Annotated in this window: 46 protein-coding genes and 4 pseudogenes; 33 read left to right on the top strand and 17 right to left on the bottom strand. The window is 67.9% G+C overall.

All coding sequences use genetic code 11. The features are described from left to right. Window positions 1-102: 102 nt before the first annotated feature. A pseudogene (locus IO33_RS53180) lies at window positions 103-299 on the top strand (IS256 family transposase); the annotation flags it as partial. A gap of 670 nt (window positions 300-969) precedes the next feature. On the opposite strand, the gene IO33_RS0140080 reads toward IO33_RS53180, so the two are convergent. Beyond that, window positions 970-1,938, bottom strand: coding sequence for a dihydrodipicolinate synthase family protein (locus IO33_RS0140080; RefSeq protein ID WP_209439004.1), 969 nt, complete (start codon window positions 1,936-1,938; stop codon window positions 970-972). Window positions 1,939-1,967: 29 nt separating this feature from the next. On the opposite strand from IO33_RS0140080, the gene IO33_RS0140075 reads away from it, so the two are divergent. The 4 genes from IO33_RS0140075 (at window position 1,968) to IO33_RS0140060 (ending at window position 6,666) form a co-directional block, all read left to right on the top strand. Next, the gene (locus IO33_RS0140075; protein ID WP_031174032.1) at window positions 1,968-2,924 is read left to right on the top strand and encodes a LysR family transcriptional regulator; all 957 of its coding nucleotides are present in this window, start codon (window positions 1,968-1,970) and stop codon (window positions 2,922-2,924) included. 320 nt (window positions 2,925-3,244) lie between these two features. Continuing rightward, window positions 3,245-4,504 carry a sensor histidine kinase gene (locus IO33_RS49945; protein WP_051927267.1) on the top strand — a complete coding sequence of 420 codons (1,260 nt, stop codon included), beginning with the start codon at window positions 3,245-3,247 and terminating at the stop codon, window positions 4,502-4,504. Window positions 4,505-4,852: 348 nt separating this feature from the next. Next, window positions 4,853-5,347, top strand: coding sequence for an NUDIX domain-containing protein (locus tag IO33_RS45070; RefSeq protein WP_342448401.1), 495 nt, complete (start codon window positions 4,853-4,855; stop codon window positions 5,345-5,347). 113 nt (window positions 5,348-5,460) lie between these two features. Beyond that, the gene (locus tag IO33_RS0140060; protein WP_031174030.1) at window positions 5,461-6,666 is read left to right on the top strand and encodes a UDP-N-acetylglucosamine--N-acetylmuramyl-(pentapeptide) pyrophosphoryl-undecaprenol N-acetylglucosamine transferase; all 1,206 of its coding nucleotides are present in this window, start codon (window positions 5,461-5,463) and stop codon (window positions 6,664-6,666) included. On the opposite strand, the gene IO33_RS0140055 is transcribed toward IO33_RS0140060, so the two are convergent. From IO33_RS0140055 to IO33_RS0140040, 4 genes are read right to left on the bottom strand one after another with little or no spacing between them, the layout of a single operon-like run. Further along, window positions 6,626-7,051, bottom strand: coding sequence for a low molecular weight protein-tyrosine-phosphatase (locus IO33_RS0140055; RefSeq protein ID WP_245236035.1), 426 nt, complete (start codon window positions 7,049-7,051; stop codon window positions 6,626-6,628). The genes IO33_RS0140060 and IO33_RS0140055 overlap by 41 nt on opposite strands. Further along, the gene (locus IO33_RS0140050) at window positions 7,036-8,184 is read right to left on the bottom strand and encodes a DegT/DnrJ/EryC1/StrS family aminotransferase (protein WP_031174028.1); all 1,149 of its coding nucleotides are present in this window, start codon (window positions 8,182-8,184) and stop codon (window positions 7,036-7,038) included. The genes IO33_RS0140055 and IO33_RS0140050 overlap by 16 nt, the downstream gene beginning before the upstream one ends. Beyond that, window positions 8,181-9,191, bottom strand: coding sequence for an ATP-grasp domain-containing protein (locus IO33_RS0140045; protein ID WP_051927266.1), 1,011 nt, complete (start codon window positions 9,189-9,191; stop codon window positions 8,181-8,183). The genes IO33_RS0140050 and IO33_RS0140045 overlap by 4 nt, the downstream gene beginning before the upstream one ends. Further along, the gene (locus IO33_RS0140040) at window positions 9,184-10,206 is read right to left on the bottom strand and encodes a dTDP-glucose 4,6-dehydratase (RefSeq protein ID WP_051927265.1); all 1,023 of its coding nucleotides are present in this window, start codon (window positions 10,204-10,206) and stop codon (window positions 9,184-9,186) included. Before IO33_RS0140040 ends, IO33_RS0140045 begins: the two co-directional genes overlap by 8 nt. Before the next feature lie 250 nt (window positions 10,207-10,456). Here IO33_RS0140040 and IO33_RS0140030 point away from each other — a divergent pair, with 250 nt between their 5' ends. Together IO33_RS0140030 and IO33_RS51905 are read left to right on the top strand one after the other, a co-directional pair. Further along, complete coding sequence (locus IO33_RS0140030; RefSeq protein WP_078964123.1) at window positions 10,457-11,728, top strand: helix-turn-helix domain-containing protein; 1,272 nt, start codon at window positions 10,457-10,459, stop codon at window positions 11,726-11,728. Between the two features lie 281 nt (window positions 11,729-12,009). Next, on the top strand, window positions 12,010-12,441 hold the full coding sequence (locus IO33_RS51905) for a phosphotransferase family protein (protein WP_051927264.1): 432 nt from the start codon (window positions 12,010-12,012) through the stop codon (window positions 12,439-12,441). A gap of 426 nt (window positions 12,442-12,867) precedes the next feature. Here the strand turns inward: IO33_RS51905 and IO33_RS48630 are convergent, their stop codons facing one another. Beyond that, the gene (locus tag IO33_RS48630; RefSeq protein ID WP_078964122.1) at window positions 12,868-13,257 is read right to left on the bottom strand and encodes a cupin domain-containing protein; all 390 of its coding nucleotides are present in this window, start codon (window positions 13,255-13,257) and stop codon (window positions 12,868-12,870) included. 440 nt (window positions 13,258-13,697) lie between these two features. Between IO33_RS48630 and IO33_RS0140015 the strand changes: the two genes are divergently transcribed. The 10 genes from IO33_RS0140015 to IO33_RS0139965 all read left to right on the top strand — a co-directional run bounded on the left by IO33_RS0140015 (window position 13,698) and on the right by IO33_RS0139965 (window position 24,515). Further along, window positions 13,698-14,936, top strand: a complete 1,239-nt coding sequence (locus tag IO33_RS0140015; protein ID WP_078964121.1) for an MFS transporter — start codon at window positions 13,698-13,700, stop codon at window positions 14,934-14,936. Window positions 14,937-15,077: 141 nt separating this feature from the next. Further along, window positions 15,078-15,938 (top strand): isocitrate lyase/phosphoenolpyruvate mutase family protein, encoded by an 861-nt coding sequence (locus IO33_RS0140010; RefSeq protein ID WP_031174023.1) that lies wholly within the window; start codon window positions 15,078-15,080, stop codon window positions 15,936-15,938. Between the two features lie 122 nt (window positions 15,939-16,060). After that, a complete protein-coding gene (locus IO33_RS0140005) occupies window positions 16,061-17,032 on the top strand; it encodes an NAD(P)-dependent oxidoreductase (RefSeq protein ID WP_063765859.1) in 972 nt (323 codons plus the stop codon). Between the two features lie 42 nt (window positions 17,033-17,074). Beyond that, window positions 17,075-18,181 (top strand): N-acetyl-gamma-glutamyl-phosphate reductase, encoded by a 1,107-nt coding sequence (gene argC / locus IO33_RS0140000; RefSeq protein WP_031174021.1) that lies wholly within the window; start codon window positions 17,075-17,077, stop codon window positions 18,179-18,181. Next, entirely contained in the window at window positions 18,178-19,404 is a 1,227-nt protein-coding gene (gene pgk, locus IO33_RS0139995) for a phosphoglycerate kinase (protein ID WP_157858044.1), read from the top strand. The genes argC and pgk overlap by 4 nt, the downstream gene beginning before the upstream one ends. A 2-nt stretch (window positions 19,405-19,406) precedes the next feature. Further along, window positions 19,407-20,522 (top strand): iron-containing alcohol dehydrogenase, encoded by a 1,116-nt coding sequence (locus IO33_RS0139990; RefSeq protein ID WP_031174019.1) that lies wholly within the window; start codon window positions 19,407-19,409, stop codon window positions 20,520-20,522. 11 nt (window positions 20,523-20,533) lie between these two features. Then, window positions 20,534-21,745 (top strand): ATP-grasp domain-containing protein, encoded by a 1,212-nt coding sequence (locus tag IO33_RS51500; protein ID WP_051927262.1) that lies wholly within the window; start codon window positions 20,534-20,536, stop codon window positions 21,743-21,745. A gap of 19 nt (window positions 21,746-21,764) precedes the next feature. Next, window positions 21,765-22,994, top strand: coding sequence for an ATP-grasp domain-containing protein (locus IO33_RS0139980; protein ID WP_051927261.1), 1,230 nt, complete (start codon window positions 21,765-21,767; stop codon window positions 22,992-22,994). Between the two features lie 612 nt (window positions 22,995-23,606). Continuing rightward, window positions 23,607-23,813 carry a cold-shock protein gene (locus IO33_RS0139970; RefSeq protein WP_031174015.1) on the top strand — a complete coding sequence of 69 codons (207 nt, stop codon included), beginning with the start codon at window positions 23,607-23,609 and terminating at the stop codon, window positions 23,811-23,813. Between the two features lie 255 nt (window positions 23,814-24,068). Continuing rightward, window positions 24,069-24,515 carry a TetR/AcrR family transcriptional regulator C-terminal domain-containing protein gene (locus IO33_RS0139965; protein ID WP_078964118.1) on the top strand — a complete coding sequence of 149 codons (447 nt, stop codon included), beginning with the start codon at window positions 24,069-24,071 and terminating at the stop codon, window positions 24,513-24,515. A gap of 193 nt (window positions 24,516-24,708) precedes the next feature. Here the strand turns inward: IO33_RS0139965 and IO33_RS0139955 are convergent, their stop codons facing one another. Next, window positions 24,709-25,386 carry a macro domain-containing protein gene (locus IO33_RS0139955; RefSeq protein WP_031174013.1) on the bottom strand — a complete coding sequence of 226 codons (678 nt, stop codon included), beginning with the start codon at window positions 25,384-25,386 and terminating at the stop codon, window positions 24,709-24,711. A 113-nt stretch (window positions 25,387-25,499) separates the two neighbouring features. On the opposite strand from IO33_RS0139955, the gene IO33_RS0139950 reads away from it, so the two are divergent. Further along, on the top strand, window positions 25,500-27,116 hold the full coding sequence (locus tag IO33_RS0139950; RefSeq protein WP_031174012.1) for an ADP-ribosyltransferase domain-containing protein: 1,617 nt from the start codon (window positions 25,500-25,502) through the stop codon (window positions 27,114-27,116). A 269-nt stretch (window positions 27,117-27,385) separates the two neighbouring features. Here IO33_RS0139950 and IO33_RS0139945 read toward each other — a convergent pair whose 3' ends face one another. The 3 genes from IO33_RS0139945 to IO33_RS0139935 form a co-directional block, all read right to left on the bottom strand. Next, entirely contained in the window at window positions 27,386-27,919 is a 534-nt protein-coding gene (locus IO33_RS0139945; protein ID WP_245236034.1) for a GNAT family N-acetyltransferase, read from the bottom strand. A gap of 25 nt (window positions 27,920-27,944) precedes the next feature. Then, window positions 27,945-28,541, bottom strand: coding sequence for an SMI1/KNR4 family protein (locus tag IO33_RS0139940; RefSeq protein WP_157858043.1), 597 nt, complete (start codon window positions 28,539-28,541; stop codon window positions 27,945-27,947). Window positions 28,542-29,158: 617 nt separating this feature from the next. Then, window positions 29,159-30,373 (bottom strand): cytochrome P450, encoded by a 1,215-nt coding sequence (locus tag IO33_RS0139935; RefSeq protein ID WP_031174009.1) that lies wholly within the window; start codon window positions 30,371-30,373, stop codon window positions 29,159-29,161. 674 nt (window positions 30,374-31,047) lie between these two features. On the opposite strand from IO33_RS0139935, the gene IO33_RS0139925 reads away from it, so the two are divergent. Further along, window positions 31,048-31,392, top strand: a complete 345-nt coding sequence (locus IO33_RS0139925) for a hypothetical protein (protein WP_031174007.1) — start codon at window positions 31,048-31,050, stop codon at window positions 31,390-31,392. A gap of 272 nt (window positions 31,393-31,664) precedes the next feature. Here the strand turns inward: IO33_RS0139925 and sigJ are convergent, their stop codons facing one another. Further along, a complete protein-coding gene (gene sigJ / locus IO33_RS0139920) occupies window positions 31,665-32,582 on the bottom strand; it encodes an RNA polymerase sigma factor SigJ (protein WP_031174006.1) in 918 nt (305 codons plus the stop codon). Between the two features lie 90 nt (window positions 32,583-32,672). Between sigJ and IO33_RS0139915 the strand changes: the two genes are divergently transcribed. Continuing rightward, window positions 32,673-33,041, top strand: a complete 369-nt coding sequence (locus IO33_RS0139915) for a hypothetical protein (protein ID WP_031174005.1) — start codon at window positions 32,673-32,675, stop codon at window positions 33,039-33,041. A 220-nt stretch (window positions 33,042-33,261) separates the two neighbouring features. Here IO33_RS0139915 and IO33_RS0139910 read toward each other — a convergent pair whose 3' ends face one another. Further along, window positions 33,262-33,882 carry a hypothetical protein gene (locus IO33_RS0139910; protein WP_031174004.1) on the bottom strand — a complete coding sequence of 207 codons (621 nt, stop codon included), beginning with the start codon at window positions 33,880-33,882 and terminating at the stop codon, window positions 33,262-33,264. Between the two features lie 293 nt (window positions 33,883-34,175). Here IO33_RS0139910 and IO33_RS0139905 point away from each other — a divergent pair, with 293 nt between their 5' ends. Next, the gene (locus IO33_RS0139905; protein ID WP_157858042.1) at window positions 34,176-34,961 is read left to right on the top strand and encodes a hypothetical protein; all 786 of its coding nucleotides are present in this window, start codon (window positions 34,176-34,178) and stop codon (window positions 34,959-34,961) included. Between the two features lie 65 nt (window positions 34,962-35,026). Here the strand turns inward: IO33_RS0139905 and IO33_RS0139900 are convergent, their stop codons facing one another. Together IO33_RS0139900 and IO33_RS0139895 are read right to left on the bottom strand one after the other, a co-directional pair. Further along, window positions 35,027-35,359, bottom strand: a complete 333-nt coding sequence (locus IO33_RS0139900; RefSeq protein ID WP_051927259.1) for a helix-turn-helix domain-containing protein — start codon at window positions 35,357-35,359, stop codon at window positions 35,027-35,029. 241 nt (window positions 35,360-35,600) lie between these two features. Continuing rightward, complete coding sequence (locus IO33_RS0139895) at window positions 35,601-35,882, bottom strand: metal-sensitive transcriptional regulator (protein WP_031174001.1); 282 nt, start codon at window positions 35,880-35,882, stop codon at window positions 35,601-35,603. A gap of 355 nt (window positions 35,883-36,237) precedes the next feature. Between IO33_RS0139895 and IO33_RS0139890 the strand changes: the two genes are divergently transcribed. The 5 genes and pseudogenes from IO33_RS0139890 to IO33_RS54345 all read left to right on the top strand — a co-directional run. After that, a complete protein-coding gene (locus tag IO33_RS0139890) occupies window positions 36,238-37,596 on the top strand; it encodes a rhodanese-like domain-containing protein (protein WP_031174000.1) in 1,359 nt (452 codons plus the stop codon). Window positions 37,597-37,640: 44 nt separating this feature from the next. Beyond that, complete coding sequence (locus IO33_RS0139885; RefSeq protein ID WP_031173999.1) at window positions 37,641-38,006, top strand: rhodanese-like domain-containing protein; 366 nt, start codon at window positions 37,641-37,643, stop codon at window positions 38,004-38,006. Further along, the gene (locus IO33_RS0139880; RefSeq protein ID WP_031173998.1) at window positions 38,003-38,746 is read left to right on the top strand and encodes a sulfite exporter TauE/SafE family protein; all 744 of its coding nucleotides are present in this window, start codon (window positions 38,003-38,005) and stop codon (window positions 38,744-38,746) included. Before IO33_RS0139885 ends, IO33_RS0139880 begins: the two co-directional genes overlap by 4 nt. 174 nt (window positions 38,747-38,920) lie before the next feature. Beyond that, window positions 38,921-39,526, top strand: coding sequence for a rhodanese-like domain-containing protein (locus IO33_RS0139875; protein WP_031173997.1), 606 nt, complete (start codon window positions 38,921-38,923; stop codon window positions 39,524-39,526). Between the two features lie 621 nt (window positions 39,527-40,147). Beyond that, a pseudogene (locus tag IO33_RS54345) lies at window positions 40,148-40,249 on the top strand (IS5/IS1182 family transposase); the annotation flags it as partial. Window positions 40,250-40,634: 385 nt separating this feature from the next. Here IO33_RS54345 and IO33_RS46330 read toward each other — a convergent pair. Next, window positions 40,635-40,946, bottom strand: coding sequence for a hypothetical protein (locus IO33_RS46330; RefSeq protein ID WP_157858041.1), 312 nt, complete (start codon window positions 40,944-40,946; stop codon window positions 40,635-40,637). A 176-nt stretch (window positions 40,947-41,122) separates the two neighbouring features. Here IO33_RS46330 and IO33_RS46325 point away from each other — a divergent pair, with 176 nt between their 5' ends. Further along, complete coding sequence (locus tag IO33_RS46325) at window positions 41,123-41,377, top strand: hypothetical protein (RefSeq protein WP_051927257.1); 255 nt, start codon at window positions 41,123-41,125, stop codon at window positions 41,375-41,377. A 168-nt stretch (window positions 41,378-41,545) separates the two neighbouring features. Here the strand turns inward: IO33_RS46325 and IO33_RS0139860 are convergent, their stop codons facing one another. Both IO33_RS0139860 and IO33_RS45055 read right to left on the bottom strand, forming a co-directional pair. Next, complete coding sequence (locus IO33_RS0139860) at window positions 41,546-41,833, bottom strand: hypothetical protein (RefSeq protein ID WP_031173995.1); 288 nt, start codon at window positions 41,831-41,833, stop codon at window positions 41,546-41,548. A 985-nt stretch (window positions 41,834-42,818) separates the two neighbouring features. Beyond that, window positions 42,819-43,902 (bottom strand): annotated as a pseudogene (locus IO33_RS45055) (IS110 family RNA-guided transposase); the annotation flags it as partial. A gap of 310 nt (window positions 43,903-44,212) precedes the next feature. On the opposite strand from IO33_RS45055, the gene IO33_RS46320 reads away from it, so the two are divergent. From IO33_RS46320 to IO33_RS0139825, 6 genes and pseudogenes are all read left to right on the top strand, one after another. Further along, window positions 44,213-45,169, top strand: a complete 957-nt coding sequence (locus IO33_RS46320) for an RNA polymerase sigma factor (RefSeq protein WP_051927256.1) — start codon at window positions 44,213-44,215, stop codon at window positions 45,167-45,169. Between the two features lie 11 nt (window positions 45,170-45,180). Next, the gene (locus IO33_RS0139840) at window positions 45,181-45,372 is read left to right on the top strand and encodes a hypothetical protein (protein WP_157858039.1); all 192 of its coding nucleotides are present in this window, start codon (window positions 45,181-45,183) and stop codon (window positions 45,370-45,372) included. Between the two features lie 232 nt (window positions 45,373-45,604). Further along, window positions 45,605-46,588, top strand: a complete 984-nt coding sequence (locus tag IO33_RS0139835) for a DnaB-like helicase C-terminal domain-containing protein (protein ID WP_031173992.1) — start codon at window positions 45,605-45,607, stop codon at window positions 46,586-46,588. A 255-nt stretch (window positions 46,589-46,843) separates the two neighbouring features. Further along, window positions 46,844-47,014 carry a hypothetical protein gene (locus IO33_RS0139830; RefSeq protein ID WP_157858038.1) on the top strand — a complete coding sequence of 57 codons (171 nt, stop codon included), beginning with the start codon at window positions 46,844-46,846 and terminating at the stop codon, window positions 47,012-47,014. A gap of 57 nt (window positions 47,015-47,071) precedes the next feature. After that, window positions 47,072-47,179 (top strand): annotated as a pseudogene (locus IO33_RS48600) (IS21-like element helper ATPase IstB); the annotation flags it as partial. Between the two features lie 51 nt (window positions 47,180-47,230). Next, window positions 47,231-47,758 carry a hypothetical protein gene (locus tag IO33_RS0139825; protein WP_051927254.1) on the top strand — a complete coding sequence of 176 codons (528 nt, stop codon included), beginning with the start codon at window positions 47,231-47,233 and terminating at the stop codon, window positions 47,756-47,758. Window positions 47,759-47,860 lie beyond the last annotated feature (102 nt).

Below are 47,860 nucleotides of genomic sequence, written 5' to 3'. Positions count from 1 at the left end.
GAACATGTGCGTTTTCGAGCGAGAGTCGTTGGAGGCGCTGGCGACGCTGACGTCCCCCTCGCGTTCGGTCAGGTAGGTGTGGGCCGACGGGGCGAGCCCTGAGCCCACCTGATCCGCGACTGCGCCCGCCAGGGCATGCGCGCGCCGGCCCGAGCGGACGGCGACTGCGCCCTGGACTTCTGGAAGGCCCTGGCCGAAATGTTGCCCGAGACCCGCGAGCAGTGGTGCTGGGTTCACAAAACCGCAAACGTGCGCGACGCCAGCCGAAGTCCCCGCAGCCCGGAGCGAAGAAGGCCATCCATTCGGCGACAGTCAGTGCACGTTGAGGCGGCTGCTCCAGGCACAGCTCCAGCCGCCACGCCAGATGGCCAGTCCTGCACAGGTGAAGGTGCAACCGACGCCGACGCCCCAGTCGTCACCTTCGTACCGGACCGTGGGGTCAGCCAGGGCGGAGCGGAGACTGCCAACGGTTCGCCCCTCGGTTGGGGTCGAGCCCATCACGCCCTCCGGTGGTAAGGGCATCAAGCACGCGGCATGGGGCCGCATACAGCCGAGCGAGACAGCCCGTACCGCGTCCCGGTCACCGCAAGGACCTTCCGCGCGTCCGCAGATCCACGCCGTGATGACGGGCCGCGGGGCAGATGCAGCGCTCAAGTGTGTTGCGTTGCTTGTAGGCGTCGTGATCGAAGGCCGGTGGCCTGCCGCCTTGGCTGTCGTGTCACTTGCGGTTGACGGCCTGGTCGGAGGGCTGCGAGATCACTGCCCAGATCCCGCGCCGGCGGAGATGCGATCGGATCACACGCCGGTGCTCACGCCACCGCCCTCCGCGCTTCGGCGTCCGGTCCGGCACATCGGCTCGATGCGTGCCCACTGGGCGTCAGTCAACGACACACCAGACCAACGATCCGATGATCTGAAGAAAATGGTCTGGCCCGGCCGTGTGTGGCCGCCGGGGACCATCTGCCCGTGTCAGGCCGCGGCCTCATGGTGGGCGTGGTGGGTCCGGGCGGTGGCCAGGTCCGCCGCCCGCCGGATGGAACCGGCGGAGGCGGCCAGCAGCGGCAGCCGGACGGCGGGGCTGGGGATGCGGCCTTGGGCGTGCAACACGCCCTTGATAACGGTCGGGTTCGGCTCAGCGAAGAGCGCGGCGGACAGCCGGGCCAGCTCGGCTCCCAGCCTGCGGGCCGGCTCTGCGGCGTCGCGCTGCCACAGCGAGATCAGCTCGGTGTAGTCAGCGGTGCGTACATTGGCCGACGCCAGTATGCCGCCGCGGGCGCCCGCCGCGAGCAGCGGCGAGATGACGGCGTCATCGCCGCCGAGCACCGCGAAGCCCGGTGTCTGCGAGCCGAGCAGTTCCATCGCGGCTGCGTCGATCGCGCCGGTCGCGTATTTGACGCCGACGACCTCGGGTAGGTGCCCGAGCGTGTTCAGCGTGCTGGTGCTGAGGCGCTGACTGGTGCGGTACGGGATGTCGTAGACGACCAGCGGCAGGCCGCCGTGTTCGGCGAGTGCTGTGAAGTGCGCCAGCGTTCCCGCCTCACCGGGCCGGGTGTAGGGCGGCGCGGGAACCAGCGCCGCGGCGACGTCACCGCTCTGAGCGAGCTCCCGCAGCGTCGTGATGGCGGCGGCGGTGTCGTTCGTGCCGACACCGACGATCAGCGGAGCTCCGTGTGCCTGGCAGGCGGCCGCACAGATGCGGACCACGGCCTGCTTCTCCTCGGTGGTCAAGGTGGCCGCCTCAGCGGTGGTGCCCAGGGCAACGAGTCCGCGAGCTCCGCCGACTGACAGCACGTCATCGGCGAGCCGGGCAAGCGCGTCCGGGGCAAGGCGCAGGTCGTCGGTGAACGGGGTCACCAAGGGGACAAACAGGCCGGTGAGGTTTGCTTCGGGCTTCATACGCCCAGCCTGACGGACAAAAACACAGTAGATCCAGTTCATGTTTCTTCACTTGAGCGTAAGCTCAGCTTATGCTTGATGTCCGACGTCTCCACCTGCTGCGCGAACTGGACCGACGCGGCACCATCGCGGCCGTGGCCGAGGCGCTGACCTTCACCCCCTCGGCCGTCTCCCAGCAGCTGGGCGTGCTTGAGCGCGAGGCGGGCGTACCGTTGCTGGAACGAAGTGGCAGACGGGTGGTGCTCACGCCCGCGGGCCGCACCCTCGTCACCCACGCTGACGCGGTCCTCGAACGCCTCGAACTGGCGGTCTCCGAGCTGGCCGGGGCGCGCGAGGGTATCGGCGGGCCGCTGCGGATCGGGACGTTTCCCTCTGGCGGCCCCGCGATCGTGCCCGCCACGCTGGCCGAACTGGCCCGCCGGCATCCCGCGCTGGAACCGATGGTGCAGGAGATTGACTCGGCGCGGGTCTCCGACTGCCTGCGCGCCGGCGAACTCGACGTGGCTCTCGTCCACGACTACGACTTCGTGCCCGCGTCACCGGACACCACGGTCGACCAGGTGCCCCTGTTGGAGGAGCCGATGTACTTGGCCACGGGCGGCCCTATCGACGGCGCTCTCGGTACCGGTCCCACCGACAGCGCTCTCGCTTCCGGTCCTGCCACCTGCGGCGACACGCTGGCGGAGCTGTTGGGACCGTGGGCAGCGTCCCCGTGGATCACGGCCCGGGACGGTACGACCGGTCACGCGATGGCCGTACGTGCCTGTCAGGCGGCCGGTTTCCAGCCGCGCATCCGCCACCAGGTCAACGACTTCCGCACGGTGCTGGCACTGGCCGCCGTCGGACAAGGTGCCGGATTCGTGCCGGAGATGGCCACCGCACACGCCCCCGACGGCGTGGTCCTGACCCGGCTCCCCCTCTTCCGTCGCTCGAAGGTCGCCTGCCGCGCGGGTGGCGGCACGCATCCGGCGGTCGCAGCATTCGTGTCGGCGGCGCGAACAGCGGTGGGCACCGGCCGTGCCTCCTAGCCAGGGACGGAGATCGGAGAAGCCTATGCAGTCACAGCAGTGGCTGGCGACGAGGGACGACTTCGATACCCAGGGCCGCGACCCGCTGCGGCGCCCCTCCCGGGAATCGCGGTCACCCGGCCGAGCAGCTCTCCGCGCGCCCTGGTCTTCGGCGATGGCGATCTGGGCGACGCCGCTGAAGGGCGCTCTGGTACGTCGCGGCGTTGCCCGGTTGTCGCCGCCATCGGGGCATGGCGGGACTTGCGCCGACTGCTATCAGTGGTGCTTTCCGATCGAGTCAAGCGCCTCGTCCGTGGTCCGTGCGTCGCCGCGCCCCCAGGATGGGCCGCCGCCACCCTCATCCTGCCCAGGCCGAGGCTTCCGACCAGCCTTCCATCACCGCTCAGCGCGCCCTGGACGACCGCGACCAGGCGCTTGCGCGCCACCGCCAGCACCCGAACTGCCACCAACACCGTGACTGCCTGCGCAAACACGCCGAGGACGAGCCGGCGACCGAGGTGCCGAAGCGGCCCCGGACCGGCGTCGAGACGCTCACCACGCTGCAAAGGCTCGTCGGTCTGCTGCGTGACGCGGACACCGGCAACCCGGACAGGCGCCCGATGAGCGGCCGCATCGAGGAACTGATCGCAGGATTCGGCCGGTTGGGCCGTCCGGTCGAAACGCGGATCCCCGGCGATCTGGCCGGCCCCGCGGCCGAGGCAATCCACGGCATCGTCCGCGAGGCCCTCACGAACGTCCTGCGGTGCGCGCCCGGCGCCGCCGCCAGCGTGGTGGTTTGGCGAGAGGGCGGCGTGCTCCGGCTGTCGGTGGACAACGGCCCGTCGCGCAACGCCGGGCAGTCCGGCGCGAAGGGCCTCGGTGCCGGACGCGGGGTGTCCGGGATGCGGGAGCGCGCGGCCTCGGTGGGGGGCGAGCTGACGGCTGGCCCGACAGACGGCGGCGGCTGGCGGGTCCTGGCGACCCTGCCCGACGACGCGGCGGGGCAGCCGCCCGAGCAGGCGTGGCGGCGTGACGTGCTGCGGGAACAGCGGTTCACCGATCCTGCACTGGCCTTCGCCGGGATGCTCCTGCCCCTCTCCCTCATCGTTCCGGCCCTCGCTTCCGGTCTTCAAGACGCCGGGTGGGGCATGAGCATCACCGAGATCGCCCCCCGGATGGCCCGTCTCATTGCGACGGACCCGGTGACCGGCGAGCAGTGCGAGCTCGATGTCCTCAAGGAGATCTTCCACAGGCCGCCCGCCCGCAGCGACGCCGGACCGGTCCTCTCCCGCGACGACGCCGTCGGACTGAAGGTCCGCGCACTCCACGACCGCGGCTTCCCCCGCGACGTGATCGACGTCTACAGCGCCCGCGACCTGTACACCACCGGGGAGCTCGAGCGGCTGGGCGCCCAGCACGATGAGGACTTCGATCTTGAGGAACTCCACGGGCGGCTTGAAGCGGTCGACTTCACGTCCGACCGTGAGTACGCCGCCTACGGGATGAGCCCCGGCCAAATCACCGATCTGCGGGCATGGGTCCAGCAGTGGCACGACGACCTCGGGCTGCGGCTGGCCGAACCCTACGACGACACCGACTGAGGCACCTCAGTTCGCCTACCGCGGGCGCGTGCGTCCGGGCAGCCGGTAACTGCTGGCCGACGTGGAGAGTCGATGTCAAGGTGGCGGTCTGGAGCCGGTTCTACGATGGGCCGGTGACCGAGACGCTGCCCCCGGTGACATTGACCTCTTCGACGTTGAACGGCTCCTGTTGACCGAAGGTGCGGAGCCGCCGCTGGCCCCCCAGGACGCTGAGGCCCGAGATCGGGTGTGGGACATGGCAGTCCGGGCCAACCCCACTCTCTGCGATGGGCCTGTGGTGGACTGGAGTGGACTGGCCCGCGCGTCCTGCGTCTGTCCTGGGTGCGTGTGACCTACCGGCATTACGCCTTGCGTCGTGTTCCCGGCGCCACCGCACTGCCCTCGTTGTTCGTGAACGTCGTCCAGCCGACGGACGACGGCCGTGTGCTGGCAGCGAGGATGTCGCCCTCTACGGCCGCCCCGGGCCGCTGGCAGCTGCCAGGCGGGTCTGTGGAGCCTCCCCAGGACGGGGCGCTGCTGGACGAGTCGGCATTGGCCGGCCAGGCCGCGCGAGAGCTCTTCGAGGAGTTGGGAATCGGCACGGCTGCCGAGGACCTGAAGCTGTGGGTCGTCACCCGCGATGAAAACGGCAGTATCGGCCTGACCTACCTCGCCCCGGCCCTGCCCGAGGCAACGCTGCGCGCGGACTTCACCGCTGCTGCGGCGGCCGAGCGCGTCCAGGGCCGTGAACCTGAACTCGACGACATCGCCCTGGTGTGCTCACCGGACGAACTGGCCCATCTGGCCGGTCCGCACGCGGACTACCTGGAGCCGATCGTCCGTCGCTTCTGCGGGTGCCACTGAGGTCAGGAGTCGGGGGCGCGGCCGAGGCATAGCGGGGATGCGGGCGAGACCGTGGTCCGCAGCCGCTACTGTGGCGACTCGCCTGATCTCCGCCAGATTTGGAGCAGCCCCGGATGAACAGCACCCCTTTCCGTCTCGTCGTCACGGGCGGCGGGACCGGCGGACACACGTACCCCGCGTTGACTGCCGTGCGTACTCTGCAGGCCCGGCTCGCTGCCCAGGGCCGGGCGCTCGAGACGCTGTGGATCGGAACGGCCACCGGCCTGGAATCGAGAGTGGCGCCGGCAGAGGGCATCCCTTTCACCACCGTGGTGACCGGCAAGATCCGCCGCTCCAAGAACCCGCTGAAGCTGGCGTCCCCAGCGAACGTGCGTGACATGGCGCGGGTGCCACTCGGCGTGATCCAGGCCCGCCGGGCCATCGACCAGTTTGAGCCGGATGTAGTGCTCGCGACGGGCGGCTACGTGGCAGTCCCGGCCGGGCTGGCGGCGCGGATGTGCCACCGCCCGCTGGTGCTGCACGAGCAGACGGTGCGGCTGGGGCTGGCGAACCGGAAGCTAGCGGCGTCGGCTGCGCGGATCTGCGTGTCGTCGGAGTCGACGCTGGCGCTGCTTTCGGAGTCGGCGCGGCAGGTCGCCGTGGTGACGGGTAACCCGGTACGGCCGGAAGTGCTGTCGGGAGACGCCGACCGGGCGGTGCAGGCGCTGCAGCTGTGGGGCTTCGACCGGCAGCTGCCGACCGTATACGTCACCGGCGGCGCGCAGGGCTCGCAGCAGATCAACGAGCTGATCAGCGGGGTGCTGCCGTGGCTGCTGCCGTACGCAAACGTCATCCACCAGTGCGGCCCGGCCAACGAGGAGGGCCTGCGAGCGCTGGCGGCCGGGCTGCCGCCTGAGCTGGCAGGCCGCTACTACCTGGCCGGGTTCGTCGGTCCGGAGCTGCCGGACGTGCTGGCGCTGGCCGACGTGGTGATCTCTCGCAGCGGTGCGGGGACGCTGGCGGAGCTGACCGCGCTGGGCAAGCCCGCGGTGTTCGTGCCACTGGCGTCGTCGGCGGGCAATGAGCAGGCGCACAACGCGCGGCATCTTCAGGAGGCCGGGGCCGCGGTCGCGCTCGAAGGTGATGTGACGGCGGACCAGGTGCGGAACGCGTTGGGCCCGCTCCTGGCCGATGCCCATCTTCGGTGGGGTATGGCGGAGCGGGCCCGTGCGTACGGCCGTCCGGACGCGGCCGACAGGCTCGTGGACGAGATTCTGTGCGCCGCGTCCGGGCAGCCGGTCACTGCTGGCCGAGGTGGAGAGCCGTCCCGGTCTCGATGAGGACGGCGCATGCGTTGAACGCCTCCTGGTCCTTGCCCATCGGGTCGGGGACGTCGCGGTCGCCGAGGTAGAGCCCGAGCTTGTGCTCGTTGGCCTCGCCGCAGATCGCCCGGAGCGTTTCGAGGACAGTGGCGTCCATCGCGAGGACGCTGTCGGCCCAGTTGAGCATGTTGAGGGTGATCTGCTGGCCGCGGTGGGCGGTGAGGTCGAGACCGAGGCGCCGAGCAGCGGTGATCATCGACTCATTGGCGGGCTCACCTTCCCACTTCCCGATCAGCCCCGCCGAGCGGATCTCCAGCTCGGCGGCGCCCCGCCGGGCGAGCGCGACCGCCGCGAACGGCGATCGGCAGTAATTGCCGAGGCAGACGGTCAGGACCTTGCGCACGATGCGGCTCCCACAGTCTTCAGGGCCTGGCCGAGAGCGGTGACGACCTGGTCGATGTCGGCCTCGGCGAGGTGCTGATGAAACGGCAGCGTCAGGAGCTCCCGGCCGACTTGCTCGGTGGCGGGCAAGTCGCGCCGCCACTCGGCGAACGCCGGCTGCAGATGGTTGGGCGGATAGTGGACGCCTACGCCGATGCCGCGGGCCTTCATCCGCGCGTGCACCTTGTCCCGGTGCGGGGTGCGGACCTGGCACAGGTGTGGCACGGAGCGGTCGGGGTCGACGTCGACCAGGGTCACGCCGTCCAGGCTGGCGAGGGCTCGCCGGTACGCGCGCCACAGGCCGCGGCGGGTGGCCGCCGTCTTCTCGAAGTGCGGGAGCTGGGCGAGGCCGATGGCGGCGTTGATGCCGGACATCTGGTACCGCAGCCCGAAGCCCTCCACGCAGTAGCGGGTGGTCTGGGCGCGTTCGGCCTGGGACTGGACGACGCCGAGCATCCGCATCCGGCGGATCGTGGCGGCCTCCGCGTGGCCGCGCGGGATCACAACGCCGCCCTGCCCGCAGGTGAGGTTCTTGATCGGCCCGAAGCTGAAGCACGTCAAGTCTCCGGTGGCGCCGACGCGGCGGGCGCCGTTGCGGGAGCCGAAGGCGTGTGCGGCGTCCTCCATGGTGGCGATGTCCCGGGCGGCCAGCTCCGGGCGGATGCGGGATAAGTCGATGGCCCGGCCGCCGAACAGGACCGGCATGACCGCGCGCGTGCGGTCGGTGACGGCGTCCATGACGAGTTGGTCGGTCACGCACAGCGTGGCCGGGTCGACGTCCACGAAGACCGGAGTGGCGCCGACGGCGAGGATCGCCTGGACGGTCGCGCAGAACGTCATGGACGGCACGACCACCTCGTGTCCGGGGCCGACCTTGGCGGCGAGCAGCGCCGTGTGCAGGGCCGCGGTGCCGGACATGACGGCGACGGCGTCCCGGACGCCCAGGAAGGCGGCGATACGGCGCTCGAACTCCTCGGTGACGTCGGTGTGCCCGTACTGCCCGCTCTCCAGCACCTCGGCGACCGCGGCGGCCTCCTCGCCGAACAGGAACGGGCTGGCGTTGCGCCCGACGTCGAGCCTGGCGGTGATGGTCATGCGGTGGCTCCCTTCGGGGCGGCGGCGACCTCCAGCTCGGTGATGTCGCCGACGCGCAGCGTCTCCAGGTAGTTCGTGAGGAACACGCCAGCGCGGTAGGTGAGCCGGTCGTGATCGACCGGCTCACCGAACAGGCCGTTGACCATCTGGCCGACGAGATCCGCGCCTGCGGCCTCGGTCAGCGCGAACCCTCCGGCCACGCGGACGTTCAGCTCGGTGATCGTGACTCGGCCGTCGTCGGTGATGAACCCTTGGACGCAGCACAGGCCGGCTGCACGGACGGCGCGCAGCGTGTCTGCGACCAGGTCGTGCACGGCTTGGTTGTCGAACGTTGTGCTGACGGCGACGCATCCGGCCTTCACCAGGTCGCGGCGGCGCAGGATCACGGAGGCCTGGCCGTCTCGGTCCACGAGGCAGTCGGCGGTGAACTCGGTGCCATAGACGCGTTCTTGCACGATCGGAGCTGGGACCAGCTCGCAGAGCACGCGAACGTGCCGCAGCGAGGTCACCATGTGCACGCCCTGGGCGCCGTGGCCGCCGCGCGGCTTGACGACCAGCTCGACGCCGGCGGGCACCAGGTCGAGGTCTTCGGGCTCCCAGGCGCGCGGCGTCGGGATGCCGTGCTCGGTCAGGACCCGGTGGAAGCGGCGCTTATCGATGCAGTCGTGCACCGACTTGGCGTCCGGCAGCCACAGGCGTACGCCGTCGGCTTCCAGGCGGGGCCGCAGGTCGAGCAGCGGCGGCAGGTCGTTCTCGATGCCGGCCACGATCGCGTCGACGGCCAGGGCCCGGCACAGCTCGGTGATGGCATCCGGGTAGTCGGGGTCCTTGGCGAGCGGGACGACGTACGGGCAGACGTCCTCCAGGAAGAAGCCAGGGGCGAGCGAGTTGGCGTCGACGGCGACGACCTGGTGTCCGAGCCGCAGCAGGCTGCGGGCCAGGCCGAAGCCCGGGGTGGCGCCGACGCCAGTGACGAGGATCCGTCGCGGGGTCGTTTGGTCAGGCATGCTGTCGCTCCATCTGGGAGGTCGGGGCGGTGTGAGGGGAGAGCATGACTGGCCGGGGGCTGCGCGAGAGCGGCGCCCACCGGTCGGGGTTGCGGCGGTACCAGTCGGCGGTCTCCTCCAGCCCGGCGTGGAAGTCGCGGGCGGGCCGGTAGCCAAGGGCGGCGAGCTTCGACCAGTCCATGGCGTAGCGCAGGTCGTTGGACAGCCGGTCGGGGATGTACTCGACGCGGTCCCAGTCGGCGCCGCAGATCCGTAGCAGCTCCCTGGTCAGTTCCTTGCTGGACAGGTCGGTGCCGCCGCCGATGTTGTAGACCCGGCCGGGCACACCCAGGCGCAGGACCAGTTCGATGCCGTAGCAGTTGTCTTCGACGTGGAGCCAGTTGCGGATGTGCTGGCCGCGGTCGTGGAGGGTGACGTGCTCACCGCGCAGCAGGCGGGTCACGAACAGCGGGATGATCTTCTCGGGGTGCTGGTTCGGGCCGTAGTTGTTGGAAGAGCGGGTGACGCAGACGGGCGCACCGTACGTCTGCCAGTAGCTCAGCGCGATCAGGTCGCTGGAGGCTTTCGCCGCTGCGTAGGGGACGGTCGGGCGCAGCGGGTAGTCCTCGGTGGCCGCGCCTTCCAGCAGCGGCCCGTACACCTCGTCTGTGGAGACGTGCACGAACTTCTCGATGCCGTGCCGCATGGCCGCATCCACAAGGATCTGGGTGCCGTGAACATTCGTGGTCAAGAAGGTTCCGGCGGTGGTGAACGAGCGGTCGACGTGGGACTCGGCGGCGAAGTGGACGACCGCGGCGTGCTCACGGACCAGGGCGTCGACCAGTTCGCAGTCGCAGATGTCGCCGCGCACGAACTGCAGCTTGGGACTGAGGAACCCCGACCCGAGGTTCGCGACGTGGCCGGCGTAGGTCAGCGCGTCGAGCACGGTGACCTGCTCGATGTCGTCGGCGCTCAGCATGCCCCTGACGAAGTGGGAGCCGATGAACCCGGCTCCGCCGGTGACCAGCAGCTTCATAGGTGCCTCCGGTGAGGGTGACCGGCTGGCGGCAAGGGTGTGCCGCGGTTGGTCCGGTCGTGGGACGCCCGGCTGTTGCCGGGTGCGTTCTCACCCTGGCGGCCCGCGCGGGCGGCGCAGAGCCGCCGGGCAGGTATTGGCATCCGGTGTGCGGAACCAGCACACGATGTGCGTCCGCGCGCGCCCTCCCAACACCCCTCGAGTGCCGCTAAGTTCTGCACCACCCCATCCCGGGTCCGAGGAGGTGCCCATGGGCGCGGATGCTGAGATCGGTACCCTCTTACGCGGAGCGCGCTGCGCCCTGCGGCTCACGCAGACCCAGGTCGGCACGGCCTGCGGCTATTCGGCGTCGGCCGTATCCCGCATCGAGAGCGGAAAACTGCGAGTCGACTACCCAACCTTGATGCGCTTCGCCGCATTCCTGCGGATCGCACCCGAGCAACTGCGTGCGTCTGCCGTACCCGGCATGACCAATATCGCTACGGTGGCCGAAGGTTGCCGGTCGGTTGAGGAGGACGAGGTGCGTCGTAGGAACCTGCTGACGGGAGTGGTGGCAGCGGGGGCGACGGCCGTCGTCGGCGCCGAGCCGGCTGCCGCCGCTCCGGTCGATCTGGATGTGGCGCTGTTCCGGTTGCCGCAGGCGGAGCCGATTCCGCTGCCCCGGCTCGTGGGGCAGATCGCTTCCGCCCGGCAGGACTACTGCGCCACCCAGTACACGCGTCTCGGGCAGCTGCTGCCCGGCCTGATCGCGTCGGCGACCGCAACGAGGGACGCCTCGTCGGGCCGTGCTCGTGAGAAGGCGGACATGGCCCTGGCCCGCTCGTACGTGCTGGCGGCCGAACTCGCCGCAAAGCAGCACTCGGACGCGGCGTGGGTGGCCGCGGACCGTGGGCTGGCGGCTGCGCGCTGCAGCGGCATCCCGGTGGCCGTCGGGGAGGCCTCGCGGCAGCTGGCGATTGCCATGCGTCGCTCGGGCCGGTCCGCGGCCGCGGTACACCTGCTCACCAAGGAGGCCGCCGACCTGGACCCCTCCCGCGACCACACCGGCGCCGTGCGTACGACACTGCTGCTGACCGGCGCGTACTCGGCGGCGACCGGGCACGACCAGACGACCGCCCTGTCCCTGCTTGAGGAAGCCAAGCAGGAGGTGGAGCGACGGCCGGCCGTGCCGGGCCTATTCACGGTGGAGGCCACCCTCGCTCAGGTTGACGCCTACCGGATCAGCGTGCTGAACGCATTGGGCACCCCAGACGAAGCGGTCGATGTCGCTGCCCGGCTGAACGTGGACCGGATGCCAACGGCGGAGCGGCGGGCACGTGCGTGGACCGACGTCGCCCGCATGTGGAACGCGCTCGGGGACGGCAAGCAGACGTTCGCTGCACTGCGCAGGGTGGAGCAGGAGGCCCCGCAGGAGGTGCGGCGGCCCGCGCTGCGGACGCTGACGGCTGGTCTGTTGTACGGGCCGACCCGCATCGAAGGGATCCGCGAGTTCGCGGCCCGCACCGGCGCCTTGGTCGCCTGACCGCGCCTGGCCACAGAGAAGACTCTGTGCCCCGCTGTATCCGGATGCCACTACCGTGCTCAACTGATCCGGCTCCGCGGCGGACAGCTCGCGGTCGACCACCCAGAGACCGGGGTCGGCGAGCCGGAACGCCATCTGCTGCTCGGGCCGGCGCAGTCCGGGCTCGCGTTCCAGCAGCCGGTGACGCCGGAGAAGATCGAGGCGATCTGCCGCCGCGTCTTCGGGACCAACACACAGGTCACCGCCGCCGTCGGAGGCAGTTCCGCAGTGAGCGCGCCCTGATGCGCAACGAGTTCGCGACCCTGCCCTACCTCGCGCCGATCGCGCCGCTAATGCCCCGGCTCATCGCCGCCGACTTCACCCACGAGGCCATCGAGCGGGACGTCATGGTCCAAACGCTCCTGGACGGCGTCCCGGCCGCCGAGCAACTCGGCACGTACCCGCGCTCCACCTGGCCAGACTTCTTCCGGCAACTCGGCGAGGTCGCCCGCACCGTCCACGCGGTCCATGGCCCACACTTCGGCCCCGTCAGCGGCCCCGGCTACGCCTCCTGGAGAGAGGCCCTGGCCACGTCCTTCACCGACATTGCTGCCGACCTCGACACGGCTGGGCTGGACGCTGCGGACGTACGCAAGGCGGCGGACCTGGTCGACGAGCATCGGGCGGCCTTCGACGAGATCACCGAGCCCCGTCTCCCATCAGGAAATTTTTGAACAATCAACTGTCTTCTTGACGCATCTGCCCCGCTGTCCACACTCAGCGGGGTACTCGACTTCGACCGAACCCTGTGGGGCGACACGGTAGCCGACTGGACCATCCGCATGGCGACTGCGAAGCAGGACGAGAAGATCGCGTTTTGGGAGTCCTACGGGCCGAGTAGAGACTGTCCCAACGCCGTACTGAGGGCGCGAATCTAGGAAGTCCGGCACTTCGGCGCCATCCGCCTTGAGCGTCACAGGCTCGGCAACAGCGAGGACGTAGCCGCGAGTTACGACTCCATCGAGGCCATCCTCGCGACGTTGGGCTGATGCTCGCTCAGTGCCGCGACAGGCAATCAGCCCTGCGGTCGCTCCCTCACCCGGCTCCCGAAGCCCAGGAGTCATTTCCGGCTCGGCGTAGGTGGCGGACCTGGACCATGGTCAGGTCTGCAGCCGCATCTGATCCCGCTCTGTCACCGCATAGCCAGGGACGGAAGGCCACCGAACGGTCAGCACCACCGACTCTTCCTCTGCGAACCATGAGTGATCGACTCCGCGCCCCCATACGACGTAATCGCCCTCCTGTTCCAGAAGGACACTCCGACCGGGGAGTTCAACACGGAAGCGTCCCCTGATGAGAACCAGGAGGGCTGTACGTTCCTCACCTTTGACCCACTGCAATCGCTCATCGCCGCGGGGATGGACACCCCATTTAATCTCCACAGCCTCGCTGTGGCGCGGATCGCCGATGTCTTTAAAATGCCCCAGCAGCCAGCCCCGGTCCAGTGCCGCATCCTTGCCTGCGTTGCCCACGTACACGCTGTCATTCACGCGGCATGACGCTAGCAGCAGTCGTGAGCGCCATCAGCACTGTCGACACACTGCCGCGACCGACAGGAACCAAGCGAGTGACATTTTAGTCGCCCTGTTGCCAAACGCAATCACTTTTTGGCCAACCTGCACCGAGGTGGCGAGGGCTCAACCTTAGAACGGACATAGGTGTCCAATGGCATCTTCGAACTAAATGGCCACTACATGTCACGTTCCAGTCGCCGCAAGTTTGCTGAATATTTACTCTCTTGACATCTCATCGTCTCCTTGGTCAGGATGATCAAGCCCGACCGGCAGGAGCCTGCCGATCTGACCATTGGCACTGCAAAGGCTCCTCGCGGCGCGCATACGGGAAGAGTCGCCACTATCGCTCACTCGGTTTGTGCAGCATGCCGTCGGACTGCGCGGAGTAAGGAAAAAGGGGGTTCTGCGTGAATCGGATGTTTCGGAGTCTATGTAGTGACCTGGTTCCTCAGACCCGAACTGCACGCAGACTCGCTTTTCTCACGCTGATACAGTCGATGGGTACTGGGCTCTTTCTGACTTCCAGTGCGATTTTCTTCACCCGAGTGATCGGCTTTTCGACGGAGTCGGTGGCAGTGGTTCTCTCTGTCGCGGGATTCTTCGGATTCCTGTCCACGATCCCAGCGGGAAGACTCGCCGACAGGTTTGGCGCACGGCTGCTGCTGGCCGGCAACTACGCTGGTCTTTCTGTCTTGTTCGCTCTGTACTGCTTCGGTGACGCCTTCGCCGTGTTCGCGGTGGTTGCCTGCCTGATAGCGGTCGGGGAGACGGCTGGCAGCCCTTTGCGGGCGGCCCTGACATTCAATCTTTTCGGAAGAGAGTCTGCGGCGAAGGTGCGCGCTCAGATGCGAAGCATCTTCAATCTCGGGTCCATGGCAGGTGCGGCTCTGGCGGGCGTGGCGCTGGCGGCAGGCACCGGCCAGGCGTTCTATTCGGTGATCGGTGTCAATGCCTGCGCTCAGTTGATCTGTGCGGTGGTGACCCTGAGTCTTCGTGAACCGGTGCGGCCGGAACACGAGCCACGGCAGTCTGGGGCACAGAGCCGGGCCGCCCTGCGCGATTACCGTTTCGTCGCTGTCACGCTCGCCAGCGGAATCCTGGAGCTCCACAATGCGATGCTGAACATCGGAATTCCGCTGTGGATCACCGTCCGGCTGCGGGAATCCGGCAGTCTCAACTCCGTGGTCATGATATCCAACACACTGCTCGTCCTGCTTTTTCAGGTACGGTTGAGCAGAGGAGCAGATTCAGCCCGCGGGTCCGCAATATTGCAGAGGCGATCAGGAATCTTTCTGCTGGTTTCCTGTCTGGTTTTCGCTGGCACCGCTGCCGTACCCCATGGGTGGGTGGCACCGCTCGTCGTTCTGGCGGCCGTGGTGATGGTATTCGGAGAGATTTATCAGGCGGCCGGGAGTTGGGGTATCTCGTTCGAGCTTCCGCCGCCGGGGCGCCAAGGGGAATATCAGGGGGTCTTTGCTCTAGGGCGTGGCCTCCAGCAGTTTGTCGGTCCCATGCTAGTGACCGCTTTGGTCATCAACATCGGCGCGTACGGCTGGATTGTCCTTGGAATCGTGTTCGGGGTCGTCGGAGCACTATGCGTTCCGCTGGTGCGGGCCGCCGAGCAAGATGCTAAGAAGATTCTCGTCGCCGCCTAGATCGATCCAGTCCATATCGCCTTCCCGACGAACGAAATTCCGTCCATAGCACGGCAGGCTGTTTCCGTGTGGGACTTACTCAATGCTTCCTGGAATGTCTCACCGGACTCAGTGTGCCCCACAACACATTTGGAGAGATAGATGCTCAAGCGTTCGTACCCCTCGTTCCGATCGCTGGTGGAAAAGGGCGAACTGGTCCGCGTAGCCGGCGCCCACGACGCACTGGGCGCAGTGCTCGCGGAGCAGGCGGGTTTCGACGCTGTGTGGTCCTCCAGCCTTGAAGTGTCCGCGGCTCGGTGCCTTCCCGACGCCAGCGTCCTGACGATGACGGAGTACCTTGACGCCGCCGCGAACATGCAGAAGGCGCTCGGTATACCGGTCATCGCCGACTGCGACACGGGCTACGGCAACAACCTCAACGTGGTGCACATGGTCCATGAGTACGAGGCCGCCGGCATCACCGCGGTGTGCATGGAGGACAAGTTGTTTCCGAAGCTCAACAGCTTCGCAAGTGGCGACCAGACGCTATTGAGCACGGAGGCGTTCTGCAGCAAGATTCGTGCAGCGAAGGGTGCCCAGGCCACGGGAGACTTCTTCGTCGTCGCGCGCACTGAGGCACTGATCAATGGCTTGAGCGTGGACGTCGCCCTGGAGCGGTCCCACGCGTACTGCGATGCCGGAGCCGACGCCGTGCTGATTCACTCCAAGTCCAAGACCAAGGACCAGGTCGAGGAGTTCCTGTCGCGCTGGGACGGCCGCCGTCCGGTCGTCATCGTTCCCACCACCTACCCGGACTGGCACGTGGACGACATCGCCAAGGCCGGCGTGTCCGTCGTGATCTACGCAAACCAGGGGCTTCGCGCCACCGTCGCGTCGCTGCGCGAGACGTTCGAGTCCATCTGCCGGCACGGTGACTCCACCGACCTAGAGGACCGCATCGCCGCGGTGAGCGATGTTTTCGAGCTCCAGAAACTCAAGGAGTGGCAGAAGCTCGACGCCTAATTCCATCTGACCTCCTGCCGAATCGCCGTGGGGGCAGCCCGCTAACGGGCTGCCCCCAGGGCGCCACAGGGCCACATCAGGCGGCCCATAGCGATCATTCAGACTGACAGGGAACCCACCCCGTGAACTCAGTTCCGCCCTCCTCACCCGCTCGCCACAAAGTTCTGGTCGTCGACCCCATCGCGCCTCAGGCGCTGGAGGAACTCCGGGCGGCGTACGACGTCAGCATGCATATGCAGCCGTCCACAAGCGAACTTGTTGACCTCTTGCAGGGCAAGGACGCGATCGTGCTGCGCAGCGGCGTGAAGCTGCCAGCCGAGGTCATCGACGCCGCCGCGCAACTGAGGGTCATCGCACGCGCGGGCAATGGAACCGACAACATCGACCTCGCGGCGGCCGAACGCGCCGGGATCCAAGTCTTCAACATCCCGAGCGTATCCTCCGGCGCGGTAGCCGAATTGGCCCTCGGACTCACCTACGCGGTGACGCGTCACATAGCCCTCGCGGACCGGCAGATACGCAGCAACCTGTGGAAAAAGTCAGAGCTGGCGGGCATCGAACTGGCCGACAAGACGATGGGCATCGTTGGGATGGGCGGCATCGGCTCCCGCCTGGCAGCACTGGCACGCGGCGTCGGCATGCGGGTGGTGGGTTCGGTGAGCCGTCCCACGCCAGAACGCGAATCGGAATTCGCACGTGCGGGTGTCAAGCTGATCGCCAACGACGAAGTGCTCCGCCAGGCCGACGTCGTCGCTCTGACCTGCCCCCTCAACGACCACACCCGCAACCTCATCACCGCAGCGGAACTGGCCACGATGAAGCCCGGCGCCTACCTCGTCAACGTCTCCCGCGGAGGAGTGGTTGACGAGAACGACCTCTACGACGCCCTTGCGCGACGGCACATCGCCGGAGCCGCCATCGACGTCCTCGCCGTCGAACGAGAACCGAGCCGGCTGACGGAGCTGGACAACGTCGTCCTCACACCGCACATCGGCGCCATGTCGGTCGACTCCCAGAACCGCATCGGAGCGATGCTCCTCGACGGCCTTGCCTTGGCGCTCGCCGGACAGGACGCCCCCACCCGCATCGTCTGACCGCTCCGGGCCAGAAAGCCCCACCATCGAGAAAGCACTCCCATGCAACTGAAGAACGACGGTTTGAGCGTCGGCGTCGTGGGCGCCACCGGCTACACAGGCGGCGAACTGTGCCGACTGCTGCTCAACCACCCTGGCGTCAGCCGTATCCTGCCGACCGCGCGCGGAGACGAGCAGTTCGAGCGCCTCCACACCAACCTCATGGGCAGCGGTCTGCAGTTCCTCAGCCTCGACGACCTCAAGCGCCGGGTCGAAGAGCTTGACGTGGTCTTCTTCTGCACGCCCTCGGGCGAGGCCATGCGCAACGCGCCCTGGTTCCTCGACCACGGGATCCGCGTTGTCGACGTCAGCGCCGACTTCCGCTTCTCCGACCCTGACGTCTACCAACGGGTCTACGGTTCCCCCCACGCCGCTCCCGAACTCCTGCCCGACGCTATCTACGGAGTGACGGAACTGAACCGCGAGTCCATCGCCAAGGCGCGAGTCGTCGCCAATCCTGGGTGTTACGTCATCACCGCGATCCTGGCTCTCACGCCACTGCTACGTGCCGGGTGGGCCGACCTCGACGCCCCCGTCCACATCAGTGCCGTCAACGGCACGACCGGGGCCGGAAACAAGCCCAAGCGGTCCATCATGCACGCCGAGGTGCTGAACTCCATGCTGCCCTACAGCATGGAAGGCCATCGGCACGGTCCGGAACTGGAAAACCATCTTGCGGCCGAGGCAGGCCGCCCACTGACCGTGGACTTCAACACCGCCCACGGCAACTTCGCCCGCGGCATCTACCTGCAGGCCAACTTGTCCGTGCACCCCAACGTACGAGAAGGCATGACACGTGAGCGGATCCTTCAGCTGCTGACCGACTTCTACGGCCAGGGCGGCGAGAAGGAGTTCTTCGTGCGGGTGAACACCTTCCCCAAAACCGGAGGAATCAACTCGAAGGAGTACGACGTCTACCCGAGCGTAGCCGGCGTCATGGGCTCGAACTTCTGCCACATTGGTGCCGACTACGACACCCAGCGGGGCATCGTCAAACTCCTGTCAGTTACCGACAACCTGGTCAAGGGAGCCGCCGGTTCAGCCATCCAGAACATGAACGTGATGTTCGGGCTGGACGAGACGACCGCCCTGCGGGCGTACGGGTTGTGACCGTGAACCGCTCGGGGCAGCACACGGCCACGCAGAACGCTCCCCGCTCGCTCCTCGACCGGCGGATCTCCAGCGGGGAACGTTGGATCTTCTCGGCCGGCTTCAACGTGGCATCGGGCATGCGCGACACCAGCCGGATCGACACCGAACTGGCCGACATCGCCCGTCTCGCCGACGCCGGGGCGCGGGTGGCGGTGCTCTCCCACCAGGGGCGTCACAAGGACGGTTCGGCACAGCACCTGGGCGACGTCGCCGCTTATCTGAGCGGGCGACTCGGCAGGAACGTTGTCTACGTTCCGGAGAACACCACCGACTCGGCCGTCGAACACTCCCATGCGTTGGTCCCCGGTGAGGTGGCGCTCTTTGGGAACACGCGGCACCACCCGGGAGAGGAAGTCAACGATCCCGCGCTCGCCGCCCGGTTCGCCTGTCTCGGAGACGCCGTTGCGATCGGCGGCTTCTCCAAAGCCCACCGCGAACACGCGTCCAACACCGGGCTGTTGAAGTACCTTCCCGGGTGGGCTGCACACAGCCTGCTGGCGGAGGTAGAACGGCTCTCCCCCTGGTCTGGCGCCGATCCGTCCGTGCCCTCCCTAGCAGTGCTGGGCGGCGTCAAACCGGAGAAGACACTCATCGGACTGCGCAGTTTCTCCCGCGCGTACGACGTCGTGGTGCCGGCTGGGGTCGTCCTCAACCATGTGTTGAACGCGCTGGGCCACCAGGTAGGCGACTCCGAACTCGGCGAAAAGCCCGAACGCTGCGCGAAGGCCACAGAAGAGATCCTGAACTCTGCGGCTGCCCGCATCCACGTGCCCAGCCAGCTGGTCATCGCTCGCAGATCAGAGGGCTCCTTCACGGATCCGCGCGAGATCAACGTCAACGACGGAGTTCCGCCCGGGTTTGCCATTGTTGACTTCCGTCTGGAGCCCTGGCTGCTCGAACTCATGCGCGAGTTCTGCAACAGCGGATGCCGGGCCGTGCTGGCGGGAACACCGAGTTTGTTCCTCCAGGGGTTCCGCCACGTCTCGACACAGTTGCTGGACTGGGTCTCGGCGCCGGAGGTCGAGGCGATCCTCCTCGGTGGGGACACTGTGTCCGAACTTCCTTTCGATGGCTCTACGTCGACCGGCGGTGGCTCTGCGCTGTGCTACCTGGGCAACGGGGACCTCCCTGTTCTTCGCGCCCTGCGCGAGAACGCCGCGATGTCCTGGACGGAGATCTGACGATGTTCGACTTTCACATTCCGACCCGGATCGTCTTCGGCCGAGGCCGTCTTGAGGAGCTAGGGACGCACACCCGCGCCTGGAGCGACCACGCCTTGATCGTCTGCGGTCGTTCCGCCATGCGAACGGCTGGAGTACTAACCCGTGTCCAGTCGATCCTGTCCGCTGCCGGCGTCAAGGCTGAGGTGTGCGACCGGATCTCCGCCAATCCCCGATCAGACGAGGTAGATGCGGCGATCAGGCAGGCCCGGCGCTTCGGCGCCCGAGTGGTCGTCGCGCTAGGCGGGGGCAGCGCGCTCGACGCCGCTAAGGCCGTGGCAGTCGGAATCGGACACGAATCAGTTGCTGGGCTCGTCGGACGCACACTGGAGCCCTCCCCCGACTCCCTGCCAGTGATCGCGGTACCGACCACGGCCGGTAGCGGTGCGGAGGTCACCAAGGGCGCGATCATCACGGACGTGGTACGGGGCTTGAAGTCGGGCATTCGTGGTGACGATCTCTTCCCGAAAGTCGCGATTGTCGACCCGGCACTGACCGACATACTTCCCCGCCGCGTCGCCCTCGACTCAGGCTTCGACGCCATGGCCCACGCCGTCGAGGGCTTCCTCGCGCGTCGTTCCGGTGAGATGAACAAGGCCCTTTCGGAGCGGGCCGTCGAGCTTCTGGCACCGGCCTTGCGTCGAGTGGCCGCCGGAGACACGAGTGCGGAAGTCCGGGACACCATGGCGTTCGGGTCTCTGCTGGGAGGGATCAACGTGGCCACGGCCAGCACCTGTCTCCCGCACAGACTCCAGCAGGCGATCGGGACGGCTGAGCGTGTCGGCCCGTCCCACGGATCCGGTCTGGCCATGCTGTACCCGGCCTGGCTGGAGTCCGTCGAGCACGTAGCCGGTGACGACGCAACGGCCATAGCCAGGTTTCTCGGTGCGACAGACCTCCGCCTCGCCATGCAGTGCCTGCTGCAGGACATCGGTCTGACACAAAGGCTGAGTGACTACGGCTACGTGGCGGACGACGTCCACGGCTTCACCGACCGTGTCTCGGGCAACCTCGACAACGACCCCCACCCCGAGATCACAGCCGAACTGATCACCACGATCTACACCAGCAGCCTCTGACAGGGAAACCCGTGAAAAAAGCTCTCCTCATCGGCTGGCGGTCAGGCGCCGCCCAAGCTGTTGAAGCCGTCGGCTACGCGCCCACGTGCATCATCACTCCCGCCGACAAACCGGCCGCCCTCCGCGCCGGCTTCGACGGCGGTCTTGTCACCGCCTCCGATCCGGCCGACGTCGAGCAAGTCCTTGCAGCTCTCAAGCGGCACCACATCGATATAGCCGACTTCGCCGCGGTGGGCACCAATCTGGAACGCTGCATGGTCACCGCCAGCACCATTGGTGCCTTGGGCGGCGCCCGCTCCATACCCGTGCACACGGCGGTGCTGCTGCGGGACAAGATTGCTCAAAAGGCCGCGGTCGGTGCAGCTGGTCTACCCGTTGCCACCTGCCACACCATCGACACCCTTGACGACCTGCCAAGCGATCCCGATGTGTACCCGCTGGTCGTCAAGCCCCTGGCCGGGGAAGGCACCCGCGAAACCCACTTGCTGCAAGATGCACCGGATGCCCGCCGGCTCGCCGAAGCGCGCCCCGCCAACGCCGGGCATGGCCCCTGGGCGGTCGAGGAGTTCATCGACGGCGCCGAGCTGCAGATCGACGGCGTCGTACGCGACGGGCAGCTGTGCGGGTTCACCATCTCCCGTTACCTGCAGAACCTCATCGCCATCAAGACTGGCGGACTTGTCGGTGGCGTCCTCCTGAACCCGGAGGATCACCTGCGGCTGTACGAGCAGGCCACGGATCTCACCACAGCGGCGCTGACGGCTCTCGGGCACACGGACGGCGTGTTTCACCTGGAGGCATTCGACCAAGGCCACCGTCTGGTGTTCAGCGAATGTGCCGGCCGCGTCAGCGGCGGCCTGGTGCGGGAAATGCTGGTGCGGAAACTGGGCCTGGACCTCACCGCTGAATGGGCTCGCGCCCTCGTCCGGGCGAAACCTGAAATCCCGGCCGAGCCGCGAGATGATCTCTGCTACGGCTTTGCGAACCTCGCCGCCCCACCTGGCGAGATCGTCTCGATGCCCACCACGGCAGACGTACTGCTCCGCGATCTCGTGGTCGAGGCCGCCGTCGAACTCGGCCCGGGTCTCACCGCGCCGGATCAGACCACCGCATCCAATCTACGCGCTGGACGGTTCATCGCGAGCGCCGACAGCGAGAAGGCGGTCGAGGCCGCTGTGTACGACACCCTTACCTGGTTCGCCGACCACACAATCGTCAAATAGAAGGAGAGTAGAGGTTCCCATGCCCAGCACCCCCACGGCGGCGGTCATCATCCTATTTCGCGGCACCAAGGAACGGCATCTCGAAGTCCTCACCCAGGCCGTCCAAGCCGTCATCGACAGCGACCTGACGCCCGTCTGCATCGCGCCCGAGAACACCGTTATCCCGGACGCGCTGGGAGCGGAGCGAGCCTTCTACAACCAGGCCAGCCCCGACAGCCTGACCGACGCAGTCCAGCGGGCAGTAGCCGACCGGCCGATCCGTCGCATCCTCGCGCTGGATGAGAAAGATGTGCAGCCCGCCGCCCACCTACGCGGCATCCTCGGCATACCCGGGCTCACATCGCGGCAGAGCGTGTACTTCCGCGACAAGAATGCCATGGCCGCCCGCTCAGCTGAGCTGGGCTTGAACGTCGCCCCATCCTGCCAACCCCACACACTCGCCACCGTGGAAGAGTTCGCCACACGGGTCGGCTACCCACTCGTGGTCAAGCCCTACGACGGCGTCTCCTGCATCAACACCTATAAGGTCAACGATGCTGTCGAACTCAGGCAGCTGTGGCCCAGCATCGAAGAACAGCGACATGATTACCGAGTGGAGGGCTTCGTACACGGCCGCCAGTTCCACGTCGACACGATCGTCCGAGACGGCGTCGTCGTCTTCGAAAGCGTCTCGGAGTACACGGCGACCATCCTCGACAATCACGGCCACGGTCCGCTGGGCAGCATCGCCCACGCCGACACAGACAACCCCCAGCATCTCGCGCTGCTGCGCCAGAACCGTACCGTACTTGACGGCTTCGGCCTGACCACAGGCATCACACATGCCGAGTTCTTCCTGCAGGACGACGGCAAGATCGTCTTCGGGGAGATCGCCGCCCGCATGGCAGGGGCCTGGAACACGATGATCTACGCCGGCGCGTACGGCATGCAACTCGCCTACACATGGGTGAGGACCGAGATTGATCCGGACTACCACTGGAAGCCCGACACGCGGCGGCCTGCGGCGGCCGAGTTTCTCTGGACCGACAGCACAGGCACCATCGAGTCCATCACCCCCGCCGAGACACTTGAAGCCCTCCCCGGTGTCTTCGATGTCCAGATCTGGAAGAAGCCCGGCGACTTGATCCACCCCAATGAAGGAACGCGCGGCCAGGACATCGGGCGAATCATCATCACAGGCTCCTCAGTCGAAGCGGTGAAGGAGTACACGAACAAGGCCCGGAACACATTTAGAGTCACCACGCGATGACCCCGAGCGTGCTCGGCCTCCTCCTTCCTCAATGGGTCGAGCACGCGCCGAAGAGCGAGGAACCAATGGATACCAGGCACCTGATGGGCAGTGACCTTCATGCGTAGACCCGAGAGGGGGCTGTAGTTCCGGGGGTGAGCGCTCAAAGATCGCTGTCAGGCGCGGCCCGCCCTTACCGGGCCCAGGGAGCGCCACGCCGGAGCAGGCGCCGGCGACGTGAAACACGGCCGGTGCCTGCGATGCGACAAGGACTTCCAAGCCGCGCCCTGCCCGATCTGCGGCAGCTACCGCATCGACGGCTCCTACGGCATCTCTGGGATCCGCTTCACGACGCTGCCCCAGACCGTCGAATGCAAGGACTGCCGGAGCACGCTCCCGGCGCGCGATCCCGGCCCCGAAGGGTCGTCCAACCACTAGCTGCGCGCTTCTGATCAGCAGACGTGCCAGAGCCCGGCCTGTACGGGATGACGGTGTTGGCGAATTGCTGCCTGCCGTGCCGTTGCTTGAAGATCCGCTCGATGAGGGGTATTCAAGGGTGAAGGCAGGCAGCAGCGGGCTGCCTCGGCCTTGGGTGTCGCTGGTTCGGCGGTGTCGAAAGAGAGACTCATACCGATGGCAACAGGCGTAGTGAAGTGGTTCAACGCCGATAAGGGATTCGGGTTCATTCAGCAGGATGACGGCGGACCGGACGTCTTCGTCCACTTTCGGGCCATCCAGTCCACCGGATTCAAGGAGCTGTACGAGGGTGACAGGGTCGAGTACACGGTGACGCAGGGGCCGAAGGGGCCGCAGGCGGAGAACGTCGTCCGGCAGAAGTGACGGACGATGGTGGAGCATGCGTAGGGGCTCCGTACCGACTGTGAGGTCGCTGGGACGGAGCCCCGGCTGCCGATTCGCCGACAGCGTCATACCGCACAGGCCGGGCCCCGGGCCCACGCATGTCCGGCGTCCTACAGGATCACAACCCCCGCAACGCAGGGCCACACCCGAAGGCCCGAGTATCGACGACCGCGGCTGCACTACGACTGAACCGAGTCCTACCCCGCCAACGCCCCCGAAGGGTGGCGTTCCCGCATCGAACTGGGTGCTCGGACCCTCTGGGCTCTCTACCGCAAACACCCGTGGCTGGCCGCCTCCCTCACCCGCCCTCTGTTCCTGCCCAACCTGATGGTCCACGGAGAGTGGGTGCTGGGAGCCCTCGACGGCCAGGGACTCGATCCCACCATGCTGTTCGACATCCACGTCCTGCTCTACAGTCATGTCCAGGGCCTGGCTGTGCACCTGGAGATGGAGGCGCACGCCGAAGCGGTCACCGGCCAGTCAGAGGACCAGTGGATGGAAAGCCGCACCCCCGCTCTCCAGGAACTGGTGGAATCCGGCCGCTTCCCGACCTTCACCAAGGTGGTCGGAGCCTTCGAGGACGGCTATGACCTGCGTCTCGACGCCCTCTTCGAATTCGGCCTCAAGGCACTCCTCGACGGTCTCACTTCCCTCGTCGAAGGCCAGGAAGTTGTCACGTAGACATCGCGGGCTTCGAAGGAAGATCTTCCGGGACAGAGCGTGGCGGCTTTCCTGGAGGTTGGCCTGATGATCCGAGTCGCCAACCACACCTCATCCGCCGCCTCCTGTCTCAGCGGCTCGCGTCTCATGTCTCAGCGGTACGAGTAGATGAGGCTCACCCCTCCGGCGGTAGCGGGCGACACACCGCTCATGTTCACCGGCGGGATGACGCCCGGTTGGGCGGCGCTATGCGGACCCGGGTTTCGGTGGGGGCGTTTTCGATGTCGTCGAGTTGGGCGGTGATCGTGTTGCGCAGGTCGTCGTAGTCATCGAAGCAGTAGTCGTTGAACAGTGTGTAGCCCGTCCACATCAGGTTGGCGCACACACGCGCCGGGACCCGGCCGGTCTGGGCGCCCATGCCGACCAGTGCCACCGACTCGATGCTGCCGGGTGCTCCGTTGTTCTGGTGGTGGATCGCCTGGAACGCGGCGGCGCACGCCAGGGCCACGTTGAGGGTCTCGCTCACATTCTGCGAGGACTGCTCCATCGTCGGCGTCGAGATCAGGAACTTCGGGTTGGTCGCCCCGGACGGAACGCACACCGCGCTTCCCACCGGGAGCCTTCCCTCGAACTGGTCGCGGATCGCCCGCTGGACGCGCAGCTGGATTCCCGCGCCGAGGTGCCGCTTGACGACGGCGTCGACCCCGCCGTTCATCAGGCCCCGCGAGTTGGTCGGGCTGACCCAGGCGTCGACGGTCTCATCGAGGATCGACCCCTTGCGGATCTCGATCCCGGGAGTGTCGGCGAACGCCGCCCGCCACGCCTGCACCACCCTGGCGTTGATGTCGGTCAAGACCACCTTGAGCGGCGGCTGCACGCGGTTCACGGTCATCTTCCACACTCCCGTCGGGAAAGGGGCTTTCCAGTGATCACGACGCTACAGGGCACCACTGACAACGCAGTTGGGAGATCGCGTTGTCGTACCCCGCTGCTAGCCTCCCGGCCATGATCAATGCCAACGCCCCAGCCCAGCCCGACCCGAACGACCCGCTCGCGCTCGCCGAACTGTTCAAGGACGGCGGTGAACCGTGGCTCCCGCTGCTGAGGCCGGTCATCGAGGCGCAGCCCGACGCGGCCTCGTTCATCGGCCCGGGCCGGGGCCCGGACGTGGTTCCTGTCCGCGAACTGACCTTCCAGGCGCTCAAGCCCAACCCGCCCCACAAGTGGAAGGTCGTCATCTTCGGTCAGAACCCGTACCCGCGGCCGGAGAGCGCCACCGGTATCGCCATGTTCGACAACACCTTTCACGACTGGAAGGACAGCCAGTTCGGCAGGGTCGTCAGCATCCGCTGCCTCATCAAGGCGGCGGCTATGTGGAAGTACGGCATCCCCAAGAAGACGCCGATCGCCGACGTCCGCGCGCTGCTGAAGAAGCAGGACACCGTCCAGCCGCCGGAATGGTTCCAGGCGATGCTCACGCAGGGCGTGCTGCTGCTGAACGCGGCCCTCACCGCCAGCAGCGACGGACCGAGGGGGGCCGACCCGCACACGGGGTTCTGGCGTCCGGTCGCCGAGCGGATCGTCGAGGAGATACTCAAGGCCAAGCAGAACGCCGACGACGAGGATCGCGGTGTCGTCTTCGCATGGTGGGGGGCCCACGCCCGCAGTCTGAAGCAGGTCGTCCTCCGGCTCCAGAAGAAGTACCCCGAGGTCGAGGTCCGGCACATCGACCATTGCAATCCCGCCGCGCAGGGGGACATCTTCTGCGACGGCGACCACTTCGAAATGGTGAACGACGCCCTCGCGTCGGTGGGCGCCGACGCGGTCGACTGGCTGCCAAGCAGAGGGTGGGACAGGCTCGCGCCGGGTGCCGGCGGGGCGGGCAGCGACGTCGCCGAGCGCATGGGCGCGTTCATCACGTCCACCATGGAGCTGCACCAGCTGTACCTGGAGCGGCTTTCCAGCGTCAAGGACGAGGGCCTCGTCCTTGACGCGATCACCGGCGTGTTCGACACCCCGCTCATGGACTTCCGTGACGCCGTCAGCCCCGTGGCCGAGCTGCTGCGCGGTCTCGACCGGCACGTCCAGCGGTCGCACGATTTCGGCAAGCTGCGGGCGGACGAAGGTACCGGGAGCCTGTCCGCCGACGCCGTCGCCGCCCTGTACCTCTACACCTGCGAGTCCGCGTTCTACCGGGAGATCAACGCCATCCTGCGCAACCCGGACCGGTCGAAGGTCGTCCCGTACCTCCCCTATCTGCGACTCCTGTTCTCAGCGGTGTCGGGGCTTCCCGCCCGCAAGGAGCCGTTGTGGCGCGGAGTGCCGCTGGACCTGCGGGCGCAGTACCCGGTGGGGCGGACCGTGACCTGGTGGGGCGTGTCCTCGTGCACATCCGAGCTCGGCGTGGCACGAGCGTTCCTCGGCAGTCGCGGCAAGCGGACGCTCTTCGAGGTGCAGCCCGCACGGGCCGTCGGCATTCGCAACTTCTCCGCGTTCACGGGCGAGGAGGAGTTCATCCTCCTGCCCGGCACACAGCTTGAGGTGGTGGATGTGAAGACCGAGCGTGGCGGTCTGTGCACCGTGAAGCTGACCGAGTCGGAAGAGCGGCCCCTCGTGTCCTGAGCAGGTGTGAACGTGCCCGGGCCCCCGTCTGGCGGTCGTGCATGCCCTGTTCGTCGGATGACAGAGGGCCACCCGCATCTCGAGCTGACGAGCCGTTTCGGGGTCTTCGTGATCGAGTGGTGTGGTCACGAAGCCTTCCGGCCAGAATCTCGAACACCCGTGGGCGCGGCGGCCCCTGTCGCGAAAGCAGGCGTGCCCCAGCGTACGGGCCCGGCGGACGACACGCTCTAGGCCACTATGTGGACAACCGGGGGGCATCTCCCTCGGGATCAGACCGACCGAGTGGCCCCACGTTCCCGCACGTGCAGATGGCCCTCCAGCGGGCACGGGGGACGAGGTGGGAGGACGGCTTCAAGGGCATAGCCCGTCTTCTCGGCGACCCGGCAGGAGGCCGGGTTGCCCACGTTGTGGATCAGTTCCAGGCGAGCCAGGGCTCCCCCCTCGTCGGTGTCGAAGGCCCAGGTCGTCAGCATCTCGACTGCCCGCGAGGCCAGCCCTAGGCCCCGCGAGCGAGCCCCGGTCCAGTAGCCGATCGCGGCCACGGTGCCCGCGCCACCCGGCCGTTTGAGCACGATGTGACCCGCCGCCTGCCCCTGCGCGACGACCGCGAAGCTGAGCCGCTCCCGGGTCTCCCAGCCCACGCCCTGTGCGGCAATCCAGTGCACCGCGTCTTCCTGGTCGGCTACCCGATGCGAGGTCCAGCGACGCACCTCCTCATCATCGGCCAGCGCCGCCAGCGCCGTGGCGTCACAAGCCTCCCACGGACGCAGCACCAGATCTGCCGAGCTCAGTACCACGGTCACCGCCACCCCCGGCCTCTCGTCCCACTCACCAAGCTATTCGAGTCATGAGGCCGTGCGGTAAGGGCGTCTCGCGGCTCGGCTCCTGGTGCGACACACCGTCACTCCTCGTCGTGGAGCCGGACTTGAACGTCGTGCCGAGGTCGTAGTGCGCGATCCCGAAAGGCTGAAAGTCGGCGTCCGAGAGAACCCTGTAGAGGAATTCCGAGGTGGACATGTCGTACCGGTGCCATCCGCCCACGCCGTGGGCTCGCGCGAGGACCGGGTAGTCGTCGCCGGGCCGCTCGGCGTCGATCAGCCAGAAGTACTCGTCGGCCCATTCGGTGGAGCCCCAGGGGACCAGCCCCTTGCCGCCCGGCGCGTAGATCGCATAAGGCTCGACGGCGGAGACGTCTCCGAACTTGCTGTCCTGGTCGACCGACAGGGAGACCCGCCACTCTGTCAGGAAGTCGAACGCGAGGCCTTCGTCGCGGCCCAGAAAGTAGAGGGAATCACTGAAGACACCGCCGCTGAACACCTCATAGAGCTCCTTGTAGTCCGCCGGCAGCGGAAACCCCAGCTCTCCTTCGATCGCCGCCCAGTCGACGGAGACCCCGAGCGGTTTCCACCCGGTCAGTTCGATCACTCGCTCAACCCACATGCACCGATCTTTTGGCACCGGTCTTCGTTCCGCTGTCTCAGACCCCCTCGTTGCCCACGTCAAGATCGGCACCTATCCCACGCAGCCCACTCCTGACCCGACAGCCGGGTTCACTGGGGCGGATTCAGACGTTCGATGCCCGTGTCCCTCGCAGGCGGCTCGCCCTCCTGCCTACGAGAGGTGCGCGTGGCCGCCTCGCACTCGGGGTTCCGACACGGTCCCCGCCCCCACACCGGAACCCAGACCCCCAGGGTTTTGTGTCGACGCACGACCGCGTCTACGGACTGTCCGCAGTCAGGACAGACGTGACTTCCACCGTCCATTCCTCCAGGTTAAGACCGTGAGAACCTCAGCGCATCGAGTGCTGTGCCGGACGAACATGTCATTGCGGTCGGGTACGCACCGAAGGGCTGAGAGGGGTGCGGCGTCAGGGGTCGAGGGTCCTGGGACGACAGGGAGCGGCTACGCACCCGCCCCCTACGATCGCGTTGCAGCGCGCCGGCACAGCCCACGTGGGCGTTCTCGAATGCCCAGGCGGTCGAGCCCGGAGTCACGCAGCGGAGCGCTGCTGGGCGGGCCGGGGTGGCCGGCCCGCCCGGGATTCACCAGGTGACCGGCAGGCGCAGCGGGAAGCGGCGGATGGTCTTGGTGTCCCATCGGAGGTCGTCGGGGGCGACGTCGAGCCGCAGGTGGGGGAAGCGGGTCAGCAAGCCGTAGACCGCACTCTCCAGCTCCGCCCGCGCGAGTGGTGCGGCGAGGCAGTGGTGTCCTCCCCAACCGAAGGTCATGTTCGGGTGTACCGGCCTTTCGAGGTCGAGCGTGTGCGGGTCGGGGTACACGGACGGGTCGCGGTTGGCGGCCAGATAGGACACGTGCACGTAGTCGCCGGCGCGGATGGTGGTCCCCTCGACCTCCACGTCCTCCAGTGCGATCCGTGGGATGCCCACGCCCTTGCGGAAGGGGATGAACCGCAGCAGCTCCTCCAGCGCGCCGGGGAACCGGTCGGGGTCGCGCAGGAGCGCGGCCCGCTCCTCGGGCCGGATCAGCAGCTGGTAGGTGATGTTGCTGATCTGGCAGGTCGCCGTGTCGTTGCCGCTGAGGATGAGCGTCACGGCCAGGACCGCCAACTCGTCGTCGCTCAGGGGCTCCACTCCCGACGGCATGGGGGCGTTGGCCATCGCGCTGAGCAGGTCCTCGCCTGCGGAGTTCCGCCGCTCCGGGACCATGTCGGCGAAGTACGCACGAAGGCAGGCCTTGGCGTCGGCCGCGTCCTGTCGCGCCTCCGGAGAGGTGGCCAGTAGCCGCATGGTCCACGCGCGCAGTTGCTCGCGGTCGCCCTCAGGAACGGCAAGCAGCTCGCAGATCGTCACGTGGGGCAGCGGGACCGACAGGTGGGCCACCAGATCCACGGGTGGCCCCGCCTCGGCCATCGCCGCAAGCAGCCCGGCCACCACCCGGTCCACGGCCGGCCGCATGTCTGCCACCCGCTCCCGTGTGAACGCCTGGGCTGCCACGTGCCGCACTCGGGTGGCGTGCGGCGGGTCCGTCACGTTGATCGATTCAGGCGACACGATGGGCTCGGGCGTCATCCTCGGATAGTCGCGTCCGATGATCGCCGCCCGGCTGAATCGCGGATCGCACGTCACCTGACGGACTCCGTCGAAGCTGGTGATCAGCCACGCCTCGGTCTCGCCGTAGGGCAATCGGATCCGGCTGACCGGTCCGCGCTGCGCCAACGAAGCCAGCGAGGGGTCGAATTCCAACGCGTGAGCGAAGTCGAAGGGACAGTCGAGAACTGCCGTGTCGTGGATCGACATACAGCCTCCTTCGCGCGCCGCCGGGCGCGTCATTTCCAAGGGTTGGGGTCTTTCCCCTGCCGGCCGTTCAGCGTCGTTGCGGCGGCCGCACGGGGCTGAAGGCGTGGGCTCGGGCAGCCGCGGAAGCCGGGTCATGCGGGCCGGTGTCACCCGGACGTCCCGACGTCCATGCCGAAGACACCGGCGATCCGATCCTCGCCGTCCCCTGCCGGCCTCGTACGGGAGCTGTGACAGTGTCCTCCCGGCTGAAGGCCGACGGGTTTGTGAGGACCGGGCGTTCGTCCGCGCCCCTTCGCGGATATGAGAAGGGGCGCTTGTCCGGTCGGCTCTCCTGCCTGCGCGATGGCCGCTTGGCCCATAAGGATCTCTTCGGGCCGGTCCCGATCCGGGACGCGACCTCGTCCCTGACGCTTGCATCGGAGAGGAAGGCCTAAAGAAGGTCATCGCTCCTAATATGCGATAGGTCGACGATACTCGCAGAACAGGCGCTCCAGGCAACGAACTGGCCCGCGATGGGGCCGTCCGACGATCGGTACGGAGCCGGCCACGGTCCAGAACCCCCATCGACCGGGTCCGCCGCGACCCGCCTCACCCAGGAGAATCCGCACCCACCGGGCCCGCTCCTCGCCCCCTGGGGTCCGTCCGGCGGATCATCGCACCGTAGGCTCCCTGGCATGCACAGCACCTTGGTGGAGCACGCGCGGTGTCTCTACGGAGACGAGTACCGGCCCACGCCGGAGTGCGGTCTCGAGCATCAGGAGCACTACTTCGTCGAGGAGCTGACCTTCGCCGACGCGGACTCGATCCTCGCCATGCTGCGTGAGCTCTGCCCGCACGCGGTCGACGGCCGTCTGCCGGTCTGGGTCCGCAACCTGGCCTATCGGCTGGTGCTCCTGCAGCGGCCGGACGAGCCGGCGCTGATGCGGGAGGCTGCCGAGAACCTGTGGCTGCACGGCCCGGACTGGGACCACATCGCAGCGGACCTGAAAAGTCAGGCGGACGCTCTGGAAGCGGGCTGATCACGGCTTGAGCCAGAGCCGGATCGAGGCCACGGTGATGGTGTCTGACCTGCAAGATCCATCTCGTCGGGGAGGGGGCCGTCGGCTGCCCGGCCTGCAGGTGACCCCCGGCCCCGCGGGCGGCACCACCCCGCCTCCACCATCCAGCTGGCACACCGCACCGGATTGTCCCCGGCCGGAATACCCCTGCCCGACCGCGCCACGTGGCACGGGCCACCTCCCAGGGAAATCCGAAGGCAACCACTTGGCTCTGGTGGTTCAAGGACGGCCGGCTAGCCCTCCCGTGCCCAAGGCCGCAGCTTCTCCGGGTTGCGGACCGCCCAGATCCGGGTGACGAGCCCGTCGGAGACGTCGAACGAGGCCACGGTCACGACGACGCCGGCACGCTGGGCCACCAGCCCCGGCACACCGTTGACCGACCGCTCCAGAAGTTCGAGTCCCGGAGCCTTGTCGGCGATGGCGACCATGTACTGGGCGATGCGCGCGCCACCCTCGACCGGGCGCAGAACGGCGCCGACCATACCGCCGCCGTCGGCGGTCATCACGGCAGCCGGGTTGAGGAGACCGACGAGGGTGGCGATGTCCTTGGTTTCCCATGCTTCTTTGACGCGTCTCACCATGGCGGCCTGGTCGGTCGCCGCCACCGGAGAGCGCTCGGCACTCACCCTTCGTCGGGCGGAGGCCGCCAGCTGCTTGCAGGCCGCCGGGGTCCGGCCGAGAACGTCGGCGATCTCGGCGAACGGGTACCGGAAGACGTCGTGCAGGACGAACGCGACCCGCTCGGCGGGCGTCATCGACTCCAGGACGACGAGCAAGGCCATGGCCACCGATTCGTTCAGCACGATCTGGTCGGCGGGGTCCGCAGGGCCGGTGGGGTCGGTGTCGCCTGCGTGGTCCCACTCGGTGCGGTCGGGCAGCGGCTCGGGCAGCCAGGCGCCGACGTAGCGTTCACGGCGGGCCCGCGCCGAGCCGAGCAGGTCCAGGCAGATGCGGCTGGTCACCGTCGTCAGCCAGGCGCCGGGGGACAGGATCTCCTCCTGGCGGCTTCGCGGCAGCCCGTACCAGCGGGCGTAGGCGTTCTGTACGGCGTCCTCGGCCTCGGTCACCGAACCGAGCAACCGGTAAGCGACGTTGATCAGTTGGCGTCGCTCGCCGACGACCTCATCTGCGCTGGTCTCCACAGTCCCCATGCTTCCGGCCGCCCCCTCGCCTTACCTTTCGCAGGCCCGTGTCGTCGGGCTGGTGAGACCTTATCGAGCAACGGAAAAGGGGACTGTGACATGGCCACTCAGGTGACGGCGAACGCACAACGAGGCTCCTCGTTCCTGCAGATCGCGATCGCCTTGCAGACCCTGACCATCTTCCTTCAAGCCGTTTCCGCCGGACTGCTGCTGACCTCGTCCTACGGGGAGACGCTGCACGGTGTCGGAGCCCGTGTGATGTACGGCGCGTCGATGCTGTACGTGCTCGCGGCCGTGCTGGCGTGGAAGCCGGGCGGTGGCTCGACCCGCCCTGTCTGGCACGCGTCAGGATTTCTCGTACTCGCCTCGGTCCAGGTCGTGCTGGGTATCGCCCACGTCCCGTCGGTCCATCTCCCGCTGGGCGTCCTCATGTTCGGCCTGAGCGTGCTGGCGCTGGCCCGGCGCTGAGGTCCGACGGATCCGGTCGCAATCGACCTGTCCTGCGAGAGGGATCGCGGGACGGATCCGAGGAGGGTGAGCGAGTCGGTCGGATCGCGGTGAGGCCGCGATGAACGCGACCGAGGCGTGGAGGGATCACCACGCCTCGGTCAAGTGCGCCGGGGGAGGGGGGTGCTGCGGCGCGGCACGCGGGTCGCGGTACGTCTCCTTCACGGCCCACGCCATTCGATCACTCGGCCGGTGGAGACGAGTCGCCTGGGTGCCGCTGCCCGCTGAAGCCGCTGATCTCCCCGTGCATCGCCCGAAGCTCGTGTACCGCGGCCTGGAGCTCGTGTACTGCGGCCTGGAGATCGCAGTCCTCGGGAGAGGTCAGGGCGTCCTCCCAGTGAAAGTACATCTGGTCCGACCGGGTCCAGGCGAGAAGGTCGACGATCCGTGTGAACGCCGACGGGGCGTACGGCGGGACCAGATCCTCGTCGTCCAGGTATGCCGTGGTACGCAGCTGGCGCCCCGCCAGCAGCCGCAGCCAGGCCGCCGCGGCGTAGGCCGACTGGGACACGAGGTGCCGCTCCGGGGCCTGGTCCTCGGAGTAGCACAGCCCCACCTCGGCCAACTGCTCGTGCGCCGCGTCGACGTCGGCCGGCTCTCCCGCGGCAGCCTTGCGCAGCTCACGCACCGCGTCCGAGGTCGACAGCACGGGATCATCGCTGAGCTCCTGGTCCTCCCGCTCAACGCGGTCGAGCAAGGGAGCCATCAGGCCGAACAAGCGGGCCAGGCGTTGCCCGGGGTCCAGCCTTCCGGCGACCTCGTCGATGAGTCCCAGCACGTCGTCGTACGTCGTATCCGCCATGCGCGTAGGGGTGGCACACGGCACCGACACTCGGTGGAGGGCCCGACTTGATGCCCCTGATGCGTATGCGCGAGTTCTGGGAGAGGCCGGACACGCTGGCCAGTTGTTGCTCAAAGTAACGGCGTGTTCTCGTGCCGGCTGACATCATCAGCTCTACGTCGCAGCAGCTCTCGATGTGTGGGATGCGGCGAGAGGACTGTCCGCTGGTGTGACGTGCCGGGAGGGAGTTCTGCTTGGCTTGCGCACGCTGATGAGGTCCGGTCTGTCCGCGTAATGTCTTGGGGGCGCCTTCGATGAGTTGGCATCATGCCTGGCTCGCTGATTACGCGTTACCGGCTGCAGTCAGCGCGATCATCGCGTGGGTCGGGCTGGCGCGTGAGTTCTCCGGCAAAGGACGGCTGCTGGGCAGCTGGGCCTCCTGCGGTCTGATGCTGCTCGTGCTGGCGTTGATGGGTGTGGTGGCGGCCGGCGCGGTGGCGCTGCTGCCGCACGCGGCGTCGATTCCTCCGGTGGTCGCGGGTGCTGCGACGGGGGCCACCGCGCTGCCCCGACGCAGACAGGACGAGACCACTCAGCCGTACGCCAAGTTCATGACGCTGGGCATTGCTCTGGCCAGGGAGCGGCTGGTGCAGCGTGTGCATCTTGACGCCTGCGCCTGGTCGGACCGTTTCCTCCACGGAGTGGAAACCTCGGCCCAGCTCCGGGTGTTCGTCCACGACCTCAAGCTGTATCTGCTGGAACGGCATCCACTCGCCGGTGAGGCGAAGACGGTCAACGCCATCTACGCCGAGGTCGAGAGGGCGATCGACGCGGCGCTGGACGTGCAGACACGGATCGACGAGGCATGCCGGCAGGCGGAGCGTGAGCCGGCGGATGATGAACTCATCGCGCGGCGACAGGCGTTCGGCACCGCTCTCGCACAGTGCGGACACCTGCTGCGCTACGCCTACGTTCACGGCCGACGGAGCGAGAACGAAGAACTGCGGGCCCTGCGGGCGAAAGCGACGTCGAACGACGCCTTCCATCATCCGGCGCTGCCACCGCAGCGCCGCTGGTTCGACCGCTGGATGAGCCGCTGAAAGAGGACGGCACAGTGATCCACCGCCGTACGAGAGCTTTGACACACAGGCGCCGGCCCCCACGCTCAGCGGTGGGCGGGCAGCCCGCTGCCCCGGTAGGGCGGTGTGTCTGTGCTGCCGCAGACATCGCCGTCAGCGGATCGGGCCCGGGCACGGAAGGTGATCTGCACGTCGGCATCCAATGCCTCCGCTACGGCGGCGAGCGTGCGGACCGTCAGGTTCGCGTCACCGGACATGATCTGGCTGACGCGCCCCGGGCTGACGCCCATCGACGCCGCCAGATCAGAGCGGGTCTTGCCCAGCCCCGTCAGCAGGCCGGCAAGGGAGGCCGTGGCCTGCCTCGCTATCCGGGCAGCCGCTAAGTTGGTCCGGCTCTCATCACGGGCGAAAATTCCCAAGGGGCACCCCCAACTCACTCAGAAGCAACGCTCGTTGCCACCCCATGAGGATGCCACCTTTAGCTATGACTAAAAACGCGGTTGGTGAAAAAAGTACCCCCCGCGCTGCCCGTATGGGTCGCTGGCCTGCGGCAACACGTCCGTGAGTCGGAGCAAAGTCACTCTGACGGGTCAGCGAGCTCGCCCTCGGCCCTGTACGGCGGCGGCCTGACCCGGGCCCGCCGGGGAGAGCCCGGCGGGCTCAGGCCAGCGAGAGGAAGAGCTTCTCCAGTCGCGCACGCATCTGCTCCCGGTCTTCGCCGGCGGCCAGCTCGGAGTCGCTGAGACACCGCTGCAGGCCGGTGGCGATCACCGCGAAACCCGCCTTGTCCAACGCGCGGGAAGCCGCGGCGAGCTGCGTGACCACGTCCTCGCAGTCCCGCCCCTCCTCGATCATCTTGATCACCCCGGCGATCTGGCCCTGTGCCCGGCGCAGCCGGTTGACCACCGCCTTCAGCTCTTCCGCCGCCATCCCCAGTTCCACGATCCACTCCTCTGGTATACCCCTGTGGGTATCTTACCTGGAGGTCGGCGCCGGCAGGCGGCGAAGAAGCCCACCAGGCGGCCCTCGCCCCCGGCTCCGCCAAGCCACCCCCGGCTCCGGTGAGCGGCTGGTGCCGACCGCGGGACGACCGTTCCGACTCGGCCATTCTGCCCTGCCCCTGCCGGGCCCTGCCCTGTCCCTGTCGGGCCCGAATAGTGCCTCCCGCCAGCCATGACGCGCGCTGCGTCGGTCCAGCCACCCCTTGCTCGCACCCTCGGGGACTGAATACCCCCGGGGGTACCTGTGCTACGGTGGTCATATACCCAGGGGGGTATTGGAAGGAAGGGAGTGCCCGATGTTCTTCGTCGACACCATCGAGCTGGAGGGGCTGGGCAACCGCAGCTACCTGGCCGGTGGCCGGCGCACGGCCGTGGTGGTGGATCCGCCGCGGGACATCGACCAGGTTCTGGTGGCCGCTGCTCGCCAGGGGGTGCGGATAGCGCACGTCGTGGAGACCCACATCCACAACGACTACGTCACCGGCGGTCTGGAACTGGCCCGGGTGACGGGCGCCGCCTACCTGGTGCCCGCCGAAGCGCACGTCGCGTTCCCCCATGTGCCGGTGGCCGACGGCGACGTGGCGGACATCGACGCCGGGCTCACGCTGCGGGCGGTCGCCACCCCGGGGCACACCCCGCATCACACCTCCTACGTGCTGGAGGAGGACGGCCTTCCGGTGGCCGCGTTCACCGGTGGTTCGCTGTTGATCGGCACCGTGGGCCGACCGGATCTGGTCGAACCTCGTCTCACCGAGCCCCTGGCGCGCGCCCAGCACTCCTCGGCGCACCGCCTGGCGGCCGGCCTGCCGGATGAGACACCCGTGCTTCCCACCCACGGCTTCGGCAGCTTCTGCTCATCGGGGCAGGCCGAGGGCGACGCCACAACGATCGGCAGGGAGAAGGCCGCCAACGCGGCGCTCACCATGGACGTGGATTCCTTCGTCACCCGCCTGCTGGCCGAACTCGACGACATCCCCGCCTACTACACGCACATGGGGCCGGCCAACGCCAACGGGCCCGCACCGGTGGACCTGACCCCGCCGGCTCCCGCGGACGCCGAGGAGATCGCCGCCCGGCTGGCGGCCGGCGAGTGGGTGGTCGATCTGCGCAGCCGTATCGCGTTCGCCGAGGGTCATGTCGCCGGATCGTTCAACTTCGAGGCGGACGGCAAGATCGCCACCTACCTGGCCTGGATGATTCCGTGGGGCAAGCCGGTCACGCTGCTGGCCGAGTCCTCCGAACAGCTGGCCTTCGCTCAGCGGGAGTTGGTCCGAGTCGGCATCGACCGCCCCGCGGCCGCCGCCACCGGTACGCCGGACCGGTGGGTAGCGGAGGGCAGCCGGCCGGTGTCCTTCCCGCGGTCCACGTTCGCCGGGCTGGCCGAACGAGGCACGGACGGCGTCGTCGTACTCGACGTACGACGGGCCTCCGAGCGGGCCGCCGGGTACATCGAGGGTTCCGTGCACATCCCGGTCCACGAGCTGCACCAGCGGATCGGCGAGGTGCCGGCGGGCCCGGTGTGGGTGCACTGCGCCGGCGGGATGCGGGCGGGGATCGCCGCCTCGCTGCTCGATGCCGCGGGCCGTGACGTGGTGGCCGTGGACGACGGGTTCGGCGCCGCGGCCGAAGCCGGGCTGAACGTGGTCACCGGCTGAGCAGCCGGACACCCTTGTCCTTGGAGCTCACGAGAGGTTGCGTGATGTCCCTTTTCCTCCGCGGTGAAGACCGCGTCACCGTCGACGAGGCCCTTCGGTGTACGGGCGGCGTGGATGCCCCGGCCGTCCTGCTGGACGTGCGGGAGGAGCCCGAATGGAACGCCGGGCATGCGCCCGGTGCCCTGCACGTGCCGCTGTCTCTCCTGGCCGCGGGGGCGGCCCTGCCGGCCACGGTCCAGGGCCGGCCGGTGGTGGTGATGTGCCGCAGTGGTGGCCGCTCGCGGCAGGCCGTCGCCCTGCTGACCGCGCGCGGCGTCGAGGCCGCAGACGTCGAGGGCGGCATTCGGGCGTGGGCCGCCGCCGGGCACCCGGTGGTCGACGCACGCGGGAACGGCGGCTCCATAGCATGACCGGTCTGGTTCTCGCGCTCGTCGCAGGTGCAGTCGTCGGCCTCGCCCTGGGCGGCCTCGGCGGTGGTGGCAGTGTCCTGGCGGTGCCCGCCCTGATCTACCTGCTGGGCCTCACCCCGGCGGAAGCGACCACGGCGAGTCTGATCATCGTCACCTGTACGTCGGTCACGGCCCTGACCGTCCACGCCCGGGATGGCAACGTGGCGTGGCGGACCGGGCTGCTGTTCGCCGCCGCGGGCGTCGCGCCGGCGTTGCTCGCCGGTGCGGCCGCCGACCACCTGCCGCAGAGCGTGCTCACCGCGGCCTTCGCCGTCATCGCGGCACTGGCGGCCTCGCGGATGCTGGGCCCCGGACGCACCGAGCCCTCCGGCCACATCCACGCCGGCAAGGCCGGCGCCGCCGGAGCCGGACTCGGCGCGGTGACCGGCTTCCTGGGCGTGGGCGGCGGCTTCCTCGCCGTACCGGCCCTGGTGGGCGTCCTCGGTCTGGCCATGCGCACCGCCGTCGGCACCAGCCTTCTGGTCATCACGATCAACTCGCTGGCCGCACTCGCCGCTCGCGCCGGCGCCGGAGCGCACCTGGACTGGACGGTGATCGCGCCCTTCACCGGGGCGGCGATCCTGGGAGCCTGGGACGGCAAACGCCTGTCGAAGAAGGTCCGGGGCAGGACGCTGCAGAGGGTCTTCGCCTGGCTCCTGCTCACCGTGGCCGCTTTCATGCTCGCCGACGTACTCGTATGAGCACGTCGAGCCGACAGGCCGGGGTCAGGCGCGCCCCCGCCCGCGGCGAGCCGTACGGCCCTCACCGGTATCCGGCACCGTCAGGCCACAGACCCGACCGCATACGTCCACACCCGACGAGGAACCCAGCCTGCCCGCTCCGGGCAGCACCTACCGACCAGGAAGACCCCTCTCATGACCGCCCCCACCATCCTCGATCCTCACCAGGCCCGCTCCCGCATCCACGAGCTGACTGTCGTGGATGTCCGCACGCCTGGCGAATACGCGGGCGGACACCTGCCCGGCGCGTTCAACATCCCGCTCGGCCGGCTCGACCGGGCCCTGGCTGACCTGCGTTCCGTCGCCGGGTACGGGGACATCCTCGTGGTCTGCGCCTCCGGGGTCCGCTCGGCGACCGCATGCCGAGTCCTCGCCGAGAACGGCGTCACCGCCGCCACCCTTGCCGGGGGTACCAGCGCCTGGGCAGCCCAGGGCTACGCCCTGCACCGGCCCGAGGGAACCACGACGGCGACCTGGAGCATGGAACGCCAGGTCCGGTTCACCGCCGGGTCGGTCGTTGTGCTGGGTCTCCTGCTCGGCCTGCTCGTCCACCCGGCGTTCCAGTTGCTGTCCGCCGGTGTCGCCGGTGGCTTGGTCTTCTCTGCCCTGACCGACACGTGCGGCATGGCGGCCGTACTCGCCAGGCTGCCCCACAACCGGCCCCGCCCGGCCGACCTGGACGCCACACTCGCCCGGTTGCGCGGTATGCGGCGGGTGCGCCTCGACGAAGAGCAGTCCTGACGCGTACGGGGGAGCGTCACAGGCGTCCGCCGGCTGATGGGTGCGGGTGGCTGGGTGGCGTGGGCCATGTGTCGGGTGTGGTTTTTGGAGAGCGTCGGTTTCGGCTGTGTGCCGAGGGCGCTGGGGGTCGACGAGGAGGGTTGTGAAGTCTTCGCCTTCGTCGAAGGTGAGTCCGGGCCGTGGGGTGGGGCGAAGGTCATGGACCGTCATGGCCTGTGGAGCTTGGCCGGGTGGTTGCGTGACTGTCATGGCGCCTGCCGGGGTTTTTGCCTTGGCTGGGCGTGGTCTGGGTCGCCGGCGCGGGTAGCCCGGGTGGTGGCGAGGTCGTCTGTCACGGGGATTTCGGCGCCTGGAACGTCGTGTAGCGGGACGGCCGGCTGGTGGGGGGCATCTCATTGAGCTTCTTCGAGTTGGCCACCGATCGGGTGACGGGCCGTGAAGCGCAACGAGCGAGGCCCCCGGGCTGTTGATCGAGATGTCTGACGTCTCAACCACGTTGCTCGGGGGCCTCGTTGGTCATCCATCCTGCCGCACTCGACCTGCCCCATGCGCTCGTGGAGTGAGTCTCAATGATGGTGTCAAGCCGATTGGGTGACTGGTGGAGTGGGCGTGAAGTGCCTCAAGGGCTACGACTACCGGTACCTGCGGCAATGGCTCGCTTCCCGCGGCATCCGGCACCGTCTCGCCCGCAAAGGCATCGACTCATCACGACGCCTGGGCCGACGCCTCGCAGCCGCCGACGTCTCGGTCATCCTCGACATCACCGCGGAAGTGCCACACGTCTTCCAGGGCTTCGCGCCGATCCTGGACGAGGGCGCATGGGCGCTCGACCGCGCGGGCCAGTTCGTCCGAACCGCACTGAAACAACCGGCACGCGATCTTCCGCCCGACTGATCCCCGTCATGAGAACTTCCGCCGGCCACATGTCGTCCTTCACCAGCTCCTTCGCCGCCAGCCACTGCGCCGGCGCCATCCCCTCCATCCGTCCAGAACACACACACTTCGGGCACGCCCGGAAAACGTCTGTAACAACTTGAGGTGTGCGTGCAACCAATCCGGCATGTGGACGGTCTTCTGCACGCCCGGACTCCGTGAGTGGGGATCCGGCTCATCGTTCCTGGAGAACCATGCACATCCGTACGGCCGTGGTCGCCACCGTCGGCAGCCTGGCGCTGCTCCCCCTTCTCGCGCCCACCGCGCAGGCGGACGACCACAAGGGTGACATCGTCTTCACCTCGGTGGCGTTCAGCAAGACCACCGTCAACGTCGGCATCAGCGAGCCGCAGAAGCTGACGGTCACAGCCACCGCCAAGGACAGCTCCGGCATCAGGATGATGGTCGGCCTCAAGTTGGTGAGCTCCGACAGCCGCATCCAGTACGCGAAGTCGTACACATGCACGCGCCCCACCTCGACGACCATGAAGTGCACCTGGTCGTACAGCCTGGAGCCCGACCGCACCGACTACGCCGACCTCCGCAACAGCTCGGCCGGCACCTGGCACCTCGATCTGGAGGCCTCTGCCTACGACGGCGACTACTACACGCTGGACAGCAGCGCCACGATGCGAACCGGTCACCAAGGGCAAAACGCTGACGGTGACCGGCACCCTGACCCGAGCCGACTGGAACACCAACACCTACACCGGCTTCGCCGCCCAGAAGGTTGCCCTGCAGTTCAAGAAGTCCGGTGCCTCGACGTACACCACGGTCAAGACGGTGGCCACCGACAGTGCGGGCAAGCTGAAGACGACGGCCACTGCGAACACCTCCGGCACCTGGCGCTGGCACTTCGCGGGAACGGGCACGACCAGCTCGGCGATGGCGGCAGGGGACGGGGTCGCGCTGAGGTAGGGGCTCTTCCGGTCACGGTCTGCGCCGCGCAGGCGGCAAGCGAGCACCCCCGCACGGTACAAAGGCGGCCTGAGCGGGGGTGTCGTGCGTTGCACCTCGATCCCATGCGCGCGGAGGCCGACAGTGCCATCGAGGCCGAAATCAGTGCCCACTTCCATGGTCGGCGCTTCATGGCCCCTTCTTCGTACTGGAGGCGGCCTCGCGGAACAGCTCGGCGAGAGTATGCAGTTGGTGCTGGCGTGCCCGCTCGGCGTTGCGCCTCGCTCGTCGTGCGTCAGTGATGTGTGTCAATGTTCCGCCAAGGCCGGCGGCGAACCACAGCGAGGCGTGGATGAAGGCGTGCTGGTATGCGCGGTGGATTCCGATGGCACAGGCGCCGAGAAATATCAAACGCTCAGACCACCGGCTCATGGCATCGGCATTCCGCTTGAACCACCGTTCCCGCAACTCCCCCACCTCCTTCACTGGCCCTCTGGCAATCGATTACGCCGGGCCCATCCGGGGCGACACTCCGTAACTGGTCGTCTGGGCAAATATCCGAGGCCACGTACGCGATCGGTGGGGCCGCAGCAGGCAGAGGATATCCGAGGGCGGCACAGCGACTTTTGCCGGAGTTTCAATGACCAGTCAAGCGCCGCTGCCTGGGGCTTGGAGCACTAGTGGCGAGTAGCCCGGACGCCTAAGCTCATGATGAGTCGGTCAGACTGATTGTGATTGAGCGAGGGTGCGCATGAACACGGGGAGCGCTTGTCGGCTTGGATGGCGTGACGCGCAGCGAGGGAGGGCGCGCCAAGTCGGACTGCACCTCGGCGCCATGCATCTGAGTGGTGTGATCTTGCTGTGCAGCTTCTTGGTGCCTCCGGCCTGGGCTCTCGATGCTTACGGCGCGGCACCAGCGAGTGATCCATCAGCAGATGTGCCCCCTTTTGTGATCCTTGCCTCAATACTGCTCGCCTGTGTGGGTTTCCATGTGCTTGTGCAGATTCCATCGGGGCTTCTGGGTACCTGGCTGGGCCGGAAGCACAGCGGCTTGATTAGTTATGCCTTGGCGCTGGTTGTTGCAGGAGTACTCACCGCGCTGGCTTTGCGGGTGGGCCTGCACTTGGGGGATGTATCACTATGGGCTGACTTCATGGTGCGCGGCTCGGTCGGGCTGGCGGGTTACGCATGGGTGATTCGGCGCCGGGTTCGGCCTGCGTGACACCGCTCGGGACGTCGACGACGTGAGGTCGGCGTAGCGACTTTGGCCGGGAGTTTCAATGACCGAGTCAAGGCTGTGGCCGCCCTTCACTCGTGAGGGCGGCAGCTTGTCCCGGGGGTCGTCTGTGCCTCAGCCGACGAAAGCCAGCCACGACGGCGGGCGCGCCGACCGATCAGGTGCGCGTGTGTCTCGCCGCAGCCCCGCCGGCCTCAGCCACGCTGCCCGCTTTGCGGGCCTTGCTCAAGCCGTCTGCGTGATGGGCGGGGTGGGGGTGAAGGCCCGTTCGTCGCGTAGAAGAGCCCACAACACACTGGTGCGGCGGCGTGCGAGGGCGATCACGGCCTGGACGTGTTTGCAGCCCTCATCGCGTTTCTTGAGGTAGTAGTCGCGGTTGGGGCCGTCGCGGATGATGCGGGTCTGTGCGGAGAGGTAGAAGACTCTGCGCAGGCGGCGGCTGTAGCGCTCGGGGCGGTGCAGATTGCCGGTGCGGCGGCCGGAGCCACCGGGGACGGGGACCAGTCCAGCGGCCGAGGCGAGGTGGCCGGCGTCGTCGTAGGCGGGCATGTCGCCCGCGGCGACGACGGACTCGGCTCCGAGGATGGGGCCCATGCCGGGCAGGGACTCGATGATCTCGGCCTGTGGGTGGGTGTGGAAGGTGTCGCGGATCTGCCGGTCGATGCGCTTGAGTCGGTCGTCCAGGGTCAGGATCTGAGTGGCCAGGTCGGCGACAATCTGTGCGGCGGTGTCCTCGCCGGGCAGCGCGGTCTGCTGCTGGGCCTGGGCGGCTTCCATGGCCGTGGCGGCCACGCTGTCCGCGTCGCGGACGCCTCGAATTGATCAGCCAAGAGGTCAGGCGGGCCTGGCCGCGTCGGCGCAGGGCGGCCGGGGTCTGGTAGCCGGTCAGCAGCACCAGTGCGCCCTTGCGGGCGGAGTAGTCGAAGGCTCGTTCCAGGGCGGGGAACATGCCGGTGAGCACGTCTCGCAGCCGGTTGACCGTCCGCACTCGGTCGGTGAGCAGGTCGGTGCGGTGAGCGGTCAGGAGCGCGAGGTCGGCGGCCAGCTGCGCGGGAACGTCGATGGTGGCGAAGTCCCGGCGTGGCGGGCGGTTTTGGCGATGACGTAGGCGTCGCGGGCATCCGCCTTGGCCTCGCCCCGGTAGGCGCCGGCCATGCGGTTGACCGTCCGCCCGGGCACGTAGACAGGATGCTGCCAGCAGCGCCAGCAGCAGTGCGGAGGTCCTGCTGGAGATGTCCACCGCCCAGTGCGCCTCTTCGGCCAGGTCCAGGATCTCGCCGAGTGTGGTCAGGATCGCCGACTCGTCATTTTCCCCGTCCCCGTGGGTGCCGCACCGGGGGGCGAGGGCGATGCCGGGATCCGTGGACCCGCCCCCGTCACCGCGTTCAGGGCGTGCACCTTGCCGTCGTCGCTGCCGATGTACACCACTCCGTCAACCACCGCAGGCGACGACACGACCCGCTCGTGGGCGGCGAATGCTCACTTCTTGGCACCGGTGGCAGGCGCCTGCTCAGTGCTGGTGTATGGGTCGGGGCGGCGCAGCTCGCCGCCCAGTACCGGCGGGGGGAGACCGCGAGTCGGCGGAGTGGCGCCGGTTACGAGCGTCCGGGGGAGGCCCGGTGAGTGGTCAGCAGCCCGACCCGTGGGCGGATCAGGCGGTGCGCGATGACCTGGCCGCTGTACTGCCGACCACATTCGTCGCGTTCTACAGCAGGCAGCACAAGGCGTATCTGCGGTACGCGCATGTGCAGCTGGACAGTCGTGAGGGGGCCGAGCAGGTCGTCGAAGATGTCTTCGTTCAGCTGGCGCGAGCGTGGACGCATGTGCTGCAGCAGCCCAATGTCGATGCGTACGCCTGGGCTGCTCTGAAAGAGGAAGTCGTCCGCCGTCTGGAGATACAGGGACGGACCTTGGCGTTGGTGGAGACCGCCGCGTTCGTCGCCGTTCGCCATGCCTCCCGGTCCAGGTTCACCGTTCTGGAGTCCAAGCTGGGGCTGTACGCAGCAATCGCCCGGCTGCCGGAGCGTCAGTACGACGTGATTCTGCTGTGTTTCGTGCTCGGCCACCCCATGCGGCGGGTGGCGGAGCTGATGGGCATCTCCTACGGGACGGTCCGAAGCCACCTCCTGGCCGACGAGTACGAAGACTTCGACGAGCGCACCGCGCTGGACCGGATCGCCCGTCGCGTGGTGTGGGACAGCGCCACCGACCTCGAAGACCGTGCCCGATGGATCCGTACAGCCAACGGCGCGGCCGGCCGCGTCTCGGACGGCATTCGCTGTGCTGTGCCGGCAGCCCTGCATGAGCGGGCCGCACACGAACTGCAGGCCTTGTGCTCGCATGTCGTCCGCGATCCGGCTGCGATCGCCGCGATGGCCCTGCTGGTCGACGACCGGGCCACCATCGAACCCGGCGGCGCTCTGGCTTGCACCACCTGCAGCACAGCGAACTCCGCGATGCCGGGCTCTGGTACGGCCAGACGCGGGAGTTGCGCCGACTGGACGAGAACCCGATGTTGCAGCTCACGCCGTCGCAGCAGGGGGACAACGGGTGGCCGTGGTCGCCAAGGACCGTGACCTTCCTGGCTGTGTACGAAGTTGACGACTTGGCAGCGGACCTCGATGACGCCGGCACGCCGCTGCTGGTGCCGCTGTCCGACTCTCTTGCCGAGGCCGTACGGCGGCTGGAGGTCGACAGTGATGTCGACTACGGCACCATTCCCAAGCCGGATCCCGATCTAGCAGCGGAACTGGAGGACTGCGTCGTCTCAGGAACCTGACGAGCGCACGCGTCAGCGTGGCGGACCCAGAGAGAGGGCGTTGCTTCGCTACGCTGCTGTGCGATGGCCGCTGCTGCTTCGGCCGTGTGAGCCTCTGAACGGTCCCGTGGACCGCCAGGGGCGTTGAACCCCAGGTGCCTGCGCATCAATGCCAGCGTTTCCCGGCATGGTCACTCGTTGAGCGACGGCGCGTACGGGACCACGGGCCTGACGCGTCGGAACGGAAAATATTGTGGTCCGCAACCACGCCCGCAAGGCCGATGCCCGCCGCAGCACTCAGTCCGGCGAGGGCAGCCACCGGCACACTGTGAAGCAGCAGGTGCCCAAGCCCCGGGGCCTGACCGGCCTAACGGCCCTCGACGAACTCCTTGGTGGCGGGCTGCGTCCTGGACGGGTCGCCGTGGTCGCTGCCCGTACCGCAATGGGCAAGTCCATGCTCACCCTGACCGTGGCCCGTAACTGTGCGTTCCGGCAGGGGCGTCCCGCTCTGTTCGCTTCCCTGGAGATGTCGAACGAGGGGCTCTTCGAGCAGACGCTCGCCGCGGAGACCGGTGTCCTTACCGAAAGGATCCGTCGCCGGACGCTGGATCCCTCTGACCGCGGCCTCATTCACGCCTTTGCAGACGCCGCCAGAAAGGCGCAGTTGAGTTTCGGCGGCGAAGGCAGCACGCCTAGCGTCGCCGAGATCGAGCGGCAGTGCGCAACCGTAGTGGGTCGGGACGGCCATCTGGACTTGCTGGTCGTCGACTATCTCGGCCTGATGGACGGTGCGTTGCAGCAGCGTGTGTCGGGGGACCGGAGGAAGGAGATCGCGCATGTGGTGGCAGACCTCCAGGAGTTGGCGACCCGATTGAAGGCCGCCGTGGTGATCGTGGAACAGCTCACAAGGGCGCCGGAACTCCGGGACGATCACCGGCCCCGGCTCAGCGACCTCTGCCACGGTGAGGCCCTGCTCAGCCACGCGGAGACGGTCATCCTGCTGCACCGACCCGCCTATTACGACCCGCGGCACCGCGCGGGCCGCTACGACCGCTCACCCGACCCCGAGCTGTACCCGGCGGACCTCTTCCCGCGGTACGGGCTGCCCGAGCCAGCCGTGCAGCGCGCCGAACTCGTCGTGCCGTACAACAGGCATGGCCGGACTGGGATCGTCGAGGTGGGTGTGGAACTCGCTCGCGCCCACTTCTTCGACCTGGTGTCCGAGCCCGTTGGCTGACGTCGGCTCCTTCCCGACGCAGCCCAGAGGTCGGCCGCTCGTGTCGGAGGTCTTCGAGCACGCCGGGTAGCCGTACGCATTAATGCACGCGCCTGCAGCAAGCAAGGTCCAAGTGCCGCGGGCCGAGGTGGCGCGTGCATTGGCTGCGATACCGGAGGAGGAAGGACTGTTCATGCCGGCCCCGATCTGCCGCCGCCAGCCGCTCCGATGACGGTTGATGCGCTCTTGAACCGGTGGCTTACCGGTGCCCAGAAGGTGGAGCTCGTTTCCGGCGTGCTGATCTTCACGGGCCATTTCGATGAGCGTGATCTCGCTACGGCACGGCGTACCTATCCCGGCCGGCGGCCCGTGCTAAACGCCGACGGCGGGCTGGAGATCAACCCCGGCGGTGCGGGTGAGCCGACGCCGCTCGTGACCGGCCTGTGACCCCCTGGTGCCTGATCTGTCCGAGGTAGCCGCAGAATCGGCGCCGCTCCGAGCGAGGCCATTGTCGACCGCCTCACCTTCAACGGCACCATCATCGAGACCGGAACCGACTCCTATCGCCTCGCCAGCACCCGAGCCCGAACCGAACAACCTAAAGCGGGCTGACCCCCTGAAACCGCTGGACTGCTGGTCAGGGCACCTGTCAGGCTCCGCCTCGTGGAGATTCTCGATGTCCTGACCAGCATGGCGAAGACAGGTCGGCTGGGCCCGGTGTTCAGCGGAGCCGACTGGAAGGATGTGACCGCAGCACTCGGCGAGCCCTGGGACATCGGAACAATGAGCCGGAACAGAAAGTGGCCGCGGCTCTTCGCCTACGGAGACCTTGAGCTGAGTGTCTGCCGCTGCCGCAAGGTCTCCCTCATCTGCGTCCAGACCTGGCGTGACGTCGTCGAACTCCCTCCGTCGGTTGTCGGGGGGACGGGCACCTTCCCGGCAGGGCTCAAGCACGCTGACGTCGTTTCCGCCCTGGACCGGGCCGGCTGTTCCTGGGAGCCGCATGCTCCGCTGACCTTCGGCAACCAGTGCTCGCTCACGGTGATCGCGTCAGGAGCGAACTTCACCTTCGAGGTCCCCGAGGGCGAGGAACCCGTGCTGAACGTCATGGGCCTGCCCGGCGACGGACACGACTGCTCCGCACAGACCGCAGCCGAGATCACTGACGCGAAGCGCCGTCAAAACTCATGAAGACTTAGACCGTGTCCTACATGGCAGTTGGTCGTTGGGCTGCGTATGGGGCGGGGTACGTGGAGTTGGATTGTTCCGGACGGCTTGTGGGAGATCGCCAAG

The sequence above is a fragment of the Streptomyces durhamensis genome, from assembly GCF_000725475.1.
GTDB classification, from domain to species: Bacteria; Actinomycetota; Actinomycetes; order Streptomycetales; family Streptomycetaceae; genus Streptomyces; species Streptomyces filipinensis.
This window is presented reverse-complemented; position numbering and strand designations above follow the sequence as displayed.

Bases quoted from the DNA above. Each gene is read 5' to 3' on its own strand.
- IO33_RS0140050 (WP_031174028.1), bottom strand. From the start codon at position 8,184: ATGACCATCACCGCCAGGCTCGACGTCGGGCGCAACGCCAGCCCGTTC.
- IO33_RS0139950 (WP_031174012.1), top strand. From the start codon at position 25,500: ATGATCAATGCCAACGCCCCAGCCCAGCCCGACCCGAACGACCCGCTC.
- IO33_RS0140040 (WP_051927265.1), bottom strand. From the start codon at position 10,206: ATGAAGCTGCTGGTCACCGGCGGAGCCGGGTTCATCGGCTCCCACTTC.
- IO33_RS0140015 (WP_078964121.1), top strand. From the start codon at position 13,698: ATGTTTCGGAGTCTATGTAGTGACCTGGTTCCTCAGACCCGAACTGCA.
- IO33_RS0139885 (WP_031173999.1), top strand. From the start codon at position 37,641: ATGTCCCTTTTCCTCCGCGGTGAAGACCGCGTCACCGTCGACGAGGCC.
- IO33_RS0140075 (WP_031174032.1), top strand. From the start codon at position 1,968: ATGCTTGATGTCCGACGTCTCCACCTGCTGCGCGAACTGGACCGACGC.
- IO33_RS0140030 (WP_078964123.1), top strand. From the start codon at position 10,457: ATGGGCGCGGATGCTGAGATCGGTACCCTCTTACGCGGAGCGCGCTGC.
- IO33_RS51905 (WP_051927264.1), top strand. From the start codon at position 12,010: ATGCGCAACGAGTTCGCGACCCTGCCCTACCTCGCGCCGATCGCGCCG.
- IO33_RS0139980 (WP_051927261.1), top strand. From the start codon at position 21,765: ATGCCCAGCACCCCCACGGCGGCGGTCATCATCCTATTTCGCGGCACC.
- IO33_RS0140010 (WP_031174023.1), top strand. From the start codon at position 15,078: ATGCTCAAGCGTTCGTACCCCTCGTTCCGATCGCTGGTGGAAAAGGGC.
- IO33_RS0140080 (WP_209439004.1), bottom strand. From the start codon at position 1,938: ATGAACTGGATCTACTGTGTTTTTGTCCGTCAGGCTGGGCGTATGAAG.
- IO33_RS0139905 (WP_157858042.1), top strand. From the start codon at position 34,176: ATGAGTTGGCATCATGCCTGGCTCGCTGATTACGCGTTACCGGCTGCA.
- IO33_RS0139915 (WP_031174005.1), top strand. From the start codon at position 32,673: ATGGCCACTCAGGTGACGGCGAACGCACAACGAGGCTCCTCGTTCCTG.
- IO33_RS49945 (WP_051927267.1), top strand. From the start codon at position 3,245: ATGGGCCGCCGCCACCCTCATCCTGCCCAGGCCGAGGCTTCCGACCAG.
- IO33_RS0139935 (WP_031174009.1), bottom strand. From the start codon at position 30,373: ATGTCGATCCACGACACGGCAGTTCTCGACTGTCCCTTCGACTTCGCT.
- IO33_RS0139990 (WP_031174019.1), top strand. From the start codon at position 19,407: ATGTTCGACTTTCACATTCCGACCCGGATCGTCTTCGGCCGAGGCCGT.
- IO33_RS0139970 (WP_031174015.1), top strand. From the start codon at position 23,607: ATGGCAACAGGCGTAGTGAAGTGGTTCAACGCCGATAAGGGATTCGGG.
- IO33_RS0139925 (WP_031174007.1), top strand. From the start codon at position 31,048: ATGCACAGCACCTTGGTGGAGCACGCGCGGTGTCTCTACGGAGACGAG.
- IO33_RS0139875 (WP_031173997.1), top strand. From the start codon at position 38,921: ATGACCGCCCCCACCATCCTCGATCCTCACCAGGCCCGCTCCCGCATC.
- sigJ (WP_031174006.1), bottom strand. From the start codon at position 32,582: ATGGGGACTGTGGAGACCAGCGCAGATGAGGTCGTCGGCGAGCGACGC.
- IO33_RS0139880 (WP_031173998.1), top strand. From the start codon at position 38,003: ATGACCGGTCTGGTTCTCGCGCTCGTCGCAGGTGCAGTCGTCGGCCTC.
- IO33_RS0139955 (WP_031174013.1), bottom strand. From the start codon at position 25,386: ATGACCGTGAACCGCGTGCAGCCGCCGCTCAAGGTGGTCTTGACCGAC.
- IO33_RS0139890 (WP_031174000.1), top strand. From the start codon at position 36,238: ATGTTCTTCGTCGACACCATCGAGCTGGAGGGGCTGGGCAACCGCAGC.
- argC (WP_031174021.1), top strand. From the start codon at position 17,075: ATGCAACTGAAGAACGACGGTTTGAGCGTCGGCGTCGTGGGCGCCACC.
- IO33_RS46330 (WP_157858041.1), bottom strand. From the start codon at position 40,946: ATGGTCGTCGAGGTGGGGCGCGTGCATGTGTACGACTTCGCGTACTGG.
- IO33_RS0140045 (WP_051927266.1), bottom strand. From the start codon at position 9,191: ATGCCTGACCAAACGACCCCGCGACGGATCCTCGTCACTGGCGTCGGC.
- IO33_RS0140060 (WP_031174030.1), top strand. From the start codon at position 5,461: ATGAACAGCACCCCTTTCCGTCTCGTCGTCACGGGCGGCGGGACCGGC.
- IO33_RS0139910 (WP_031174004.1), bottom strand. From the start codon at position 33,882: ATGGCGGATACGACGTACGACGACGTGCTGGGACTCATCGACGAGGTC.